Genomic DNA, 57,671 nt, shown 5'->3' with positions numbered 1-57,671 from the left:
GGGTAGGCACGCCCATCTGTTCAAAGAAACGGCGGGTGGCGGCAATGGCGGCATCAATACGCTCGTCGTCGGAACCGTCGGTGATATTCCATACACGTTCAGCATATTGCAGGAGTTTTGCGCGTTTAACGTCTCGTTTTTCGTTCCATAGCGCAGGCAGAATGATAGCCAGCGTCTGGGCATGATCGAGACCGTGCATCGCGGTAAGCTCATGGCCCAGCATATGCGTCGCCCAGTCCTGCGGAACACCAGCGCCAATCAAGCCATTTAACGCCTGAGTAGCGGCCCACATCACGTTAGCGCGGACGTCATAGTTTTCAGGCTCTTGCAGCGCTTTGGGACCTTCTTCGATCAGTGTGAGTAAAATGCCTTCGGCGAAACGATCCTGAATTTTGCCGTTAACCGGGTAAGTGACGTACTGCTCAACGGTATGGACGAAAGCATCCACGACGCCGTTCGCAACCTGGCGCGGCGGCAATGTATAGGTGTAGACCGGGTCCAGTACGGCAAAGACCGGTTGCACGAACGAGGAGTGGAAGGCCTGTTTGTCGCCAGTGGTTTTACGGGAAATGACTGCGCCGGCGTTCGATTCTGAGCCGGTTGCCGGTAGGGTCAGCACAGACCCCATCGGGATTGCGCTACGAATCTCAGTACCGCCAGTTTCCAGAATGTGCCACGGATCGACGCCGTCCGTATACTGCGCCGCTGCGGCGATAAATTTGGTGCCGTCCAGTACGGAACCGCCGCCAACGGCCAGCAGGAAGGTAATATTTTCGTCGCGCACAAGCTGCACGGCCTTCATCAGCGTTTCATAGGACGGGTTCGGTTCAATACCGCCAAACTCCCGAACATCCAGTCCTTTTAACGCTTCCTGAACTTGCGCCAGTACGCCGGTCTTTTTCACGCTACCGCCGCCATAGGTAATCAGCACGCGGGCGTCCTGCGGGATCTGATCGCGGAGATCGACGATAGCGCCTTTACCAAACAGAATGCGGGTAGGGGTATGTAATTTGAAATTGTTCATTGCTCATTCCCTTATGTGGGTAAAAAGAGGGCAGGCGGCTGTCTGCCTGATGGTCATCATTGTGGTCTTGTGAGGGATGTCTCTCAATGCACATTTCTGCCAATGTTTTGCCTATTTCTCCAGAATGCTGGAGAAAATCGCTAAAAATGCGCACAATCCAGCGGAGTGAATTTGATGAAAAAATGGCGCGTTATGAATCGTGAAGCAATTTGCTTACAGTTGGCGGATAAAATTAATCATTTAAAAAATAATGATAAAATAATCAGCGAGCGGCTGGCGGGCATTCGTCTGTTGTATGGTGTTGAACCGGGGCCGCGCACGCCGGTCATGTATCAGCCTGGCATCATATTTCTCTTTTCCGGCCATAAAATTGGCTATATTAACAAGCGCAAGTTTCGTTATGACGCTAATGAATATCTCTTACTGACCGTGCCGCTCCCTTTTGAATGCGAGACCTGGGCGACGCCGGAGGTACCGCTGGCCGGTATTCGGCTCGACATTGATGTGCTGCAACTGCAAGAGTTGCTCATGGACATTGGCGAAGATGAGCGTTTCCAGTTGCCGATGGCGGCCAGTGGGATTAACTCCGCCACGCTGTCGGACGAGATTTTATGTGCGGTGGAAAGATTGCTGGATGTGATGGAGCGCCCGCTGGATGCGCGGATTCTGGGAAAACAGATTATTCGCGAAATTCTTTATCATGTGCTGATGGGACCGCGCGGCGGGGCGCTGCTTGCACTGGTTAGTCGCCAGACGCACTTTAGCCTGATCAGTCGCGTACTTAAACAGATCGAAATGAAATACACCGAGAACCTGAATGTTGAGCAACTGGCGGCAGAAGCGAACATGAGCGTGTCGGCGTTTCACCATAATTTTAAGGCGGTCACCAGCACCTCGCCGTTGCAGTATTTAAAAAGCTACCGACTGCATAAAGCGCGAATGATGATGATTCACGACGGTATGAAGGCCAGCGCCGCGGCGATGCGGGTCGGCTATGAGAGCGCATCGCAGTTTAGCCGGGAGTTTAAACGTTATTTTGGCGTTACGCCGGGCGAAGATGCGGCAAGAATGCGGACAATGCAAGGGAGCTAAGTGGGGCATCCCGCCACGGGTCAACGAAGCGTAACCGGGCCATCCTGGCCGATTATGGATACGTCAGGCGTTACAGTATTTCTTTTTAATCACCACGACCAGCGTACCTAACAGCCCGGCGACCAGTAGCGCGACGGGAAGGATCATTAAAAATGTCATTACCTGGTCTTCATGGCGCTTAACAAACGGGATCATACTGAGCGCGTAGCCGAAGCTGGTCACGACAGTCACCCACAGCAGGCCGCTTAACCAGTTAAAAAACTGAAACCGGCGGTTGGACAGGCCGGAAATACCCGCCATTGTTGGCAGCAGAGTGCGGACAAACGCCAGAAAGCGCCCGGCAAGCAACGCTAACAAACCGTGACGGTCAAACATGCAGGTGGCGCGCTGATGATATTTTGCCGGAAGCTGCGCCAGCCAGCCTTTGACGGTACGCGTATTACCGAGCCAGCGTCCCTGGATATAACTTAGCCAGCAGCCGAGACTGGCCGCGGCGGTGAGAATGCCAATCGTCGGCAAAAAATGCATCACATCCTGGGCGATCAACGCGCCTGCCAGTAGTAGCAGACTATCGCCGGGTAAGAATGACGCTGGCAGCAGACCGTTTTCTAAAAATAGCGTGGCGAACATGACAAAGTAGACGACGCTAACAACGTGTGGATTCGCCAGCGCGGCAAAATCATGTTGCCAGAGCGCAGCGATAATATCTTGAATGACAGCCATGAACTTTCCTGTGGAACAGCATTTACGCTTTTATCTGCCTATTGTACTCCTGAATCGTCCGGGATGCCTTGATCCCGGACGCAACAAACGCAGACTTTTCCACGGAAATTGTCTGCATATATGTCCATCCCCGGCAACTTTACACAATTCTGGCGAAGCCGGCGGCTAAATCAGCGATCAAATCATCAACACTCTCTAAACCAATATGCACCCGAACCAGCGTACCGGTAAAATCTACGCCGCCTGCGGGACGAATCGCGGCGATCTGTTCCGGCTGATTAGCAATAATCAGCGATTCGTAGCCTCCCCAGGAGTAGGCCATACTGAACAGCGAAAAGTTATCCAGATAGGCTGATAATTCTGCCTCGGTCAGCTTTTTATTGAGCACAAAGGAGAACAGGCCGCTGCTGCCTGTAAAGTCTCGTTTCCAGAAGGCATGACCTTTGCTACCCGGCAGGGCCGGATGATTAACGCGCGCGACCTGAGGATGGTTCGCCAGCCATGCGGCGATTTTGAGGCTGCTTTCTTGATGCTGGCGCAGTCGGACACCGAGCGTGCGCAGACCGCGGCTGGTCATATAAGCCGTGTCGGCGTCGAGCATTTGCCCCATCAGATAGGCGTTTTCCCGCAATTGTTCCCAGCAGCGCGCATTTGCAACGGCAGTACCGACCATCGCATCAGAATGACCAATCAGATACTTAGTGCCCGCCTGGATAGAGATATCAATATCGAACTCCAGCGCTTTGAACAGAACGCCAGCCGCCCAGGTATTATCAATCATGATGACGGCTTCTGGTGCGACGCGTCTGACCGCACTGACAATGGTCGGAATATCATGTACTTCCATGGTAATAGAACCGGGGGATTCCAGAAAAACGACTTTCGTGTTCGGCTGAATATGTTGCGTGATATCAGCGCCGATGAGCGGGTCGAACCAGCTTGTCGTCACGCCCAGTTTGCCGAGCATTTTGCTGCAGAAATCCTGGCTGGGTTCATAGGCTGTGTTGGTCATCAGGATGTGGTCGCCCTGCTCAACGAATGCCAGAATGGTGTTGGCGACCGCCGCCGCGCCGCACGGGAAGAGCGCGCATCCGGCGCCGCCTTCCAGTTCACACATGGCTTCCTGGAGTGAAAAGTGGGTCAGCGTTCCCCGGCGTCCGTAAAATAATTCGCCGTTGGCGCGATTGCGGGTAGCGTGTTTTTTGGCCTCGACGGTGTCAAACACCAGTGAAGAAGCGCGTTGAATCACACTATTCACTGAGCCAAGCGTGTATTTTTTGCTGCGTCCTGCGTTTACCAGTTTGGTATCCAACTGTTTATCCGTCATGTTGCGTTTCCTGATTTTAACCGTCTGGATGTCTAAACTAGCATGAATATAACCATCTGCACCCTGGCGACGTGTGATACAGATGAAAATTTTGCCAAAATAAAAACAGGTGGCTTTTTTAATGCGTAAGCGCAAAGAAAAAGCAGTAAAGGTGCGGCAGTATGTAAATAGTAATGAGAACGACTATCAATTCGACGCCGTTTTGATATTATTATGCTCAGATTTTGTGATTTGCGTCCTGGAGATACAGAGTGGGTAATAATTTGATGCAGACGGATCTCTCCGTCTGGGGTATGTATCAGCACGCCGATATTGTCGTGAAGTGCGTGATGATTGGTCTGATTCTGGCGTCAGTCGTCACCTGGGCTATCTTCTTCAGTAAAAGCGTTGAATTTTTCACTCAAAAGCGCCGCTTAAAGCGCGAACAACTGCAATTAGCCGATGCGCGCTCCTTAGATCAGGCTTCCGACATTGCGGCAGGTTTCAGCGCAAAAAGCCTCAGCGCACAGCTCATCAATGAAGCGCAGAATGAACTGGAACTCTCTCAGGGCAGCGAAGATAACGAAGGGATTAAAGAACGTACCGGCTTTCGTCTGGAACGTCGCGTCGCGGCAGTTGGCCGCTACATGGGACGAGGCAACGGTTATCTGGCGACGATCGGCGCCATTTCCCCCTTCGTCGGGTTGTTTGGCACTGTATGGGGCATTATGAATAGCTTCATCGGTATTGCGCAAACGCAGACCACCAACCTGGCGGTGGTTGCTCCTGGTATTGCGGAAGCGCTGCTGGCGACGGCGATTGGGCTGGTAGCCGCGATCCCGGCGGTCGTCATTTACAACATCTTCGCACGTCAGATAGGCAGTTACAAAGCGACGCTGGGCGACGTGGCGGCGCAGGTATTGCTGCTGCAAAGCCGCGATCTCGATCTGAATGCGAGCGCCAGTGCGCAGCCGGTACGCGCCGCGCAGAAATTACGGGTAGGGTAATGCGTCATGGCAATGCGTCTTAACGAGAACCTGGATGACAACGGCGAAATGCATGAAATCAACGTGACGCCGTTTATCGATGTCATGTTGGTTCTGCTGATTATCTTTATGGTGGCTGCGCCGCTGGCGACGGTAGACGTCAAGGTGAATCTGCCCGCTTCTACCAGTACGCCACAGCCGCGTCCGGAAAAACCGGTTTATCTGTCGGTGAAAGCGGATAACACCATGTTTATCGGTAACGATCCGGTGACGGATGATACGATGATTGCCGAGCTAACGGCCCTGACGGAAGGGAAAAAGGATACTACGATTTTCTTCCGCGCGGATAAAACCGTAGAGTATGAAACTCTGATGAAAGTGATGGATATGCTGCATCAGGCGGGCTATCTCAAGATTGGTCTGGTCGGCGAAGAGACCGCGAAAGCGAAATAAGTATTCTGCTGATGCTGTAGGCCGGGTAAGGCGAAGTCGCCACCCGGCTTTTTTATTGCCTAAGATGGCGCCTTGCGTAACAGAAGTGCGCCATCTTAATCGACTTCATGCGTTAGCCTAAATGCTCCCCGCCGCACACGCCGTGCACTTCTGCGGTAACGTAACTGGATTCCTGGCTTGCCAGATAGACATACACCGGCGCCAGCTCTGCCGGTTGGCCGGCCCGCTTCATTGGCGTCTGCTGACCAAACTGCGGAATTTTATCCTGTGTTTGACCGCCGGAAATTTGCAGCGCTGTCCAGATAGGACCAGGCGCGACAATATTCACACGAATTCCTTTTTCCGCCACCTGTTTCGCCAGGCCACGGCTGTAATTGAGGATTGCCGCCTTGGTTGCCGCATAATCCAGCAGGTGCGGACTGGGCTGATACGCCTGGATAGACGACGTCGTGATAATACTGGCGCCTTTTGGCAGCAGCGGAATCGCTTCCTGGGTTATCCAGAACAGGGCAAAAACGTTAACGGCGAAGGTTTGCTGAAATTGCTCGCTAGTCAGATCTTTTATCTCCGGGATTGCCGTCTGTTTACCGGCCACCAGCGCCAGAATGTCCAGCCCGCCCAGCGCTTCACGCGCCTTATGGACCAGCGAACGGGCGAAAGATTCGTCGCTAAGATCGCCTGGCAATAACACCGCTTTACGGCCGCACTCCTCAATCAGCGCTTTAACCTGCTGGGCGTCCTCTTCTTCCGCTGGCAGATAGTTGATCGCGACATCTGCGCCTTCACGCGCGTAAGCGATAGCGGCAGCACGCCCAATCCCGGAGTCGCCCCCTGTCACCAGCGCCTTACGATCTTTAAGGCGACCACTGCCGACATAACTTTTTTCGCCACAGTCAGGAACAGGCGTCATTTTCGCCTGGACGCCGGGCGCCGGCTGTTTTTGCTTAGGATATTCGCCGGTGTAATACTGCGTGGTAGGGTCGTATAGATGAGACATTGAGCTTCTCCCTTCAGGTTGAACACCCTTTAAGCGTAGACACTTTTACTACCGTAAGAGGGAGAATCAGAACGATCCTTATGCTTCGCCCGTATTCACAACAGAGTTAACTAGCCATGAAGGTTATTTTTCTTGCCGTGCGACGGTGGTGACGTTGCGCGTCCGGTAGTCGCCATCGGAAAGCTTACGCATCAGACGTAAGGTTGCCGTCTCGCGAGCCAGCAGATGCTGCCAGTCACTTTCAAGACGAGACATAATTTTGTCTCGTAATTCAGGATGCTGCTCGATAATGGCATTGATGGTCGCGCCATAAATCTCCTCTTTGACCTGTAACGCATACATCTCCCGTCGGTTTTGCCACTTCAGGCGTACTAACGCCGCCGGTATGGATACCACCTCCTGCGTTACCTTTTCCAGGGTGGCATTTTTGCTGGCGATTAGCGCTGCAAGATTTTGCTTTAAGATAAATTCATCACTTTTATGGTTGTCTAAAGCCAAATAAACGTTATTGTCTTCAACTTCTTTCATCTTTATCTTCCAGTGAATAAAATAGCGGCATATCGGTTTCGCGAGTGATTAAATTAAGCCAAATGGCATTGCCTTTTTCATTTATCATTGCGGTTTTATCCGCCAGTATTTTACTTAGCGTTTGGGCATCAATATCGCCTTCTGCCTGTAGTGCGTTTATCAGGCGGGCAAACGTTTCAATTTTAGCCACACAATACAGACGTTCTTTAATATGACGGTCGCGTTCTTCAAATAATACGTTTCTGTGTTGCCCGGCAGCGTTAGCGCTAATTAAAATATCGGGCTCGTAATCGCTGAGTTTTGTCTTTCCCTTAGGCAAATTTTTACTGTTTTCTGTGGCTTCAGGGGGCGGCGATGACAGGCGAAAATGAGAGGAAACCAGATGCTCAGGAAGCATGACTAAATATCCTTTACGATCAGTGGTATACTATTTTTAATAGTGTAGGTTTCGTTGACAATAACATGGTGTAATTTTAAAATCAAAAAAAATGGAGCCTGCTATGAACAGTATTTTTTATTCTGTTATTATATTGCTATTACTGACCGGCGCGATACTCTTCCTGATGTGGGAGGTTAATAAAAAACGTCCTGGTGGAAAAACCGTAAATTTAAATCAAACTGAACCCATGACAAAGGAAGAGGGTGAAGATCATTTCTCAGTATTAATGAATTCGATAACGCCGGTATGGTACTGGCGCGTTAACCATGAATATATCGATTTCCTTCATGCAACGATAAAACGAATGACAATGACTGAGTTGAATGAAACGCCAGGATTATTTGACGCACAGCGTCGTTGCAGCGACCTTAACTCTGCCGTTTATAAGTATTACGACAATATTAAGAAGCGTTGTCTGAACGGAGAAAAGGTGCCGTATTCGGATTTGGACGTCCTGAATTTACGCCAGTGTTTTCGTGAGTTCAGTCTTGAAGCCTACCCGGCGTTGGTCGCGCTGGTATGGCCGGAATATCAGCGCCCACAGGTTAACCCGGATGAGATTTAGAGCCTATCCCATTAGGGCTATTTTACTTGCCATTTTGGACCTGGGCAGTGCTCGCCAAAACGCGTTAGCGTTTTGAACGCCGCTAGCGGCGGCCCGAAGGGCGAGCGTAGCGAGTCAAACCTCACGTACTACGTGTACGCTCCGGTTTTTGCGCGCTGTCCGTGTCCAAACTGGCTGCGCCAATAACGCCTGGTGGGATAGGCTCTTAACTGCATGTTGATCTGATGTTGCATGGTTGAGATATACTGTTGCTGGTTTTAGTTACCTGACAGGTCCCTATGGAACGCTTTCTTGAAAATGTAATGTATGCGTCTCGCTGGCTGCTCGCGCCGGTGTATTTTGGCCTCTCTTTGGCGCTGATCGCTTTAGCGCTAAAATTTTTCCAGGAAATTCTACACGTTCTGCCGAACGTTTTTGCCCTGGCGGAGGCCGATCTGATTCTGGTGCTGTTATCGCTGGTTGATATGACACTGGTCGGCGGATTGCTGGTAATGGTCATGTTCTCCGGGTATGAGAATTTTGTCTCTCAGCTGGATATCTCTGCGGGCAAGGAGAAGCTGAACTGGCTGGGGAAAATGGATGCGACTTCGCTAAAAAATAAGGTGGCGGCATCGATAGTCGCTATCTCTTCCATTCACCTGTTACGCGTGTTTATGGATGCGAAAAACGTCCCGGATAACAAATTAATGTGGTATGTCATCATCCATCTGACCTTTGTCCTGTCGGCGTTCGTGATGGGCTATCTGGACAGATTGACGCGACATAACCATTGAGCCGCCGTCCACGGCGGGGCAGTCGGGCAAAGGATGCTGAGCCCGGCTGTAAAACAGCGCTTCTTTAACGGCGGATAAGCGTCTCCCTGCAGCCTTACGCAATATTTTTACTACATCTATTCATTTACCCAGTAATAAGACTAAAAGATTTTCTCTGCGTTCACAGATATATAACATCTGCGGGTACGTAAACGGCGATAACTGTAAAAAAATGGAGAATGCATTATATATTCTCCGCGCCTTGCCGATAACGAGAGTGCGTCATCGTCTGATGACTAATCTCTTATATTCAGCAAGGAAATTCATATGCGTTTGCTGCAAAACTTTACTATTCGTATGGTCATGCTGACGATACTGGGACTTTTTTGTCTACTCTGGTCGGGGGTGGGGTTATACAGCGTCCATGCTTTATCCGAAGTTTCGGAAGGAAATGATATTGACCGGCATCTTGTGCGGCAAATGACGGTGCTAAGCCAGGGTAACGATCAATATTTCCGCTTTGTTACCCGCCTTAGCCGCGCGATGGATGTAAAAATCGGCGGCGGCACGCCCGATTTTGCGCCCGCCCGGCAGTCGCTCGAGAATATGCGTCAGAAGCTGGAGGAGATGAAAGCGCTATCGCCAGGGCCGATGAACCCTGATATCTCAAGGGAGGTCTTGTCCAACTGGCAGGCCTTGCTGGAGAAAGGCGTCGTTCCTCAAATGCAACTGGCACAGCAAGGATCGCTGACCGCCTGGAGCGAACATGCCAGTACGGTCACGCCCGCACTCAGTCGCGCGTTCGGCACCAGCGCGGAACGGTTTAGTCATGAAGCTGGCGCCATGCTGGATAACACACGTGTGATGGTCGATGGTAAAACTTATACCATCCGCATCCTGCTTATCACGGCGGTGATTCTGGGCATTGCTATCCTGATTTTTACCGATCGCTATCTGGTTGCAATGATGGTGAAACCGTTGGAGCGCATCCGTCAGCAATTTCAGCGCATCGCGCAAGGCGATCTTAGCCAGCCGATTGAAGCGTTGGGGCGTAACTGCGTAGGCCGGTTGGTGCCGCTACTGCGCGCGATGCAGGACAGTTTACGCGAAGCCGTGAGTACGATCCGCGCCGGAAGCGACAATATCTGGCGCGGCGCGACGGAAATTTCTACCGGTAATAACGATCTCTCTTCCCGAACGGAAGAACAGGCCGCCGCGCTGGAAGAAACTGCCGCCAGCATGGAACAGCTTACCGCAACGGTGAAAATGAACGCCGAACACGCCCGCCAGGCGAGTCAGCTTGCGGATGCCGCCTCGCTAACGGCAGGAAAAGGCGGTGAACTGGTTTCCGATGTGGTAGAAACAATGGACGGTATTTCCGCCAGTTCGCAGCAGATCGCCGAAATTACTACCGTAATTAATAGTATTGCTTTCCAGACCAATATTCTGGCCTTGAACGCAGCGGTAGAAGCGGCCAGAGCGGGCGAGCAGGGACGCGGCTTCGCGGTGGTCGCCGGTGAGGTACGTAACCTGGCCAGCCGCAGCGCGGGGGCGGCGAAAGAAATTGAAGCCTTAATTGGCGAATCGGTACGTCGCGTAGCGCAGGGCGCGCAGTTGGTCCAGGAGACCGGCGCGACGATGGAAGCCATCCTGCGCGGCGTCACGGAAGTGACGACGATTATGAAACAGATCGCATCCGCCTCCGAAGATCAGAGTAAAGGTATCTCTCAGGTTGGCGTGGCGATCACGCAAATGGATAGCGTTACGCAACAAAACGCCGCGCTGGTTGAGCAGGTTTCCGCGGCGGCGGCGGCGCTGGAACGGCAGACGGAGGATTTGCAACGCTCCGTACAGCAGTTCCGGCTTTCCGCTAGTGAGCCGCAACAACGCGTAACGGCGAAAGCGGCGCCTGGCGTTCAGAGAATGGCGTCGGCTCCTGCACAGTCTACTGATGAATGGGTTTCCTTCTGATGTGAAGCAAAAAAGCGCGTAATGCGCTGGCCTTCATTTAACCAGTCGCTATATAATTTATTATATATCGGCTAAGGAGGTCAGATGAATAATCATTTTGGGAAAGGGTTAATGGCTGGGTTGCACGCGCCATATGCATATAGCGCGCATCATGCGGTGAATTTCTGTTCTGAGTATAAACGTGGCTTTGTATTGGGTTTTACACACCGTATGTTCGAAAAGACCGGCGATCGTCAACTTAGCGCGTGGGAGGCCGGAATTCTGACGCGTCGCTATGGTCTGGATAAAGAAATGGTGATGGATTTCTTTAAAGAGAATCATTCCGGGATGGCGGTTCGCTTCTTTATGGCCGGTTATCGACTCGAAGGTTGATCCAACAGGGGTATTATCTTGCTTTAATTAATTACACTATCGCCTCTTCCCTTCGTTTTACTGTTCCGTCGAAGTATTATGGCGCACATAACCATAAAAAAAGTGTGGTAAATGGCGTACCGATCGCAATAACTTCTTCGCGAACAGTGCAAAATAAAAGCCAGGTCTTCGTAACGGAATAACTATAAAATGACTGGAGATAATACTCTCATCACTTCTCACGGCATTAACCGTCGTGATTTCATGAAGCTTTGTGCAGCACTGGCCGCTACTATGGGGCTCAGTAGCAAAGCCGCCGCAGAAATGGCAGAATCGGTATCCAATCCACAGCGTCCGCCCGTTATCTGGATTGGCGCTCAGGAGTGTACCGGTTGTACCGAATCACTGCTTCGTGCTACACACCCAACCGTTGAAAACCTCGTTCTGGAGACCATCTCTCTGGAATACCACGAGGTACTTTCCGCCGCATTCGGTCACCAGGTCGAAGAAAACAAACATAACGCTCTGGAGAAGTATAAAGGGCAATATGTTCTGGTGGTGGATGGTTCTATCCCACTAAAAGATAACGGTATCTACTGCATGGTTGCCGGCGAGCCGATCGTGGATCACATCCGCAAAGCCGCCGACGGCGCAGCTGCGATTATCGCTATCGGTTCCTGCTCGGCATGGGGCGGCGTTGCTGCGGCTGGCGTAAACCCAACCGGCGCTGTCAGTCTGCAGGAAGTCTTACCGGGCAAAACGGTTATCAATATTCCAGGTTGTCCGCCAAACCCGCATAACTTCCTGGCGACCGTCGCGCATATCATCACTTACGGCACGCCGCCGAAGCTGGATACGAAAAATCGTCCAACCTTTGCCTATGGCCGTCTGATTCATGAGCATTGCGAACGTCGTCCACACTTCGACGCAGGCCGTTTTGCCAAAGAATTTGGCGACGAAGGCCACCGTCAGGGCTGGTGTCTCTACCATCTTGGCTGTAAAGGGCCGGAAACCTGGGGCAACTGTTCTACGTTACAGTTCTGTGACGTTGGCGGCGTTTGGCCAGTGGCGATCGGTCATCCTTGCTATGGCTGTAACGAAGAAGGTATCGGCTTCCATAAGGGCATTCACCAGCTTGCTCATGTCGAAAACCAAACTCCGCGTTCAGAGAAACCTGACGTCAATATGAAAGAAGGCGGCAATATCTCTGCGGGCGCTGTCGGTCTGCTTGGCGGCGTAGTCGGTCTGGTTGCCGGCGTCAGCGTGATGGCGGTACGTGAACTGGGGCGTCAGCAAAAGAAAGATAACGCTGACTCACGGGGAGAATAACCGTGAACAGACGTGACTTTATTAAAGCAGCCTCCGGTGGAGCATTGCTGTTGGGCGCCGCGCCGTCTGTCAGCCATGCGGCTGCAGAAAACCGTCCGCCGATTCCAGGTTCGCTGGGCATGCTGTATGACTCCACTCTGTGCGTGGGCTGTCAGGCCTGCGTCACAAAGTGTCAGGATATCAACTTCCCGGCGCGTAACCCGGAAGGGGAGCAGACCTGGTCGAACAACGACAAGCTGTCGCCGTATACCAATAACATTATCCAGGTATGGCGTAGCGGCACGGGCGTGAACAAAGATCAGGAAGAGAACGGCTATGCCTACATCAAGAAACAGTGTATGCACTGCGTTGATCCTAACTGCGTTTCCGTTTGCCCGGTGTCGGCGCTGAAAAAAGATCCGAAAACCGGCATCGTCCACTATGACAAAGATGTCTGCACCGGCTGCCGTTACTGTATGGTTGCCTGCCCGTACAACGTACCTAAGTACGACTACAACAACCCGTTTGGCGCGCTTCACAAGTGTGAGTTGTGTAACCAGAAAGGCGTTGAGCGTCTGGATAAAGGCGGTTTGCCTGGGTGTGTGGAAGTTTGTCCGGCAGGGGCCGTCATTTTCGGTACTCGTGAAGAGCTGATGGCGGAAGCGAAAAAACGTCTGGCCCTCAAACCAGGCAGTGAATATCACTATCCGCGCCAGACGTTGAAAACGGACGACACCTATCTGCATACGGTGCCTAAATACTACCCACACCTCTACGGTGAAAAAGAGGGCGGTGGTACTCAGGTGCTGGTGCTGACAGGCGTTCCTTATGAAGATCTGGATCTGCCGAAGCTGGATGACCTTTCAACCGGAGCGCGCTCCGAGCATGTTCAACACACGCTTTATAAAGGCATGATACTACCCCTGGCTGCGCTGGCGGGCTTAACCGTGCTGGTTCGTCGTAATAGCAAAAACGACCATCACGATGGAGGAGACGATCATGAGTCATGATCCAAAACCGCTGGGCGGAAAAATCATCAGTAAACCGGTCATTATTTTTGGACCGTTAATCGTCCTGTGTATGCTCCTTATCGTGAAGCGTCTGGTCTTCGGGTTGGGCTCCGTTTCCGACCTGAACGGCGGTTTCCCGTGGGGCGTCTGGATTGCCTTTGACCTGTTGATCGGCACCGGCTTTGCCTGCGGTGGTTGGGCGTTGGCATGGGCGGTGTATGTCTTTAACCGTGGGCAATACCATCCGTTGGTGCGCCCGGCGTTGCTGGCAAGCTTGTTTGGTTACTCGCTGGGCGGCCTGTCGATCACTATCGACGTCGGTCGTTACTGGAACCTGCCGTACTTCTACATCCCAGGTCACTTCAACGTGAACTCGGTACTGTTTGAGACGGCGGTCTGTATGACCATCTACATCGGCGTGATGGCGCTGGAGTTTGCGCCTGCCCTGTTTGAACGTCTGGGCTGGAAAGTGTCGCTCAAGCGTCTGAATAAGGTGATGTTCTTTATTATCGCGCTGGGCGCGCTGCTGCCGACGATGCACCAGTCCTCAATGGGGTCATTGATGATCTCGGCGGGCTATAAAGTGCATCCGCTATGGCAAAGCTATGAAATGCTGCCGCTGTTCTCGGTTCTGACCGCGTTTATCATGGGCTTCTCTATTGTCATATTTGAGGGTTCGCTGGTTCAGGCAGGCCTGAAAGGAAACGGTCCGGATGAGAAAAATTTGTTTGTTAAGCTGACGAATACCATCAGCGTGCTGCTGGCGATTTTCGTCGTCCTGCGCTTTGGCGAACTGATTTATCGCGACAAGCTGTCCTATGCGTTTGCCGGCGATTTTTACTCCGCTATGTTCTGGATTGAAGTCGTCCTGATGGTCTTCCCGTTAGTGGTGCTGCGTGTGGCGAAACTGCGTAATGACTCTCGTATGCTGTACCTGTCGGCGCTGAGCGCGCTGTTGGGCTGCGCGACGTGGCGTCTGACCTATTCGCTGGTGGCATTCAACCCGGGTGGCGGCTACCACTACTTCCCAACCTGGGAAGAATTGTTGATTTCTATTGGTTTTGTGGCTATTGAGATTTGTGCATACATCGTACTCATTCGTCTACTGCCGATACTTCCTCCTTTAAAACAAAACGATCATAATCGTCATGAGGCGAGCAAAGCATGAGCCAGAGAATTACTATTGATCCGGTAACCCGTATTGAGGGTCATTTACGCATTGACTGCGAAATTGAGAACGGCGTCGTATCCAAAGCATGGGCGTCCGGCACCATGTGGCGCGGTATGGAAGAGATCGTGAAGAACCGCGATCCGCGCGATGCGTGGATGATTGTGCAGCGTATTTGCGGCGTTTGTACGACAACTCACGCGATCTCCTCCGTTCGTGCGGCGGAAAGCGCGCTGAATATTGATGTTCCCGTCAACGCGCAGTATATCCGTAATATTATTCTGGCGGCGCATACTACCCATGACCATATTGTCCATTTCTACCAGCTCTCTGCGCTGGACTGGGTGGACATTACCTCTGCGCTGAAAGCCGATCCGGAAAAAGCCTCCGCGATGCTGGATGGCGTGTCGAGCTGGCACCTGAACAGCGCGCAAGAGTTCACGAAAGTTCAGAACAAGATCAAGGATCTTGTCGCCAGCGGTCAGTTAGGTATTTTCGCCAACGGCTACTGGGGGCACCCGGCAATGCAGTTACCGCCGGAGGTCAACCTGATTGCGGTCGCTCACTATCTGCAGGCGCTGGAATGTCAGCGTGACGCTAACCGCGTGGTGGCGTTGCTGGGCGGTAAATCGCCGCATATCCAGAACCTGGCGGTCGGTGGGGTGGCGAACCCGATCAATCTCGACAGCATCGGTACGTTGAACCTTGAACGCCTGATGTACATCAAATCGTTTATCGATAAGCTGAGCGATTTTGTCGAGCAGGTGTATAAAGTGGATACCGCAGTCATCGCGGCCTACTATCCGGAATGGCTGGAGCGTGGCAAAGGCGCTGTGAACTACCTGAGCGCGCCGGAATTCCCGACCGACGGTAAAAACGGCAGTTTCCTGTTCCCGGGCGGTTACATTACCAATGCCGATCTGTCGACATACCGTCCGATCACCTCTCACTCCGACGAATTCCTGATTAAAGGTATTCAGGAGAGCGCGAAGCACGCTTGGTATAAAGATGAAGCGCCGCAGGCACCGTGGGAAGGCACTACGATCCCGGCTTACGACGGTTGGTCGGATGACGGTAAATACTCATGGGTCAAGTCGCCGACATTCTACGGCAAAACCGTTGAAGTCGGGCCGTTGGCGAACATGCTGTGTAAACTGGCTGCAGGTCGTGAATCCACCCAGACCAAACTCAATGAAATCATTGCGCTTTATCAGAAGCTGACCGGCAAAACGCTGGAAATGGCGCAACTTCACTCTACGCTGGGTCGTATCATCGGGCGTACCGTTCACTGTTGTGAACTGCAAAACGTATTGCAGGATCAATACAACGCGCTGATTGTAAATATCGGCAAAGGCGATTACACCACGTTTGTGAAGCCGAACATTCCGGCGACGGGCGAGTTCAAAGGCGTGGGCTTCCTGGAGGCGCCGCGCGGTATGCTGTCTCACTGGATGGTGATTAAAGACGGTATTATCAGTAACTATCAGGCAGTGGTGCCATCGACCTGGAACTCAGGTCCGCGTAACTTCAACGATGACGTGGGGCCGTACGAACAGTCGCTGGTCGGTACGCCGATCGCCGATCCGGCGAAGCCGCTGGAAGTGGTACGTACCATCCACTCCTTCGACCCTTGCATGGCGTGCGCGGTGCACGTGGTGGACGCCGATGGCAATGAAGTGGTCTCGGTGAAGGTTTTGTAATGCGGATATTAGTCTTAGGGGTCGGCAATATTTTGCTGACCGATGAAGCCATCGGGGTACGTATTGTTGAAGCGTTAGAGCAACGATACACCCTGCCGGATTTCGTTGAGATTCTAGATGGCGGTACGGCGGGAATGGAACTTCTTGGCGATATGGCGAGTCGGGATCATTTGATCATTGCCGACGCCATCGTGTCGAAAAAGAACGCGCCGGGAACCATTATGGTACTGCGCGACGATGAAGTTCCGGCGCTGTTCACCAACAAAATCTCCCCCCATCAGCTTGGGCTGGCCGACGTATTGTCGGCCCTCCGCTTTACCGGCGAGTTTCCGAAGAAACTGACCCTGGTCGGCGTTATTCCACAGTCGCTGGAACCGCACATCGGCTTAACGCCAACCGTCGAAGCGATGATTGAACCTGCGCTTGAGCAGGTTCTTGCTGCGCTGCGTGAATCCGGCGTCGAAGCAATTCCTAAGGAGACGGCGCATGTCTGAAACGTTTTCCGGATTCGACATGGCGCCCGTCGCCCGGGTTCAGGCGGCGTTTGAAGAGATAGCCCATCGTTCGATGCACGATCTTTCGTTTCTGCATCCGACTATGCCTGTGCATGTCTCTGATTTTACGTTGTTTGAAGGACAATGGACGGGCACGGTAATTACGCCGTGGATGTTAAGCGCATTAATCTTCCCTGGCCCGGACCAGATCTGGCCCGGGCGTACCGTCGGTGAAAAACTCGGTCTGCAATTGCCTTATGGCACGATGACCTTTACCGTTGGCGAACTGGAAGGCGTTTCGCAATATCTTGCCTGCTCGTTGATGTCGCCGCTTTCCCGTAGCCTGTCGCCGGAAGAGGGCGTCCGGCTGGCGGATGACTGCGCGCGGATGCTGTTATCCCTGCCGGTAAGCAATCCTGATGCGCCGCAGACAAGCCGGCGCGCGTTGCTGTTTGGCCGTCGGAGCTGTGAGAATGCATGAGCTGTCTCTTTGCCAAAGCGCCGTTGAAATTATTCAGCAGCAGGCAGAACAGCACGGCGTGGCGCGCGTCACCGGCGTATGGCTGGAGATAGGCGCGCTTTCGTGCGTTGAAGAGCGCGCGGTTCGTTTCAGCTTTGACATCGCCTGCCAGGGGACTTTAGCGCAAGGGTGCGAATTGCACATCGACTACAGACCGGCCCAGGCCTGGTGCTGGGATTGCAGTCAGGTGGTGGAAATTCTCAGGCATGACGCGCAATGTCCGCATTGTCATGGCGATCGCCTGCGGGTGGATACCGGCGATTCGTTGAAAGTAAAAAGTATTGAGGTCGAATAACCCGCATTTTATTTCAGGTGGTTAATTATGTGTATTGGCGTCCCCGGTCAGGTGCTGGCCGTCGGAGATGATATTCACCAGCTTGCGCAGGTGGAAGTGTGTGGCATCAAACGTGATGTCAATATTGCTCTGATTTGTGAAGGTAAGCCAGCCGATCTGATAGGGCAATGGGTATTGGTACACGTTGGTTTTGCGATGAGCATCATTGACGAAGACGAAGCGAAAGCCACGTTAGATGCGCTGCGCCGCATGGAGTACGACATCACCAGCGCGTGATCCCTTAATCACCTCTATTATATCGCTCTATAATCGTTGTATAATTATTTATATATCGATTATGGGGCGAAACCTATGAATAAATTTTTGCGCCAGCTCTCTCTGCTGGCGTTGCTTTTTTGCTGGCCGTTAATGTCACAGGCGGCGCGTACTTTTACCGATCAAATTGGCCGCCAGGTCACGGTTCCCGACACCGTCGACAGAGTGGTGGTGCTCCAGCATCAAACGCTCAATCTCCTTGTACAGATGAATGCCACTGACAAAATCGTTGGGGTCATGGCGAACTGGAAACAGCAATTAGGCGACGGCTATGCGCGTCTGGCGCCGGAACTGGCGCAAAAAGTCTCGCTGGGCGATCTAACGCACGTTGATCCTGAAAAACTGGTGGCGCTGCGCCCGCAGGTGGTGTTTGTCACGAATTACGCTCCGCAGGAGATGATCGACAAGATCAGCCGTCTTGGCATTCCGGTGGTGGCGATTTCGCTGCGCCATGATGTTGCTGGCGAGCAGGCTAAAATGAACCCGACCCTGGCCGATGACGAGCAGGCTTATAATCGCGGGCTGCGTGAAGGAATAACGCTGATTGGCGATATCGTCAATAAACCGCAGGAGGCGAAAGCGCTGATTGAGGCGATGGATAAAGGTCGCAAGATGGTCAGCGACCGTTTGCAGTCGGTTCCTGAAAATGAGCGGGTTCGCGCCTATATGGCGAATCCGGAGCTGACCACCTACGGTTCCGGTAAATATACCGGTCTGATGATGGCCCATGCAGGGGCGCTGAATGTAGCGGCATCCTCGGTGAAAGGCTTTAAGCAGGTGACAATGGAGCAGGTGATCGCCTGGGATCCACAGGTGATCTTTGTCCAGAATCGCTATCCGAAGGTCGTCAATGAGATCCTGCACAATCCCCAGTGGCAGGTCATTGACGCGGTGAAGCATCATCGGGTTTACCTGATGCCGGATTATGCCAAAGCCTGGGGATATCCGATGCCGGAGGCGGTGGGAATCGGCGAACTGTGGATGGCGAAAAAACTCTATCCGGAAAAATTCCACGATATTGACATGCAAAAGGCCGCTAACGACTGGTATCAACGTTTTTACCGTACTGACTATCAGGGCGTACAGTGATGCGAATACTGGCTGCGGGGAGCTTGCGCGTCGTCTGGCCGCAGCTAATGGCGGCGTTTCAGGCGGATGCGGTATGTGATTTCGGTCCGGCGGGGCTGTTACGTGAACGCATCGAAGCGGGCGAAGCGTGCGACTTTTTTGCTTCGGCGAACCTGGCGCATCCGCAGGCGCTGCTGGAAAGCGGGCGGGCGCTGCGGGTCGCGCCTTTTACGACGAACCGTTTGTGTCTGAGCGTGCGGGCACAGGCGATGCGTGAAGGCGAGGACTGGCTGTCGCTGTTAACCCGGCGGGATCTGCGGATCGGCACCTCAACAGCAGGTTGCGATCCTTCCGGCGATTATACGCAGCAGCTTTTTTCGCGGATGGGCAAGGAGGGCGAAGCGGTCCGAAAACGCGCGGTAGCGCTGGTTGGCGGCAGGCAGACTTTGCCGTTACCGGCGGGCCGGCTGGCGGCGGAATGGCTCATCAATCATGATTACACCGATATCTTTATCGGCTATGCCAGCTATGCTCCCAGGCTACGGCTGGTTAATTCGCTGCGAGTGGTTGATATCCCGGAACCTTATAATCCCGTGGCTGAATATGGCTTTGCCTGCCTGAGCGAGCAGGGAAAAACGCTTGCCGACTTTTTACTATCAGCACGGGCGAGGTTGATTCTCATGCAACATGGGTTTAGTGAAGTGCCGAATATGACACACTCGCAGAACGGATAAGCGAAGCGTCAGCAGGGAATACCATGCCGGATGACGACATTACTACCTCATCCGGCCTCATGGTTTAACTTTGACGTTTATCTTCGGTATGGTTTTCGAAGTCGCTGGCGTCATGGCGTTCGTGAAGCTGTTCGTTCAATGGGCCGTTGGTCCGGTTGACAATGCGCCCCCGCTTTAGCGCCGGACGTTCGGCTACCTGTTTCGCCCAGCGTTGTACGTTTTGATAACTTCCGGCATCCAGAAACTCCGCTGCATCATAGACATTCCCCAGCACCACGTTGCCGAACCACGGCCAGATGGCCATATCGGCAATAGTGTACTCTTCTCCCGCGACATACGGGTGGTGAGCTAACTGCTTATCCAGCACGTCCAGCAGACGCTTGGCTTCCATGGTGAAGCGATTAATGGCGTACTCAATTTTTACCGGCGCATAATGATAGAAATGACCGAAACCGCCGCCGAGGAACGGTGCCGCGCCCTGTAGCCAGAACAACCAGTTAAGGGTTTCTGTGCGCTTAGCCAGATCCTGCGGCAGGAAATGGCCAAACTTATCCGCCAGATAAACAAGAATTGCGCCCGACTCAAAAACTCGAATCGGCGGGTTGTGTGAGTTATCGCGCAGCGCCGGGATTTTTGAGTTCGGATTGATGTCAACAAAGCCGCTGGAGAACTGATCGCCCTCGCCGATGCGAATCAACCAGGCGTCATATTCGGCGCCAGTCACGCCCAGCGCCAGGAGTTCTTCCAGCATAATGGTCACTTTCTGGCCGTTAGGCGTCCCCAGCGAATAGAGCTGTAACGGATGTTTGCCGACGGGCAGCGTTTTGTCGTGCGTCGGGCCGGAAACCGGGCGATTAATGTTAGCGAACGCGCCGCCGCCGGATTTATCCCACGTCCAGACTTTTGCGGGTTGATAAGTATTATCTGCCATATTGACCTGCCTTCACAGTGGTGGTGTTGAAGCAGTGTAGCAGCTTGCTAGTCGGACATTTAACCGATTGGGACATTCTGGCGAGTGAAATTTTAACCTTCTGGCCTCAGTGTGCCTTATTGAGGTGTATGATTATGTCGACCTCTGTCCGGTTAGTGTCACAGAGCAGACAATCAGAGCGAAATCACGCCAGGCTGCTCAGGCGGTCTTGTTTTGAGGTAAGTGCATGAGCAAAGGAACCACCAGTCAGGATGCCCCCTTCGGGACATTATTGGGTTACGCCCCCGGCGGCGTAGCGATCTACTCTTCAGATTACAATTCCCTCGATCCGTGGGACGACGACGACGCAGCTTTTCGTAGCTACATCGACGATGAATACATGGGGCATAAATGGCAGTGCGTGGAATTTGCCCGCCGTTTTCTCTTTCTGAATTATGGCGTTGTTTTTACTGACGTCGGCATGGCCTGGGAAATCTTCTCGCTGCGTTTTCTGCGCGAGGTGGTGAATGACAATATTTTGCCTTTGCAGGCCTTCCCGAACGGTTCGCCGCGCGCGCCGGAGGCCGGGGCGCTGCTCATCTGGCAAAAGGGCGGCGAGTTTAACGAAACCGGGCACGTTGCGATTATCACCCAGCTCCTGGATAACAAAATTCGTATTGCTGAGCAAAACGTTATCCACACGCCATTGCCGCCAGGGCAGCAGTGGACTCGCGAACTGGAAATGGTCGTAGAAAACGGGTGTTACACCCTGCGCGACACCTTTGATGACACGACGATTTTAGGCTGGATGATCCAGACCGACGACACGCAATACAGTTTGTCACAGCCTGACATCGCGAATCAGTCGCTGGCGATTCGCGGCGCAAGACTGCCAGAGAAAGGTCAGTTTGACGGTCAGTGGCTGGATGAGCGCGATCCGTTACAAAAAGCCTATGTACAGGCGAACGGACACGTTATCAATCAGGACCCGTACCAGTATTTTACCATCACCGAGAGCGCTGAACAGGAGCTTATCAAAGCGACCAATGAGTTGCATTTGATGTACCTGCACGCTACGGACAAAGTTTTAAAAGACGATAATCTGCTGGCGCTATTCGATATCCCCAAAATTCTTTGGCCGCGTCTGCGCCTCTCCTGGCAGCGCCGTCGTCACCATATGATCACCGGTCGTATGGATTTCTGCATGGATGAACGCGGGCTGAAAGTCTATGAATACAATGCCGATTCCGCATCATGCCATACCGAAGCGGGATTAATTCTCGAAAAATGGGCTGAGCAGGGCTATACCGGTAAAGGGCATAACCCGGCAGAGGGCTTAATTAACGAGCTGGCAGGCGCCTGGAAACACAGTAAAGCGCGTCCTTTCGTCCATATCATGCAGGATGATGATATCGAGGAGGACTATCACGCGCAGTTTATGCAGCAGGCGCTGCATCAGGCCGGCTTCGCGAGCAAAATTCTCCGCGGGCTGGGCGAGTTGCGCTGGGATGACGCCGGGCAGTTGATCGATGGCGACGGACGGCTGGTGAATTGTGTCTGGAAAACCTGGGCGTGGGAAACGGCGATGGAGCAGATACGCGAAGTCAGCGAGACGGAGTATGCCGCAGTACCTATTCGTACCGGGCACCCGGAAAATGAAGTCCGGCTGATTGATGTATTACTGCGCCCGGAAGTGTTGGTGTTTGAACCGCTGTGGACGGTGATCCCGGGTAACAAAGCGATCCTGCCCATCCTGTGGTCGCTCTTCCCGCATCATCGCTATTTGCTCGACACGGATTTTACCGTTAACGATGAGCTGGTGCAGACCGGCTATGCGGTAAAACCGATTGCCGGACGTTGCGGTAGTAATATTGATTTGGTGAGCCATCAGGAAGAACTCCTGGATAAAACCAGCGGCAAGTTCGCCACGCAGAAAAATATCTATCAGCAGTTGTGGTGCCTGCCGAAGGTCGCCGGGAAGTATATTCAGGTCTGTACGTTTACCGTGGGCGGTAACTACGGCGGTACGTGCCTGCGCGGCGATGATTCATTAGTCATTAAAAAAGAGAGCGATATTGAACCGTTAATTGTCATCAAAGCGTAACGGGGTCATTCTCGTCGGGATATCGGCGTGGGTGCCGATATCCCGCCTGTTGTGTTTACCAGCGAACGGCTGTCAGCCTGCCATTTACTGGTAACATATGAGAAATAACATCACAAATTATTCTTAACTTTTCTGACGCAGGCGGTGACGCTCGCCGCGTTGGCGCATCCGTTTCCAGATTTTCGTCTAATCGGTACTTTTTGCGGCCGGTTACGCCGCCCCCTATCCCTTTGGATTTAGGTCATGCCTGTTTGGCTGGTAAACGGACAGCATAATATATTGACGAGTTTAAATGATATTGTTAGTCATATAAAAAGTTTACGTTAGGTTATTTTTCTATTGCAAAAGTTTGCGTTTAAACCCTGTCTGCAATCTTCGGGCCGAGATATAGATACACCTAAGTAAATGCAGTTAATTATTATTATCAGCCTTGTAAATGATATTTGCGTATAAAGCGAAGCGACTTCCATTATGACTATTAATAGTATTGTTGAATAGTTTACTTTGTAATTATTTAAGTTTAGTGGACGTTTTGTCTTATTCTGGTGAACGTATGGTTATGGCAGATGACAGCCGATTTTTCATTATGTTAGCATGAGTTGATAATACTTTATCCAGGCATAGATCAGGATGTCCACATATAATAAGGAGAATGGTATATGTTTAAAAAAGTATTAGGCTTGCGCCACTGGAATAATAATGTTGTAAAAATACCGCCGCCAGCAGCAGAATCTGGCGCTAATGCGTCTGACGTGGTGGTGGATACTCCTGAGCCTTATGAGCGGATACTGTGTCAAAAAATTCTGATGGGGATCTCAACGATCGATATCATTCGTAATGCCATCATTAAGTCCTGTGAGCAGCTCAACATTGAAAAAGAACGCATTAATGAACTTAACGAACAGAATGATAAAGCCAGAAGTTCATTAAAATCGCTCGTGGAATTTATCACCGAAATTGGCACGACTTCATCGGATATTGGCTGTCGTATGGGCGACTTAAATACCTCTTTAACGCAAATTAATGCGTGTATTAAAGAGATACAGAAGATCGCTAACCAGACCAATTTGATAGCGATTAACTCCGCGATCGAGGCCGCGCGCGTAGGGGATGCCGGGCGTGGCTTTAGCGTTATTTCGAAAGAGGTGAAAAACCTGTCCGAAGATGTTAAACACAGTTCGAAAAGCGTCAGTACGTTAACCTCTGTAATCAAAGATAATACGGCCAGAGTGAGTGAGGTGCTGGATAACCAACAGCCGGTTATTGATAATATTACGACTAACATAAATCAAATTGTGGAGTCTATTGGCATCGTCATCGATAAATCGCTGAGCATGAAATCGGTCATGCAGTACATCTCTACGGTGCAGTTTTTGAATATTGTTAAAGTTGACCATGTTATCTGGAAAATGGAAGTCTACAAATTACTCTTAAATAAAGACATAAACAGTAAAATAACGATGCACGATCAGTGTCGGCTGGGGAAATGGTACTACGGTTTTGAAGGGCAGCAGTTTAGCAATTACTACAGTTTCCGTAGTCTGGAAGCGCCGCATAAAGAGGTGCATACCGCTGGTCACTCTGCGCTGAGCTATTTTGCCGCAGGCAATATGAATGCGATGTCGCAAGAACTCGACAGAATGGAGCGATCCAGTAATGAGGTGGTTAACCAGCTGGAAATGCTGGCTGTCGATTTGTTAAAAGAAACCACACTGTGAAGTCATAAGTTATTACCGTATAACCAACAGGAGCCATCATCAACAGGACTGATGTATCACACTTTCTGCACTGGAGTTATTCCGGACAGAGAAAAGAAGCATGACGCAGAAGATGGCTGTGTTTGTTTACCCGAATCACTTACCTTAGTAAGTGATTCGGGATTAATCAGCAACATCTTTGCTTTTTATCGGCGGCCAGACTTTGGCTGGAAAAGTGCGTTACTGCTAAATTTCTCACTCTCTTACCGCCTTCCTGCCCCTCGAAATACCTGAGACCTGTGCTCACAGATTAATAGCGATTATTTAATCGTGAAATAACGTTGGGCATTATTGAAGCAGATATCCTGAACCATACGGCTTAGCATCGCTTCATCATCAGGAATCTCTCCGTCCTGCGCCCACTGTCCCAGCAGGTTACAGAGAATACGACGGAAATATTCATGTCGCGTATAAGAAAGGAAACTGCGGGAGTCGGTCAGCATCCCGACAAACTGACTTAACAGTCCCATTTGCGACAGTTGCTCCAGTTGGCGCAGCATCCCGTCTTTCTGATCGTTAAACCACCAGCCGGAACCAAACTGCACTTTTCCGGCAATTCCCGGCCCCTGGAAGTTACCGATCATGGTCGCCAGGACTTCGTTATCACGTGGGTTCAGGCAATAGAGGATAGTCTTGGGCAGTTCATTGGTCACATCCATACTGTCGAGCAAACGGGAGAGCGCCCAGCTAATGTTATTATCGCCAATGGAGTCAAAGCCGGTATCCGGCCCCAGCAGGCGGAACATCCGGGTATTATTGTTACGGATCGCGCCAATATGTAGCTGCATCACCCAGCCGCGTGCGGCGTACTGACGGCCCAGCCAGACCAGCACCGCCGTGGTAAACTGGGCGATCTCAAGTTCGCTCAGCGTTTCGCCAGTCAGACGTTTGCCCAGAATGGCGTCAAGCTGTGCGTCGTCGGGTACTGGCGCAAATCGCAGCGTTTCAATGCCATGATCCGACGCGCGGCAGCCGCAGGCGGCGAAATGGTCGAGACGGCGAGTGAGCGCCTGACGTAAATCGTCGAAACGGGTAATGCTGACATCTGCCGCCGCTTCCAGTTTCCCCAGGTAATCGACAAAGCCGTCCAGTTCGATTTTGAAAGCTTTGTCGGGGCGCCAGCTTGGCGCGACTTCAATATCAATGCTGTCGTCGGCGGCTATCTGGCGGTGATATTCCAGAGAATCTATCGGGTCGTCGGTGGTTCCGACCATCCGCACATTCATCTGCTGCATAATACCGCGCGCGGAAAAAGCCGGCGTCGCCAGTTTCTCATTACACTGCGTCCAGATACTTTCTGCGGTATCCGGTCCGAACAGCGTACCTGTAATGCCAAATGGACGGCGTAGTTCAAGGTGCGTCCAGTGATACAGCGGATTACCCAGCGTTTTTGGTACGGTATTGGCCCAGGCCATATATTTTTCATAATCGCTGGTCTCTTTGCCGGTGATCAGCGACTCATCCACGCCTGCGCTTCGTAGCGCTCGCCATTTATAGTGGTCACCTTCCAGCCAGATCTGACCGAGGTTATCGAAACGGCGATCGTCGGCGATTTCCTGCGGACTTAAATGGCAGTGGAAGTCATAAATCGGCATGGGCGCGGCGTATTTATGGTACAGCGTGCGGGCAATGTCGTTTTTAAGTAGAAAATCTTCAGTCATAAACGTAGCCATGATTTATCTCCTTACTTAGCCAGCGCTTCTACCGTGGCTTTCGCGCCATTCTGCAATAGCTGTTGGTAAGCGTCGGTAACGGCTTGCACAAATTCGTGGTTCTTCGGCAGGTCGCTGCCAAAGATAGACTCGATGGCCAGTAGCCCGCGAACGCGTTCTTCCGGCGTCTGATATTGCTGATGAATCGCCTGATACTGCGCGAGCAGCGGATCGACGACATCAATGGTTTTACCTTGTTCATCGATACCGCCGACGTAACGCATCCATCCGGCGACGCCCAGCGTCAGGCGGCGATAGTCATCGCCCTGTTGCAAGTGCAGACGTACCGGGTCCAACAAACGCTGCGGCAGTTTCTGACTGCCATCCATCGCGATCTGCCAGGTGCGATGTTTCAACGAGGGGTTAGTGAAACGCGCGATCAACAAATTCGCATACCCTTCCAGATCGGTGCCTTCCGGCATTGACAACGTCGGCGCTTGTTCATCAAGCATCAGCGCCAGCGCCGCGCGACGGTAAGCCGGGTTGGTCATGGTATCGGCGATAGTGTCATACCCGCCGAGATAACCCAGATAGGCGAGGAAAGAGTGGCTGCCGTTAAGCATACGCAGCTTCATCATCTCAAACGGTACGACGTCTGCAACGAATTGCGCGCCGACGGTGTCCCAGTCCGGGCGACCATTCACAAAGTTATCTTCGATGACCCACTGGCGGAAGGGTTCGCAGGCGATAGCGCAAGGATCATAAACCCCTAACTGGTCGGCAACCAGCTGTAGCGTCTCTCCGGTCGCTGCCGGAACAATGCGGTCAACCATGGTGCAGGGGAAGGTCACATTGTCGGCAATCCATGCGGCGAGGGCGGCATCGCGAGCTTTTGCCAGGCCGAGGACGGCAGCCTTCGCGACGTGACCATTCTCGCGTACGTTATCGCACGACAGCACGGTAAAAGCTTTCAGTCCTTGCTCCCGGCGCATGTTTAGCGCTTCGACAATATAGCCAATGGCGGATTTAGGCTGCTGTGGATGGGCAAGATCGTTTTGGATCAGCGGGTTATTGACATCAAGCTCGCCGCTGGCGGGGTCGGTGCAGTAGCCTTTTTCGGTCACGGTTAAGGAGACGATGGCGGTTTCCGGGCGCGCCATTGCCGCCAGAATCCCTGCATGGCCGTCGAATTCAGGGTGCAACGCTTCTTTCATTGAACCAATAATTTTCAGTTCGGTGCTTTCTGCGCCGCGTTCTGCAACGGTGTACAGCAGATTTTGCGCTTTCAGGTTCGCGATCAGCCGCGCGTCGTTACCCGGCATCAGGTTCACTTCACAAATGCCCCAGTCGCTGTCGCTCTTTTCCAGTAAATGATGGGTAAAGAGCGCCTGGTGCGCGCGGTGAAACGCCCCGCAGCCCAGATGCACAATACGGGATACCAGACGTGATTTGTCCCAGTTTGGGCGGGCGACGGAAACCTGGGCGGTGGCGATATTCTGTTCCATTGCAAACTCCTGTCATTCGACGTCTTCGCCCACGATCTCCGGGGCGAGGCATGTTGCTATTGCATTGAGTAGGGGAAATCGCATGACGCGTCGCGCCATGCGAAAGAAGGTTATTTGCTAAAGAAAGCGCGCTGGATAGCCAGTTCGACGCCGCGGACTTCCGCAAGCCCTTTCAGACGGCCAATGGCGGAATAACCCGGATTCGTTTTCTTCTTCAGATCGTCCAGCATCTGATGACCGTGGTCCGGGCGCATTGGGATCAGATCGTCGCTACCTTCGGCTTTACGACGGTGCTCTTCTTCCACAATCGCTTTAACGACTTCATACATATCCACATCGCCGTGCAAATGGGCGGCCTCGTGGAAGGTCTTCGGATTCTCTTCGCGCAGCGTAGAACGCAGATGCGTAAAGTAGATGCGCGGACCAAATTGCTTGATCATATCAACCAGATCGTTGTCGGCGCGCACGCCGTAAGATCCGGTACACATGGTGAAGCCGTTCGCCATGCTATTAACGGTTTCCACCATCCATTGCATGTCTTCAATGGTAGAGACAATGCGCGGCAGGCCGAGAATAGGGCGCGGCGGATCGTCAGGGTGAACGGCCATACGCACGCCAACCTCGTCGGCAACCGGAATAATGGCTTTCAGGAAATAGGCAAAATGTTCACGCAGTTTTGCTTTATCGATATCTTTATACGTCGCCAGGTGTTGACGGAACTGATCCAGCGTATAGCCTTCTTCCGCGCCAGGTAAACCGGCAATAATGTTGCGGGTCAGACGTGCTTTGTCTTCCTCGCTCATGGTGGCGAAACGCCGCTCTGCCTGAGCAATCTCTTCTGCCGTATAGTCGGCTTCTGCTCCCGGACGCTTCAGGATGTGCAGTTCGAACGCGGCGAATTCAATCTGGTCAAAACGCAACGCTTTTGAACCATCCGGCAATACGTATTCCAGATCCGTACGTGTCCAGTCCAGCACCGGCATAAAGTTATAGCAAACCGTATAGATACCGCATTGCGCCAGGTTACGCAGCGTTTGCTGGTAGTTTTTGATCCATAAATCGTACTGACCGGTGTGGGTTTTGATGTCTTCGTGGATAGGTACGCTCTCTACCACAGACCACTCCAGACCCGCCTCTTCAACGATTGCTTTACGTTTCTGGATCTCGTCTACCGACCAAATTTCTCCATTCGGGATATGGTGTAACGCCGTTACCACGCCGGTTGCGCCAGCCTGGCGTACATCTGACAGCGTTACCGGGTCGTTAGGTCCGTACCAGCGCCAGGTTTGTTTCATATCTCGTTTCCTCTTCTTGCGATAACGTCTTCGTGGTTGACCCATTGCCAGCCAACATCGAAACGTGCTTTGTAAACCCGTTCTGCCCCCTAAATTCAACCAAAATTTTTCTCATGTCAACCTTATTGTCTAAATTGGCTAACCAAATCACAAATATCATCATTCACGGTCTGCCAATTTTATTTATTTGATCTGTGTCAATTTTTGCTGGGTGAAAAGCATTCACCATTCAACTTGAAATGAGTTGATGTATTTATTTCAAGAATATTAAGGGCGGGAGTTGCCGCCAGATTTTGACCGGTCCGGATGCGAAAATATTGATTGGTCAACCAATTTTTGTGATTTCAGTTTTCCCGCTACAGGTCAGACGGCGCGGAGCTAATGTTTTTTAACGAGGCTTTATCATGAAGATGACAAAATTAAGATGGTGGATTATCGGCCTGGTCTGCGTAGGGACCATCGTAAACTACCTGTCCCGTAGCTCGCTTAGCGTTGCGGCGCCAGCGATGATGAAAGAACTCCATTTTGATGAGCAACAATATTCCTGGGTGGTGAGCGCCTTCCAGCTTTGTTACACCATTGCGCAGCCGATCACCGGCTATTTGATGGATGTCATCGGACTGAAAATCGGCTTCTTTATCTTTGCCTTGTTGTGGTCGCTGATCAACATGGCGCACGCGCTGGCCGGCGGCTGGATAAGTCTGGCATTTCTGCGTGGTCTGATGGGGCTAACCGAAGCGTCAGCGATTCCTGCCGGGATTAAAGCCAGCGCCGAATGGTTCCCGACGAAAGAACGCGGTATTGCGGGGGGACTGTTTAATATCGGTACTTCGATTGGCGCGATGCTGGCGCCGCCGCTGGTGGTCTGGGCGATGCTGACCTTTGCTGATAGCGGCATCGGTACTGAAATGGCGTTTGTGATTACCGGTGGGATCGGCGTGCTGTTCGCCATCACCTGGTTCCTGATTTATAACTCGCCAAATAAACACCCGTGGATCACCCACAAAGAGCTGCGTTATATCGAAGACGGCCAGGAAAGCTATCTCCAGGACGATAACAAAAAACCGGCCGTTAAAGAGATCGTTAAAAAGCGTAACTTCTGGGCGTTGGCGATTACCCGTTTTCTGGCTGACCCGGCATGGGGAACGCTGAGTTTCTGGATGCCGCTGTATCTGATTAACGTGATGCATCTGCCGTTAAAAGAGATCGCCATGTTTGCCTGGTTGCCGTTCCTGGCGGCGGACTTTGGCTGCGTTGCAGGCGGTTTCCTGGCGAAGTTCTTCATGGAAAAGATGCACATGACCACGATCAATGCGCGTCGTTGTAGCTTTACCATCGGCGCTGTTTTGATGATTTCGATCGGTTTTGTCAGCATTACGACTAACCCGTATGTCGCCATTGCATTGATGAGTATTGGCGGTTTTGCGCACCAGACGCTGTCTACCGTCGTGATTACCATGAGCGCTGACCTGTTCAAGAAAAATGAGGTCGCGACGGTTGCCGGTCTGGCAGGATCTGCGGCGTGGATGGGACAGTTAAGCTTCAACCTGTTTATGGGGGCGTTGGTCGCTATTATCGGTTACGGCCCGTTCTTCATTGCACTCAGTCTGTTCGATATTATCGGCGCCATCATCCTGTGGGTACTGATTAAAGATCCGGAAAAGCACCACCCGCCAATGACGGAACAGCCGCTGGCGTCTCACCGCTAAAGCTGTCTCGGTTTCACAGGCCTGATAAGCGAAAGCGCTACCGGCCTCTAACGGCCACCTTCGGGTGGCCGTCTTCATTACCCTTATCGGTAAAAATACGTGTTGGTTTTATACCAGCGCGTTATCATTTAGTTTGCCTGATTATTTTTAGATGATGAAAATAATATTGTGGTAAGGGTTATTGTTTTTCGCCTGGATTTTTATCGACTCTCTGTCTCGCTGCGATCATCGATAAAGTCCCCTTTATGTAAATAAAGGTTCAATGCTTCTACTCTTTTCTCCATATATTTTGCGCAGCTTCACAAAAAATAACCTGATGTCGTAATGTCCGCTCCCTAATATTCTCCATGCGCTATACGTTAATTTAAGTTTAAATTTCATGCCGGGGATATCACGATGTCACGTAATTTTACTGTTTCAGCTTGTCAGTATATTGTTACTGAAATAAACACTTTTGAAGATTTCATAACAAAGGTAAGGGTGCTTCTTAATAAAAGTCAGGGGGCTGATGTCGTTATCTTCCCGGAGCTATTTACCATTGAGCTATTTACACTATTGAAAAAATGGCAAGAAAGACCCATTTCACACCTAACTTTAATTGATCAGTTTACGGATGCCTATAAGCAGCTTTTTCAACAGGAAGCGAAAGAAAGAGGACAGTTCATTATTGCTGGCTCTCATCTGGAGCAGACTGGAGCAGATCGCTATGAGAATGTTGCGCATATATGGGGACCCGATGGCGAACATTATGCTCACAGTAAGACGCATATCTTCCCGGCTGAACGGGGTTGGTATACTCAGGAAGGCGATAAAATGGCTGTTTTTCAACTGCCATTTGCTAAGGTGGGTTTTAATATTTGTTATGAAGCAGAAATACCGGAGTGTGCTGCGACGCTGGCGGAACAGGGTGCAGAGTTAATTTTAACGCCTTCCGCTACGTTTACTGAACAGGGATTTTGGCGAGTCAGGCATTGTTGCCACGCACGTTGTATTGAAAATCAAATTTATCTTGTTCACTGTTGCCTGGGCGGAAACCCGGGCGGGCCACTGCCAGGCTGCTGGGCCCGAAGTTCAATTTTAAGCCCCTGTGATGTCGTGTGGAAAAATCCACAAGGTATTATCGCAGAGGCGCACGTCAATCAAGAGGATGTCATTTCAGGAGAAATTAACCTCGATGTTCTATATGAAAATAGACTTGGTGGGGCAGCAACAACGTTCAAGGACAGACGCAGAAAAGCAGGCATATATAATATCTGGCCATCACACATTAAATAACAGAATGTGTCCCTTCTATGTATTAGCTGGAGGTCGTTATGGGATATTTAAAATTACCTGAGGGTAAAAGGATTGCGGTCAATCTTGGTGTCGATGTAGATGCTCAGTCTTTATGGCTGGGCGGATTTAATCGACCGTCGCCATCCTTTATGTCACGAGGAGAGTTTGGTGCACAAGTTGGCGTACCAAGGCTTCTGAAATTGTTCAAAGAAAATAATATCAAAACCACCTTTTTTATTCCCGGACACACTGTAGACACCTTCCCGGAAATCAGTAAAGCGATTTTTGATGCCGGGCATGAAATCGCTCACCATGGCTACTATCATGAAAACCCGACGCTGGTGAATCGTGATACAGAGCGCCGACTAATGGATCTGGCGTTCGCCTGTTATAAAAGACATTTCGGCATACGTCCTGTGGGATACCGTTCTCCCTATTGGGATTATAGCGAGAATACGCTGGATCTTCTGGAGGAAGCCGGTTTTCTCTATGACAGTAGCCTGATGGCGAGAGATCTTGTGCCTTACCATCCTCAACGTTGGCAGGTGAATTGGGAGACGGGAAATATCGCAGGCCCGGCCAGCGCGATTCTGGAAATTCCTGTTAGCTGGTATCTGGATGATTTTCCCGCACTGGCGTATACCGGCAACCAGGAGGGGATGAGCGATACTGACGGTGTTCTGCGACGCTGGAAGGATATTTTTACCTATGCTTATAACCATCAGGAAAACGGTTTATATGCGATGGCCCTTCATCCGCAGATAATCGGTCATGGGCATCATATGATGATGTTGTCACGCTTGATTGAACATATTAAAGGGCATGATGGCGTATGGTTTGCAACCTGTGAAGAGATAGCCAGTGTCTGGGTGGATGACGAAGAGGATCGACAAAAAATGCTCCGTCCTGATGTTCGTGGCGTAGCGCCGGTTCCGGATGATTATGGCTGGCCGGGCAAATGATATCACCTCATGACAATGTTAATATCAGTCGGGTAACGGATTACCCGGGCAGAAGTTACCTGTTTGCCCGCTTGTTAATGCATATTGTCCATCAGAAAGGGAGACTATCCCGGGACGTATAAAATCTTTTTTATTTCGGTCAAAACGTTAATCAACGAGAATAGTTTGTTTTTTGATTTAAATCATTTTTTAGTGTTCACAGGAAAATAAGCAAATAGTATTTATAATGTGAGTATTAAGAAAAATAAAATTTCCATAGTGATTAATTTTTATTTAACGCTTTGATTTTTAATGTTTTTGTATGTGTTAATTGATGTAAATCAATTTGGATTTTTTTATTAAATAAGTAAAAATTAAGTTGATATTTGCTTTTTGATGTGTTTTTTATATATAGCTGATTATTATTCTGAAATGTCAATTTTTGAATAACGACGCTGTGATACCGGCACCAGGGATACTTTGCGATAAAAGGGATTGAATATGGCAGAGAGCGTTCAGTATAACCTCAATTGTATTTGGCCACAGTGGGCCAAAACCTTCTATTGCATTGCAACCAGCGGAATAACGTTCATCAGACGTGGGTAAACGTTGGCAAAATCCCTGCAAACCTGGCGCTTTTCACGCTGTGTTTTTTGGTCGTTGCGCTTTTAATAAGAGTCACAAGCGTTGGCCGCCGATATTCGTCTGGCTGCTGAACTGCCACTTGATCAACAAGGAGATAAATCATGGATGCGATTTTTTTAAAGCTCGACAATATCAAAGGCGAAAGCCAGGTTGAAGGCTTTGAAGATCAGATAGAGATCATGTCTTATAGCCACAATGTGGCAATGCAGGTAAATAACGATGTTAGCCTCACGGAGCGGACCTCCGGGCGCGCGCATGTTGGTGAAATGTCGCTCACCAAATTTGTCGACCTCGCCACGCCTGTGCTCAATGAGTACTGCTGTAGCGGGAGGCTAATTAGAACCGCGGTGCTGACGTTGTGCCACAATGACGGCGGCAAAATGCGGTCGCTTATCGTTTATACCCTGACAAACGTGCTGATATCACAACTCAGTGTTAGCGGCGGCGCCGGCGGTAAGCCGGTGGAAACGATGTCGCTGAACTTCACGAAAATCAAATGGCAAATCACTGCCGAGAAATCAGACGGCGCTCAACAGGAGTCCAGAACGTCAGTATGGGATCTGGCGATGGACCAGATAGGGAAATGATGATGACGCCAACCATTCCGGTCGCGCTATTCGACAGGCTCTTGGTTGAGGGGATAAGCCCACATGAATTGGTACGCCGCAAATTAATGTGTTTATTCAACTCTTGCGCCGTGCCAGGTGGCGAGACATTACCGCCGCTGCTCACTCGGGGTATGCCGGAATGGCACGAGGTGAATGTGGGTGACAAACGGGTTCTCAACTGGTTTTGCCGTGAGCTTCGCGCTGCTATTTTACGTTATGAACCGAGCATCAACATGCTGAAAGTCAGTGTAAAAGATGCCTATCATCAGACGCTGGCGTTGTCTTTGGAAGCGATGTTACAGGATGAGTCTGAACCGTTAAGACTGGAGATAGCCTACTCTAACGGTAGATGGCGCTAGTAATGCAGGAAGGAACGCCGGGCCGGGCGTTTAACATTACCCACAAGCAATAAAACGCAGCGAACGAACCTGATAATCAGGCAGACAGTCCACCTTTCGGTATGGTTGATCTGCCTGCATCATTTTCAGGATGGTTAATAACGGACCATGACCGATTTAAGTTCGGTATAGTCATCAATAAACGCGCTGCCAAATTCACGACCAATGCCCGATCCTTTCATCCCTCCAAAGGGTACCGCGGGATCGAGGAAGGTATGCATATTGACCCACACCATGCCAGCATCAATATCTTCAGCGTAGCGTAATGCCTTAGACATATTTTCCGACCACACACTTGCAGCAAGGCCGAATGGCGAAGCGTTGATATGCGAAAGCGCCTCTTTTTCATTCTGATAACCGATAAAGCTACAGACAGGGCCAAAGGTCTCCTCGTGCATCAGCGTACTGTTTTTACTACGCACTTTTACCGCCGTCGGCTGTAAAAAGTACCCTTCGCCGGGTAAAGTTTCACCGCCGTAAACAATAGTATCCCCTTCTTCCCGTGCGCGTTGAATCAGATGCAGCACTTTTTCAAGCTGAACCTGATTCGCCAGCGGGCCCATCACCGTTTTTTCATCTAAAGGGGAGCCGGGCACGATCTCCGATAACCGTTGCCTGAGGAGCGCCATGACCGTATCCAGTTTTTCCTGGGGCAGATAAAAACGCTCTGCGGCAGCACAAATCTGTCCTTGATTCAGATAACCGGCTTCAAGAATACCGTTGACCATGGCTTGTGCCGTGAGATCATTGAGAAACAGCGCCGCATTTTTCCCTCCCAGTTCGAGGGTAACGCGTTTTCCTGACGATGTTGCCGAACGCCGGACTTTCTCACCTGTCGCAACTGACCCGGTGAAACTCACTTTGGCGCAATCTGGATGCGCGATCAGCTGTTGCGCTATCTCACCGCCAGCACCGTTTACCACGTTAATTACGCCATCAGGGAAACCTGCCTCTTTAGCCAGTTCAGCAACTCGCAGCAGTGTCAGCGGGGTATATTCACTTGGTTTAATGACGATGGTGCAGCCACATACCAGCGCTGCGGCCAGTTTCCAGATAGCAATCATAATTGAGAAATTCCACGGCACAATACCGACGACCACGCCAATGGGTTGGCGTTGGGTAAACGCTGTGTATCTCTCTTCTCCCATTGATGGCAGGGAGACATTCAGCGTTTCACCGGTTATTTTTCCTGCCCAACCGGCAAAGTAACGCAGGAAGGCCACTGACTGATCGAGTTCAAGACCGCGCGACAGCATAATCGTTTTACCTGAACAGACGCTTTCCAGTTGAGCTAACTCTTCACGATGAGCGGCAAGAGTATCAGCCAGTTTCAGCAGTAATGCGCCGCGTTGTAACGTTGGCATTTTACGCCAGACATCAAACGCCCGTCTGGCGCTCTGCATGGCCTCTTCTGCCTGCGCAGGGGTTGCCGACACAACGTCGGCGATGATTTTGCCGGTGGCTGGATTAGTGACCGAAAAGTTCGTGCCGTTTCCGGCCTGACGTTCACCTGCAATAAATTGTCCGTGTCGTTGGCGTAAAAAAGTCGTTACTTCGGCAAGTAATGTCACATCGCTCATCAGAAGTGCCTGTAGGTCAGGAATGTACGTTTTTCCATCCCAACATACTTTTTCGGAACTGAATATCGTTCCAAAGAACGTCATTCTTCCGGACGATATTTTGTAAAACGTTACCGTGCTGTGATAGCGGTCTTAGTCAAGCGTGATGACAAGGTAACGCGATGAATACAAAAATCGATGCGTTGAATTACTACAGCGCGACGAAAAAATACCCGTTGCATTTTCCTGCTCTGCAAGAGGATATTGATGCCGATGTGGTGATCATTGGCGGTGGCTTTTCAGGCATCAATACCGCGCTGGAACTGGCGGAGCAGGGGATCACTAATGTTGTCGTTCTGGAAGCCCGTCATCTTGGGTATGGCGGCACCGGACGAAACGGCGGTCAGGTGATGGCCGGTATAGGTCACGACATCGAAGTCGTTAAAAAATATGTAGGCGCAGCGGGAATGGAGACGCTGTTTAAAATCTCGAACCTCGGCGCGGGTATTATTCGGGAGCGAATTCGTAAATACCATATTGATGCTGATTTTGTCCCCGGATATGGTTATCTGGCCTACAACCAGCGGCAGTTAAAAACGCTGCAACAATGGGAAAAAGAATTCAAAGCCGCTACGCCGGAAGACGATATTGAACTCTATACCGGTAAAGACGTGCAGCAGGTTATCGGTTCCGACGTCTACTGCGGTGTTCTCAAGCATATGGGGGGAGGGCATGTCCACTCGCTGAATTTATTGCTGGGCTCCGCTCAGGCTGCGAATTCGCTGGGGGTGAAGATATTCGAATATTCACCTGTGGTTGAGGTCAGTTACGGTAAAACTGTGCGGGTACGTACTGCGATGGGCAGCGTAAAAGCGGCCAAATTGCTGTGGGCCTGTGATAGCTTTCTCAATAATCTGGAACCAGAAATTTATAAGAAAACGCTGGTTACTTATTCTTATCAGGTCTCTACAGAACCTCTCTCCAGCGAGCTTGTTGAGCGGATCAGTCCCTTGCGCGGGGCTTTTAGTGATATCCGCCCGGTGATAAATTACTACCGTCTCACAAAAGAAAACCGTCTGCTGTTTGGCAGCGCCACAAGGTTTCTTGAATATACCCCGCACGATTTTGCTGCCTGGAACCGCACTCTGTTGACGGAGGTCTTCCCTTATTTGAAAGACGTTAAAATCGATTTTGCCTGGGGCGGACCGATGGCCTGTAGCGCGAATCTGTTTCCGCAGATTGGCACGCTTCGTGAACACAATAATGTTTTTTATGTTCAGGGTTATTCCGGATTTGGCGTCACGCCTTCCCATATTGTATGCAAAATCCTGGCCGAAGGAATAAATGGCGGTTCCGAGCGGTATCGTCTGATGAGTAGCATTCCCCACGCGACAATTTATGGTCGCGACAGTCTACGTCTATTGCTGGTCAGTGCGGGAAAACTGATACATCAAACAGCCGGTTTCTGGAAAGGCCGGAATTAACCAGGAGAACATTAATGCACGCTTTTAAACTCAATCAACCTGTTCCTGAATTACAGCCAGTCGGGAGTGTCAGCCTGTTAGGGGCGTTGCCAACAGAAGGCGATCCCCAGGTCGCCGTTGCGATGATTTACGGTAAACCTGAGGATGTATTTACCTGTGGACTGTTTTCATCGACCCGCGGCGGTTTCACGATGATTTATCCCTTTACCGAGCACGCAACCGTGCTGGAAGGGGAAGTGGAACTCACTGTCGCTGGTCAGGAACCGATACGTTTTTCACCGGGCGATAGTTGGTTTGTTGAACAGGGAACCGAAGTGGCATGGAAAGTTTTAACGCCCCGTTTTGTAAAACATTATCTGGCAAACGTTGAAAGCCACAAACAGGGTTGAATCCTTTAATTGTTCGTCAGTAGCGTTGGCATCACTGGGGAGAATAACGCGCTCCCCACTTGCTATTAGCGCATGCGGGGACGGCGTCACAACGTTATTTACCGTTATCCCTCTTCAGGACGATACCTGTTAGATACGGTGCCTGCCATAAATAAGCGTTATTCCGGAGCGGTAATTTATTGTTGTAATAATAGTGAAGAGGTTGACCATGTTTAAAAACAGACTTGCCAGCCATCTTGAACGTGGCGTTATTGGTTTCCCCACGACGCTTGCCAGCTCCGTCGGGCTGATTATGGCAAGCCCGGTGATCCTGACCGTGACCAGTGGTTTTGGCTCAGGGGGAGATACCTTTGCCCTTGCGGTATTACTGGCATTTATTATGATGCAAGCGCAGATTACCACCTTTGCCGAAGCGGCAACGCTCATTCCCACGACTGGCTCCGTCTACGACTATATCTCCTGCGGGATGGGGCGTTTTTTCGCTATCACCGGTGCGCTTTGCGCTTACCTGATCGTACACATTTTTGCCGGCACGGCAGAAACCATTCTCGCTGGCGTCATGGCGCTGGTGAACTTTGAGTCCGTTAGCGAACACGTGGCCATGCAGCACAATACCTGGATGGTTGGCGTCGGCATGGTAGTGGTTTTCGGGTTACTGAATGCCATTGGTGTTGAAGTATTTGGCAAGGTGGAAGTATTTCTTACTTTCGGTATGTGGACTACCCTGACCATCTTCGGTTTATGCGGGATCCTATTATCCCCGGTCACTCATCATTCCGGGTGGTTTGGTGCACCGCTTGATGTCAGTAATCTTTCTGGTCTGTTTGGTTATATTGGCATGGCGATGTTTATGTTCGTCGGTTGTGAACTGGTCACGCCAATGGCGCCGGAAATTAAAAAAGCGCATCGTACGATCCCCAGAGCGATGGCGCTTGGCCTTTTAGCGGTGGCAGGTTGTATGTTCCTCTATGGTGCTGCGATTAACCGGCAGGTAAATAATGTGGTTGTCGATGCGGCAAACCATATCTTTTTACTGGATACGCCGATGGCTATTCCCGCCTTTGCCAATCGTGTCATGGGACATGTCGGGCAATACTGGCTGGGCGTGGGGTTGTTGTTAGCGGGATGTGCGACGATTAATACGCTGATGGCGGCAGTACCGCGTATTATATACGGCATGGCGCTGGACGGCGCTTTGCCGCGGTTTCTGACCTGGTTGCACCCCCGCTTTAAAACACCGGTCATCGCCATCGCATTCGGTGTTGCGATTCCCTGTTTACATGCCTGGTATCTGAACGGTGATATCGACCACATTGTTCCGCTGATCCTCGCTGCGGTCTGCGCCTGGGGAGTCGCTTATCTGCTGGTAACGTTATCGGTCGTTATCTTACGTATTCGGCGCCCCGATTTACCACGCGCTTACCGGGCCCCCTGGTTTCCCTTACCTCAGATTATTTCGAGCGTGGGTATTATTATCGCCATTATTAATATCGCGCCTCCAGGAATGAACAGTCGGGATGTACTTATACCATTCGGTATTATGCTTGGATTGACTGCCGCCTATGCCTTATTCTGGACATTATGTGTGCAACGGGTTAATCCTTTCCTCCCGCTTCCGGTAGAAGAGGTCGTGGAACGGGCGATGGGCAATTATGAAAAGCGAAACAATGAAGAGATGACGCCAGATGTCCTCCGTCCCCTGGTTTAAGAGCACATTAATGAACATGGTGTTACGTGATTTGAGCGGCTGGCGTTGTGAAAAATTGACCGAACATAGCGCCGTGCTGCATCTGAATGCATTTACCCAGGTTATCTGCCATGTTCAGCAAAAACGGTTATTCATGGCCAGTATTCACAGTTGTGAATTCAGGGTGAAAGGCACAATCAATTATCCTTTGCAGGGTAAAATTCGCGCTCATCAGCCCGGATGGCTGAAACGTTATCCCGTCATTTTTACTGGCAGTAAAAGTACCGCCGGGCTGATTAGCTATCTTAATCGTTTCCCCAATTTACAACAGGCTCTGAGTGAACTGGATTATCGTCGGTTTACTCTGGTTTTACATCATAAGGAATGGTATTGCAGCATTGAGCTATGGGCTGCTAGCGAAGTGGTTTGTAAAATGCCGCCGCTGCGCCGTTATCTGCGGCTTGAGCGGCACCAGCGTGTTCTTCTGCTTAGTGTGATAAATATGATCAATCAGGCCATGAATCAATGGCTGCAACAGGATACCGACGCCAGATAATATGACATTTTATTGCGGCATCAGCTCAGAGAGTGGTATTAATTTAGGCATATATGACAATGGGGAAAAGACCCGCAATTGACGCGGGTGAAAAAGAACGCTTTCACATATGCTGTGAATGTTGTACCGAGGACATTCTGGTTCGGGAAACCAGTTCCGTGCGATTTATCACTTCAGTTTTAGCAAAAATATTACGTAAATGCGTTTTCACTGTTGAGAGAGAAATATTCAACTGACGGGCAATCAATTTGTTGCTGGCCCCTTCGCAGACCATTCCCACAATTTCACGCTCTTTGGCGGTCAATATTGACGCCAGATTGTTGTCTTCCTGAAGAGAATCATGAATTGCCAGTCCCAGTAATGGTTGTACTGCCTGGGCTCGTAAACGCTCTTCGCTGGAAAAAGGTATATCGCGCATTAATGAAATGCCCGCGATAATACGATGGCCCCGACGAATAAAGATCTCAATCATGTCGCACACATGATTAGGTAGCATAAATTCATGATAATAATGGCGATGACGGGCACAGATACCGGGCGTCATCGTCGCTACGGTAACAACCTGTTGGCCGAACCGGGAAGGCGATAGCGGGTCTAATGGTTGAAAATGCTCCAGATATTGTTGGTGTGTGCTATTGGAAATGTTATGTAAAACATAGGCTTCCGGCTTTAAATAAGCATTAACACGATAAAAAACCGCCGACGACAGAGGAATGAGTTGCGCAATGCTCTGTAAACAATGGAGAGTGATCCCGTCATTATGGCCAGTAGTTGATAAGGCTGACATGTTATCTCCTTCCATCCGGATGAGCGCGCCGGGACGCAGTAAAATAGTGGTATGTTGAAACATACAATTTACATTCAGTTAACACAATCATTCACATGTTAATAATGTGACGTGTGTTGCGATATTTTTTATAACCGATTGAAAATAAATGTTTTTAATTTGAATCTTGTCTGGATTTCTAAAAAATAATTAAAAATTATTAATATAATTTTTTTCTGTCGCGGTTGACTCATCTCCTGAAAATGCCGTGGGTTCTCGTCCTTCAGGACGATATTCTTTTGAGACGCCTGTTCTATGATTTTCTGTAATAGCGCAGGTTAACAGAGACTTAATTTCTGGTTCAGACAGGATTTGCTAAATAACGTTTCAATAGCGTCATGCGCTATGCAGAAAACCGGCGTATCAATAGATAAAGCTTGCTTTCGGCATTCTGCCCGCAGCGCCAGACGAACGCTATTGCGAAATGTGAGTCATGTCTCCGCATCAGAAATGATAATTACAGGACAGAATAATGTTGAATCTCAACACATTACGGCAACAACAAATCCCCGTAATGACTGAATATCGCGCGCAGATACCCTTTCATATTCTGGCAAAACCCATAGGCCCTGCGTGTAATCTGGCCTGCCGCTATTGTTATTACCCACAGGGCGAAACGCCCGTAGAAAAAATGAATGAATCAACGCTGGAGGTTTTTATTTGTCGCTATATTGCGGCGCAACCTGCCAGTGCGCGTGAAATTAATTTTGTCTGGCAAGGCGGTGAACCGCTTTTAGCCGGAATCGGTTTTTATAAAAAGGTAATAGCGCTTCAACAACGATATGCGCCTGACGGCGTGACGATCAGTAATAGTCTGCAAACGAACGCGACGTTGTTAAACGATGCCTGGTGTCGTCTGTTTCGCGACAATAATTTTACTATTGGCATCAGTCTTGAGGGCAGTGAAGACTTGCAAAATTACCATCGTCCGGGCAAACGCGGCGAGTCCAGTTATCCGGCGGTGTTGCGGGGAATCACATTGTTACAACACTATCGAGTCGATTTTAACGTACTGATTGTCGTGCATGATGACATGGCTCGCCATGCGGCAGCCATCTACGATCATGTTGTTAGCCTTGGCGCTCGTTATCTGCAATTTCAGCCACTGATGAACGAAGGCAACGCCCTACAGCAACGTTACCAATTGAGTGCGGATAACTGGGGACGTTTCATGATTGATATCTGGCGTCAATGGCGCAAACGCGGCGATATGGGACGGGTTTTTGTGATCAACATTGAACAGGCATGGGCACAATATTTTACGCATATCAGCGCCACCTGTGTCCACTCCGCCCGCTGCGGCACGAATCTGGTCATGGAGCCGGACGGCAAACTCTATGCCTGCGATCATCTGATTAATAGCCAGCATTACCTGGGACAGCTTGCTAATAATACGTTAGCGCCAGCCGTAGATTCCGCAACCCGGCTTCCCTTTGGTATTAAGAAAAGCCAGCGCCGGGAGTGTCAACGGTGTTCTGTGAAAATAGTCTGCCAGGGAGGCTGCCCCGCACATATCAACAGTGCCGGCTACAACCGACTTTGTAGCGGCTATTACTCTTTTTTCACGGAGATTCTGGCTCCGCTACGCGCCTGGCCCCGGAATCTGAATGGACTGAAAGCCTGGTGTGCTGACGTTATGGGTAGATTTTCGGGCTGATGGTCCCTCTTGCTGCATTTGCTCGCCGCTCTTGTACAACATCCGTAGTCTGAAATGGGGAATAAGCCGTGAAAAAACAAGTAACACTTGCCACACTCAGCATTATCTTCTCCGGTACGGCGCACAGTACGCAAAACGAACGTCCTGATATTATCGTGATTATCGCTGATGATATGGGATATTCTGATATCACTCCCTTCGGTGGGGAAATCCCAACGCCTAATTTGCAGGCGATGGCTGAGAACGGCGTGCGGATGAGTCAATATTACACGTCTCCCATGTCTGCTCCCGCCCGTGCGATGCTATTAACCGGGAACACCAGTCAGCAAGCGGGTATAGGCGGTATGTGGTGGTATGAAAATACCATAGGTAAGGAAGGCTATGAATTGCGCCTGACTGATCGGGTGACGACCATGGCTGAACGCTTTAAAGATGCTGGTTACAATACGCTGATGGCGGGTAAATGGCATCTTGGTTTTACGCCAGGCTCGACGCCAAAAGATCGGGGCTTTCGTCATTCTTTCGCCTTGATGGGGGGAGGCGCCAGTCACTTTGATGATGCCGTGCCGCTGGGAACCGTGGAGATATTTCATACCTATTATACCCGTGACAATCAGCGCATTTCACTGCCCTCCAGTTTTTACTCCAGCGAAGCCTATGCCAGCCAGATTAATCGCTGGATCAGCGAGACGCCACGGGAACAACCTATCTTCGCGTGGTTGGCCTTTACTGCGCCACATGATCCTCTGCAGGCGCCGGATGAATGGATTAGTCGTTTTAAAAGTCAGTATGAACAGGGCTATGCAGACGTCTATCGTCAGCGTATTGCTCGTTTGAAGAAACTGGGTTTCCTGCGTGATGACATACCTCTGCCAGGACTGGAACTTGATAAAGAATGGCAGGCGATGACCCCGGAACAGCAGAAATATACGGCGAAGGTGATGCAGGTTTACGCTGCTATGATCGCCAATATGGATGCACAGATTGGTACCGTTATTGAGACGTTAAAAAAGACCGGGCGCGATAAAAACACGATTCTGGTCTTCTTAAGTGATAATGGGGTGAATCCGGCAGAGGGCTTTCACTATGAATCTGAACCGGATTTTTGGAAGCAATTCGATAATCGTTACGAAAATATTGGTCGTAAAAATTCATTTATCTCTTATGGTCCCCACTGGGCTGATGTCAGCAATGCGCCTTATGGTCGCTATCACAAAACGACCAGCGGTCAGGGGGGAATTAATACCAGTTTTATGATTTCCGGTCCTGGTATCATCCATAATGGCGCCATAGATAACGCCACAATGGCGGCGTATGATGTCGCGCCCACGCTCTATGAATTTGCAGGTATTGATGCCAGTAAATCATTATCTGAAAGACAGACACTGCCAATGATCGGCGTGAGTTTTAAACGCTATCTGACCGGTGAAAGTCTGCACGCGCCTCGCACACAATATGGTGTTGAACTCCATAATCAGGCGGCCTGGATAGATGGGGAATGGAAATTGCGTCGTCTTGTCACGGTATTCCCACAGGCGGGTAATGCGCCATGGGAATTATTCAACCTGCAACGTGACCCCCTGGAAACGCATAATCTCGCAGCAGATTATGTGGATAAAGTGAAAATACTGAGCAGTGCATATGAGGCATTTGCAAAACAGACAATGGTGCTTTATGCCAAAGGCAAGCTTATCGATTATGTGGGTATCGACAGTAAAACCGGGCGTTATCTGGCTGTCGATCCACAGACATTGCAGCCAGTTCCTGCTCCGTTAGCGATTCCTTTAGACACAAAATCGGACCAATAATTATTGGTTACGTTTCAAATGATTATTCAACGCTCACATAACCGCATTCAGCCAGTGACTTTCAGGATGAAGTTTCTCAGCGTTGGCGATGTATCGCCGCGCCGGTATGCCAGAGCCAGCTTTGCGACGGGCATCTGGTCTGCAACGGGGCGGTATACTACTCCCTTGACATTAACCTGTCTCATTGAATCTGGAACCATCGACACACCCATCTCTGCCGACACAAGGTTAATGACTGACGAAATTTGCGGCACGAGTTGACCAATTTTCGGTTCAAAGCCCGCTTTACCGCAGGCCTCGATCACTGCGTCATAAAGCGACAGGCCGATTTCACGTGGGAAGAGTAAAAAAAACTCATCTTTGAGAGTCGAGAGTGCAATCTGTTTACACGCCGCAGCAGGATGCGTTTCTGCCAGCACAATAACCATCGGCTCTTCAGACAGTAACCTAAGCTGGAACCGTTCATTGCCTGTAAAACCGGGTCTCAGAAAGGCAACATCCAGCGATCCTTCATTCAATTCATCAGCCAGTTGGGTTGTATTTCCTTCCTCAAGCTGCAAACGAACGTCAGGATAAGCCCGCTTGAAAGTACGGATTGCGCCGGGCACCACACTGTTAAATGCCGCAGAGGCAGTAAAACCCACCCTTAACACGCCCGACTCCCCCCTGGCAACACGCTGCGCCGCCAGCACGGCTCTTGTCGCGGTAGCAGGCATCCCTTTAACAACATCATAAAATGCTTTTCCAGCCTCGGTTAATTCCGCGCCATGAGGCACTCTCCGGAATAGCTGCGCTCCCAGCTCTCTTTCCAGATCCTTAATCTGTTGGCTTAGCGGCGGCTGACCTATGCCTAATTTTGTCGCAGCCCGCGTGAAATGCCGCTCTTCAGCGACGGCGAGAAAATAGCGAATATGGCGCAGTTCCATCCTCATCTCCAAAAGCAATTAAGAATGGCACCATCATATATTGGAAGAATGAAACCGGCGAGCGCATAGTGAGGTTAACAGGAGGTGCAATATGCCCGATATTTCTCATACACCGACACGTAGCTGGCTTTTTACTCCAGCAATTCAACCAGAACGTTTCATAAAAGCAGTTGAAAGTGCGGCGGACATTTCTATTATCGATCTTGAAGATTCCGTCACCCCGAATGACAAGGCGCAGGCCCGGAAAATTGCGATGCAGTTCCTTTCATCCCGACCAAACTCATCGCTGAAAATAGCATTAAGAATTAATGGAATGAATACTCATGCTGGCATTGAAGACCTGCATATGTTACTGGAATGCCGTTTTTTTCCTGATTACATTATTCTTCCGAAAACAGAGTCAGCCGCGCACCTGCAAATCGTGGATAGTCTTATCATGATGGCTGGTTCTGATACTCGCCTTATTGGCATTATTGAGTCAGTTGTCGGGCTTAATGCCGTAGAGTCTATTGTGGACGCCACCCCCAGACTCTGCGGGTTGATGTTTGGCGCCGCAGATATGGCGGCTGACATTGGCGCCACACCCGCCTGGGAGCCTCTTGCGCTGGCGCGGGCCAGAATAGTGGCTGCCTGCGCTATGAAAGGGCTTCTTGCAATAGATGCTCCCTTCTTTGATATAGGCGATTTTTCAGGTCTGAAAGAGGAAACGCTGCAGGCGCTCAGTTTTGGTTTTTCTGCAAAATCGGCTATTCACCCCGCTCAGATTAGTGTAATCAACACCGCATTTACTCCTACAACGGCAGAAATTAATCATGCTCGTGCAGTACTGACAGAGAATGCCAAAGGCGTCGGGATCGTTAGCGGCATGATGATAGATGCAGCCGTTGCCCGTCAGGCCCGGAGATTACTCGCCCGGGCAGGGATCTTTTCCTGATTTTATAACAGAGGAATTGATTATGAACACGTTATTACCCGCTTATAAAACCATTAGCGAGGGGCGCTACCGAGAAATTTCGGGTCTTTACTGGGAGGATTTTTATCCCGGTGATGTTTTTGAACATCGTCCCGGCCGGACGGTTCTGGACGCCGATAATGTGTGGTTTACCCTGCTCACTCTCAATGTGCAGCCGGTCCATTTCGATTCGGCTTACGCCAGCAAAACGGAATGGAAAAAGTTACTGGTTGATTCAACGTTCACTCTGGCGCTTTTAACCGGTATGAGCGTGCGTACTGTCAGCGCCAGGGTCGTGGCCAATCTTGGCTGGGATAAGGTACAAGCCGTCCACCCGGTTTTCGCAGGGGATACACTTTATGCTGAAAGCACTGTACTTAGCAAACGCCTGTCAAATAGTCGCCCGGGACAAGGCATCGTTACCGTTCGGACATGTGGTATTAACCAGAATGGTGTAGAGGTCATGCGCTTCGAACGAACAATGTTAGTTTATTGCTGTGGATGTTCGCCTGAAGAAGACGCCGCTTATTGAGAAATCGCCCTGAGGTTTAGAGTCATGATGAATGTTAATGCAGCGTATGCCGAAAAATGCGTGACGCCTGACGAGGCGGTTACTTTAATTACCTCCGGCAGTCACCTCTCTATGGGAATGTTTGCAGCAGAGCCTCCAGCTTTGCTGAATGCGCTGGCAAAGCGAGCGAAAAGGGGAGAAATCAACGATCTGCGGGTTTACTGTTATGAAACAGCCAGCATTGCCGGGAACACTATTTTCCGTTATGAGCTAAGTGACTATATTCATCTCTACAGTATGTTTATTACCGGTATTGAACGGGCTTTAATACGTCAGGGGATTGAGAGTTCCGGGCGAAAAATAGTTAACTATGTTCCTTCAAATTTTCATCAGGCGACGCGATTACTGGCTGATGATATTGGTATTGATACTTTTATTCACACCGTGTCCCCTATGGATAAGTATGGTTATTTTAATTTTGGAACTGGAAACGATTATTCCACCCGGATTGCGAGGACAGCTAAAAAGCTTATTGTCGAAGTTAACAAATATATGCCGCGCGTTCATGGAGAAGGTGCTGCAATCCATATTTCAGAAATTGACGCCATTGTTGAAAACCATGTCCCTTTAATTGAATTACCAATACGTACTGCCGTAGCTGAAGATATTGCTATCAGTCAGATTATCGCCTCTCTTGTGCCAGATGGCGCTTGTCTCCAGATGGGGATCGGCGCATTACCGGAGCTCATCTGTAATGCGCTCAAGGAACATAATGATCTGGGGGTCCATACAGAGGCGCTGAATCCGGGGTTGGTTAGTTTGATTCAACAAGGCGTCGTTACCAACCAGCGTAAAAATATCGACCGGGGAATGTCTGTATTTACTTTTGCTATGGGACAAAAGGATATGTATGACTATCTCAACGACAACCCCTCTTTTTTTAGTCGGCCTGTCGATTATGTTAACGATCCGGGGATCATTGCGCAAAATGAGAATGTTGTCTCCATTAACGCTACCTTACAAATCGATCTCACTGGTGCCTGTAACTCTGAACATTTGCTTGGACACCAGTACAGCGCTTCAGGAGGGCAATTGGATTTTGTCAGAGGCGCATATGCATCTAAAGGAGGTCGTTCCATTATTACGACACGCTCAACGGCCGCGAATGATACGATTTCTCGTATTGTTCCCCGCCTTGAGGGGCCTGTAACAACCCCACGAACGGATACGCACTGGATAGTCACTGAATTTGGCTCCGTAAACCTGAAGGGGCTCTCTTCAACCGAGCGTGCGCTCAGGATCATTGAATTGGCGCATCCCAATTTTCGGCAGCAACTTAGAGTAGATGCAAAAAAAATGCATCTGATTTAAAAGTAGGTTAATGCTATTTTTTAATGTAGCATCCCCAAAATATAAACATCATGAGTCTATTCAAATGATAATTGACAGAATTGATCACCTTGTATTAACGGTATCTGATATATCAACCACAATAAGATTCTACGAAGAGGTACTTGGTTTTTCTGCGGTAACATTTAAGCAAAACAGAAAAGCGTTAATATTTGGAGCGCAAAAAATTAACCTCCATCAGCAAGAAATGGAGTTCGAACCAAAAGCGAGTAGACCAACGCCGGGATCTGCCGATTTATGTTTTATTACATCGACATCGATAAATGATGTTGTGTCTGAGATCTTACAGGCAGGCATTCCCATTGTTGAAGGCCCGGTTGAGAGAACTGGAGCCACAGGCGAGATAATGTCTATCTACATCAGGGACCCTGATGGAAACTTAATTGAAATTTCGCAGTATGTTTAATGTTAAAACTTACTATTACTGCCTTTATTATGATCACGCATCCGTTTATATTGGTCTAATGGAGATCATATGGCAATAATTTCTGGAAAGAGTCTATGTTCAAACTTATTGACTTGAAGACATCGAGGAATTCATAAGAAAGCGTAAAAAAGGAAAGGTGGTGCCGGACTCGGAATCATATCTAGGATTAACATGCTGTTTGTTATTGGTTTTGTTGGTATTTCTCGTAAACAGCGCCCCCACGAAGGCCCCCATAAAAAATCGCTTTGTTTTTGTGAGAGTTAACACGAAAAATAGGTGTTTAAAGGTAGGGCTTCGTTATATGTAGCGTCAACTCCACATATAACGAGTTCTAGAAACACCGCCCTAAACTTCCACTAGTTCTCCACCATCAACCGGGCAAGCTTGGCAAAAATCGAACTCTTACTACTTTCGCCGCTCCTGAGCATATCCAGGGTGAAGCTATTGAGGTAAACACCAGCTAACGGGTGGCTAAATACATCGACGGCTTTGCCCCGGGCATCCCATATCAGCAGATTTTCCACCAGGTTAGGCCGTGCAATAGTAGGATTTGTAGGCTGGGCATCGCTTACCAGAACAAACACGCCATTCTCATGCGGTTGCAGATAAATATGGTGGTGCTTCATCTTTTGCGTTTTGGTCAGCGAGTCGTATTTCGAGCGGCCTGGTGATATCAGATAGGGCAGTACGTTTTGATCCGGTTTTGCTGAGCGGGTGATGGCGTACCCGTTAAATTTATCTCCTTTACGCTCTGCCAGCGCTTTTTCTTGTTCCTGATAAGCGTATGAATCGACAATATTAAATTGCGCCGGGCCAATCAGGCGTGGCACGCGGGAGCTGTTGTAGGTGGTAAGCAGGACATCTGCGGCGTGGTCGTAGAGATAGAAGCTTTTGTCGAATAATTTCTTTAATCGTCCCAGAGAGGGATGATCAACGGATAGATAGCCTAATTTACCTTCAGAGATCCCGGTATCAACCACCCTAAGTTGGCCGTGCTCAATTTTTAGTTCAACATGCCCAAGGAGAGAGAGATTGTTTTTCGTTTTGCGTACCGCATAGGCGGTATAGTGCCCGTCCGCCAAATCTGGTAGAGGGATGTGATGCTGATTGAGTAAGCTTTCTTTGAACCATAGTTCGGTTTTCGTTCGCCGTATCTTACTGTTTAGTAAGGTAACTGCTGACTTGAGACGGCTGTGAGGCTTCGTAAGATCGATTTCGTATTGAGCAGGGTCGCTCGCTGAGCGTTCGTTAATAAGAACAATCGCATCCAGCAATTTGCGATCAATATTTATACCCTGCAAGACCACAGGTAGCGGTTGCTGATTTAGCCACCCTTGCAAACGATCCAGTTTAAGTTGGGTATAGGTATCCCAATTGAGTTCGGGTTGTTTTCGGGCGTCGGCAAAAGCCGCATAGAAATCATTGTACTCAACAGATTCATTATCTTGCTGGCGGATGCTGTTGCTCCGTTCTTCATCTACCGCATTGAGCACCAGAATAGAAGTATTGGCGGGCAGCCCAGAAAAGCCGGTTTGCTGAGAATGTTTAAGCGATGCCAGCGGCCAGAGTTGATATTCGGGGAACTGGATGGCTAATGCGTCAAAGAAATAAGCTTCTTGCGTGGCGCTGAATTCGACGCCGTTATTAACCACCAACAGCGTATTAGCCAGCTGTTGATCGAGGTCGGTAGCGAACTGATTGACCTCGTGGGTGGCCTGAAATGGGATAGGTTGATGGGGGATCTCTAGTTCACTGAGCCGCTCGCAGGCAGCATTCATGATCACGTTATAGGTATAGGCTTGGCATTCACCATAGCCGCTGCGCTCACGAAAAAAGTCCAGTTTGCTGTCCCGGGCATCGAGTTTGCGCCGGGCTTTGAGCCGACGATTATCGATGTTAAACCACACGCCGGTATCGTCCAGAGAGAGGTGCAATTCATCCTCCGGTTCGACCAGAAATTTTCGTTTGTGCAGGGTAAAGGCGAGTTCGTTATATTCTGATGCATAAATGTCGAGTTCGAATGACTCCATCACTCCAGTGCCGCTTTTCTGCGTGACGGGCTGACTCAGGCGAGCGTTGAGATAGAACGTAGAGTTGAAGTAGGTTGGCGGTACCGAAAAGCGCTCACTGGCTTGTTCCAGCATTACCATTTTCAAATGCAGACTGAACAATCCCTGAATCAGGCGAGACAAATCATAATTTTCAGTTGTGAGTCGTTGGCAAAGCGTTTCAATGCGTTCTGCCAAAGTCCGATGCGCTGGGCTGTTCGGTGCAGCAGCAGGCTCTAGGAAAAAAAAGATGTGATGGTAATTGGGTAAGCAATGCAGCTCATATTTTACCTCCTGCCCGGCCTCCAGCCCAAGCTTCTGCCGCACGCAAGATTTTATCTCCTGATGAATTCGCGCATAGTAATCAGCGGATTTTTCTTTTCGCTCTTTAGTAAAGCGCTGAACCATAAAGTCTATCGTATAGATATTAGATACCGGAACCAATAGACGCTGGATGGTCGTCAGTTGATCTTCTTCAAGCTTGATCAAATTGGTGCGGGCAATTGGGGCGTCTGACAGCTCATTCAGATTAGGGATCATGAGACTTTTCCTTTAGTCGGCAACTTTTCTACACCCAGCAGGGTTAGTAACATTGGGTTAATGTCCAATGTCATGCTCAGTTTCGAGTTTTCCTGAGCTCGTCCGCTCTCTCTATTTTTGGGCTGATAGTACTGGTAGTCGGTTTGCAACAGGTTAAGGTAGTGGATCGTGTGATCCACGTTATCTTGCCACATCAGATTATTGGGGTTCTGGCTGTAGGCGACGTTCAGATAGACAAATCGAATGCGTTCGTAACGGCCTGCCAGCACAGCCTGAAGCTTTTTCTGCCCCTCTGTGTCTGCCTTTTGGCTGGTGATATTACGGATCTGGCGAATCTTGTTGTTGCTTTTCTCAAGCGTTTCTTCTGCCCGCGTTAAATCGTCCAACTGTGTCGCCCAGCGTTTAACGTCGATGCAGAGCAGGTCGTCACCCACTTCAATAAAGCGGTCAAAAAACTCATATACCAGCGGTTCAAGGCGTTCAAACACCTGTTGGTCGGAGAGTGGGGTAACGCCATAACTTTTTAGCACTTTATCGAAGAGATATTCACCAACATTGCCTTTGAGCAATGGAACTAGCTTGGGGTTGGGCACCCATTTTTTGAATGCCGTTTCCTGGATGTTGTCACATTCACGAATCAACTCGCCGACCAGGTTGCCGGGGGTAAAATCGACATCGTTTCTATACTGCGGAAAGAGGGTGAGCTCTGGCCGGTACTCTCTTGCGCCGCCAGCGAAATCCGACAGGGCGGAATAATCTCTGTGGACAAGTCCATCCGGGTCGCGTTTGTGGCAAAGTAAAATAGTTTGGTTGCCCTGTTGGCGATCGATAAACAGGGCGTGGTGGATAGATTGCATTTGCCGATTGGCGACATACAAGGAATTAGCCTGAAGTTTTTCCAGCCAACGCAGGGGATCGGTAAAGGAGTCAGAATCACGGAATAAATTACACAATTCGAGATATTCAAGGTTGCCGGCGCGTACCTGATTTATCCAGTCGGTTTTCAGGACTCGCTTATGAACAGCATCGATGCGGCGACCATTTTCTAAGATAGCCTGTTCAAACGCATGCCGCTGTTCAGCATCACTAAATGACTGGCTCTGACTCAGCTTTTCGCACTCCTTCATGAGGCGGTGGTTAAGCAAGGACATGCTTTCTGATATGACCTCGTTAGCGCCATCTTCACTGAGGGCTGCGAACTGGAATGCAACATTACGGAACACATCGCGGGGTAAAAAGATTTCTGTTTTCAATAGAGTGTCGCGACGCTCGACTCGCCCTACGGCCTGCACGACGACTTTGAATAAGCTCATATCATGTTCGGCCATTAACAGGCGATAGTTTTCGCCGTGGGCGAAATTAACGTTGATATCGGCCAACTTGTGGACGGTAATATCGTCATCGGCGTAGTGTTTAAGCACGGTAACGTAGTTAGGTAATGTATTGAGGTTGCCGCTGTTGTCCTTTACTTCGCTGTAAAACGAGGAGTTGATGAGCACTAAGCGCTCAAAATCGACATCCAGACGTGGTGCATTGACATCATTAATATCGCCGTCATGGTATTTAACAAAGTAGTTGAGGCCGGTGCCTGCACTTTTGTAGCTGCTCATAAATACCAGTACGGTATTGCTGTTCTGGAGATAGGTTTCTTGCCTAATATCTTCGACATTAGCCAGTGGTGAATCGAAAAAGACCAAATGGACGGTGTGACGCCCTTTGAATGGGGTAAAGGTCAGGATCTGGTCATGTTTCTTATCGTTATCTGTTTTTTCATCGCACCGGGAGTGCATACCGTACTGCTTGCGCCAGGTTGTCTTATGCGTGCGCCAGGCGCTGATAAAGGCCCGCTTAAACGTCCCTGAAAGTGACAAAATCAGGCTGTTTTTACCCTCGTAGGCGGCAAGCAATAACGCTTCCAGCTCCCGGCAGTACTGGCGTCGTTTATAGGTATTTTTCAGGGCGTATTCCAGCGGTTCTTTTAGCGCTTTGAATAAATCGTTATATACCTTTCGAAAGGTTTCGCTGTTCTGGCAGATATCGGTCAATTCCATCTGTTCATCATCAAACACTCTGAAGTCGACTTTGCGGATACTGGCCCTCAATCCACGTAATGCTTTAAGCGTGTCGATATCTGCCTTTTCGCGTTCAACGATTCGGTAGCCAAGGTCGCGGCTATAGCGTGCCAGGAAGCGGCGATTGAAGTTACCGTTTTTGGTGTGGCTAAAACCGCTGGTGGCGCTAAGCCCTATTACTTTATTGTGCGTACCGGTTAATAAACGCAGCAGCATGGCTTCGGGCAACTCTTGTACCAGATCCATTTCGAACGCCAGAATAATTGTGCGCTCGGCTCCCCTGTTCACGTAATTGAGTTCAGCTATCGGCGTCATCGTGAATACGGTTTTGGGTTGCAGGTAAGTGTAGAAATGATCAATCAACAAGTTTTTATCGGTGGTGCGATCGAAGATGTGGCGCACCACGCCAGCTACGTTATTGGCTGCGTCAACAAACTGGCCCAAAGGCGTATTCTGGCTGCTGGAGTTATCCTGGCCGCCATTCTTTACCCAGCGCTTAAAGTGTCGGTTGGTGATATCAGAACAGGCGGAGAGGATGACGGAGACCAACTGGAACAGATCGTGCAGGGTGGGGTTGGTGTCATTGGCATCATTTTCGACTTCGTAATACAGCTCAGTGCGCGTTATGTCGCCTTCGCTGTTTCGCATACGAATGCGTTTTAGCCCCTCTTCATTAACGTACATTTTGGGGTTAAAGCTGAACACATTGCGGGTGATGGAAATGATGCGTTCGGCGGCGTCGCCATTGACTTCGAATGCCCCTAACTGGTCGCGAAACATCTCCAGGATCGATCCCAGCGTTGTACCTGGGGATAGTTCGCACTTTTCTGCCAGTAAATTGCGCAGAGTAGTGATGAATTTGACCATCTCTTGCTCAAAGGTCGTTTGCGCTTCTTTGGGCTTGTTTCGGCGCTCTAAGCTGAGTACCGCGTTGTGAATACGTCCTGCGACGGAAATAACGTGCGCCAGGTTATTTTCCTGTGTGATTAGCTTTACATGGCACGTTTCTTCAAGGCGGGTGTAAGCTTCATGCAGTTCATCGATTATCACCGTGAAGCGGATATTTTTCTGGCGAAAAGGGCAGTCTGGATTACGTTTGAAGTGTTCGTCGCGAAGATAGGCAACCTGCCCGGTATGACCGGCTGCCGCAACGGTGCTGATCTGTGGATCTTTGGGGCTCAGCTTGCCGCCAAGGAGCAGGTCAAAACCTACGGGCTCAAAATTCACACCTTCGCCTCGTTTACGAGGTGTCAGGCGATAAGTTGATGTATCGAATTTTTTGGTGGTCATTAACAGCACTGATGGGCGGTACTGACACACTTCGAAAGGCAATACCTGCTTGATAAGCTCGAAGTAGACTTCGTGTACGCTCATTTTTGACGCAGGCTTTCCCAGCATTGCGTTAAGCTCTCGCTTTCTGCGAGCAAGCAGCCCGCAGCGAATATATTCTTGAATCGACGTTTCACCATTACCCCGTTCAAATAATGACTTGCATGCCGATACAATGGTGTTGCGAAGACTATGACGGTAGTTCTTTAGCTGGTCTTTGATTATTTCTATATCAAAATCCGTATGCTGACTATTGAATGTTGCCAGTTGTTCTTCACAACGATCAATCTGCGAAACCAGGTGATTAAGTGAACGCATCGCAACACTGATAAGGGAGTTGTTATTGGCATTTTTATACCAACGGGTATAGCGGTCGCGGTTTTTCAGGCCAGAGGCCCAGTCCATAAAATCAAGGTCGGCAATATCATTACGGGAGAGAACGCAAATGAACTCGCCACCAGCGGCCAGAATTTTCTCTTTCTGGTTGCTGTCCAGATCGATTTGTGATTTTTGCGGCGACATGAACAACAGGTTGGTAAAGCCGCCTTCGGGAAACAGGTAATTTGGCTGCTGGGCTTTGGCGAAACGTTCCAGATATTCAACATACCCTTGAATCACGCCATAGCTTTTGCCGAACCCCGTGCCGTCGGAACTGAAAATAACCTCAGCGCCATCACGTTCATGCACGTGGTAAAGTTGAGAGACTTGGGCGCGACAGGCGTTAATCTCTTTAATCAGCGTTATGTCAGGAATTTGCCTGGAAATGAGATCTTGCAGATTATTATTGATAGTTTTCTCTCCAACACGCTCACACTCACGGTAACTATTGATGGTTATTTGGTCACTTTCGATCAGAATCTTTTCCACCTGCATGGGGGCAAGATGCAAGGCTGTCGCGATTTCATTTATAGTATTGGACAGTGGTTCGTGTGGATTGCTAATCGTGAAGTGGTTTAGTGCTGCCGCAACGGTATCTGGATGCAATGCTTTTCTGAGGGTGGGAAAGGTGAGGCTGTAATCGTATAGCGCCAAATCATTGCTTATCAGGCAGCGAAACGGTTGTTTAGTGGGATCGCCACCAGGACGGCTGGCAAATCCCAAGATTTTTGCCTGTTCGAGGCGATAAAGCAATGCTGGGGCATCGCGGTCAGGTGAGTCAAATGCATCGTGGAGCAGCTGGCTAAATGGCATTGTGGCATTCAGCCGGTTATGGCTGACCAGCGCGGAAAAGTGCTGACGCACCAAGGTTAGCAGCTTACAATCTTCCTCTATAGTCCAGCTTTTTCTCATTCTTCTTCCCCTTAATATAAATGCCCCTGCAACCACTCCTCCACGCGCTCAACATTAAAAGCGCGTAACCCATACTCCTGCGTCAGCAACGCCTCCGGTAAATACTCATCATATTTTTCGAGGCACTTTTCAACGATGCTTTCGGCAAGACGGGATTCGGAAGGTAGCCCTTCCTGAAGTGCGCTGAATAACGCCTGTTTAACCTCCGAGACCGTAGTTTTTTCTACTTCAACCACACCAGCAAACGAGCCCGCCTTGAAACCGCGCTGGATAAGTAATGCCGACAGCGTATTTACGGTTTGATCGCCAAGCCAGGGAAGAATGTAGACATGCTGCCCCTGCTGAATAAAACATTCCGAAGCCAGATTATTATTGCGAAAACAGTGCAGCCCTTCATCAAACAGGTTTCTGGCCGTGGTATCGGCAAAATCGGCTTTGCGATCGCCAACGGTGATGCGGTAGTCTCCCTCCCGATAAATGGTAAGCATTTCCTGGCGGACGACATCATGAATGGACATCCCTTGTCCGCCAAATAACGGCGGCTGCCCGCCCTTTGTCGCCTCGACATAAATAACTTTTTTATCACTATCGATATCGGTTACCTTCCAGCGTCGACCGCCGAAAATAATGTGTTGGTCAGGCATCAGTGGGGAATCAACGGGAATGGAGCCCAGTGTTTTGCTCCCCGCCACAATGCGAAACTCTTCCGGCGTGCTGAACACGGCGTAGAAGGTGTATTGATTTACCTGACGTTCGCCCTCGACGCCCAGAACCAGTTCGCCGCTTGATAGCTGGGTCAGAAACTGGTGTTCCCCCATATGTTTCAATAACGTTTTGAAGTCATCGATCCGGACTTTCTGAAATGGCCCTTGCTGGCATAGCTGTGACCAGATCTGATCCGCACGCACGCCTCCCCACTGTGCCGCGATCGCCAGGATCTGATGGAACAGGGTGGAATAGTGCATCTGCCGGGTATCAGCTGGCTCAAACCATTTGCTGCCGATAAGTAAGCGGATCATGGCCAGCGACTGAACAAGCTGAAGCCTGAGCTGGTCGACAATGCCTGATGTTGGCGTCAGTTCATGTTCGGCAATCAGCATTCTCAATACGGCAGGCGAGTCGCGCCGACCGGAGCGTCCCATTCGCTGGCGCAGGCTGGCTACGGAATGGGGGGCGGTAACTTGTACAACGGAGCTGACTTTACCGATGTCGATGCCAAGCTCTAACGTCATCGTACAGATGGCGGTGGTGGGTAAGTTGCCTTGTTGAAGCCTCTGTTCCAGCGTTTCACGCAGATCTCTGGACAGCGAGCCGTGATGGGGGAAGAACTCATTGGGAACGATGCTCGCTTCACTCAGATCGCTAAGCGTAGCGGCAATGCTTTCGGTCCGTTTGCGACTGTTAGCGAACACCAGATGGGAGTCACCGCGACAGAGGCGAAAGATATCATGACAGATTTGCGTCTCTGCCGACGGCGGCGGTTGTTGGCCCGAGGTGGTTAGCGGTTCCAGATAACCTTTCACCTGTACTTTTAGCGTAGCGTGAGTCTGACTGTCGGTAATAATGTTGCAGGGCAGACGTTGATTTGGCCGCAGAGATAAC

At 50.2% G+C, this 57,671-nt stretch carries 50 protein-coding genes (2 of these 50 cut by a window edge); 34 read left to right on the top strand and 16 right to left on the bottom strand.

The features are described from left to right. Nucleotides 1–1,024 carry the 5' portion of an alcohol dehydrogenase gene (gene yqhD / locus ACLJZ5_RS08080; RefSeq protein ID WP_001058720.1) on the bottom strand. Its footprint begins 140 nt before the window's first position, so only the first 1,024 of its 1,164 coding nucleotides appear in the window; it begins with the start codon at nt 1,022–1,024; its stop codon lies beyond the left edge, outside the window. A gap of 192 nt (nt 1,025–1,216) precedes the next feature. On the opposite strand from yqhD, the gene ACLJZ5_RS08075 reads away from it, so the two are divergent. Continuing rightward, the gene (locus ACLJZ5_RS08075) at nt 1,217–2,116 is read left to right on the top strand and encodes an AraC family transcriptional regulator (RefSeq protein ID WP_001078198.1); all 900 of its coding nucleotides are present in this window, start codon (nt 1,217–1,219) and stop codon (nt 2,114–2,116) included. Between the two features lie 63 nt (nt 2,117–2,179). Here the strand turns inward: ACLJZ5_RS08075 and yghB are convergent, their stop codons facing one another. Next, entirely contained in the window at nt 2,180–2,839 is a 660-nt protein-coding gene (gene yghB / locus ACLJZ5_RS08070; protein WP_000268441.1) for a DedA family general envelope maintenance protein YghB, read from the bottom strand. A gap of 139 nt (nt 2,840–2,978) precedes the next feature. Next, nucleotides 2,979–4,166, bottom strand: coding sequence for a cystathionine beta-lyase (gene metC / locus ACLJZ5_RS08065; RefSeq protein ID WP_024797618.1), 1,188 nt, complete (start codon nt 4,164–4,166; stop codon nt 2,979–2,981). 251 nt (nt 4,167–4,417) lie between these two features. On the opposite strand from metC, the gene exbB reads away from it, so the two are divergent. Both exbB and exbD read left to right on the top strand, forming a co-directional pair. After that, on the top strand, nt 4,418–5,152 hold the full coding sequence (gene exbB / locus ACLJZ5_RS08060) for a tol-pal system-associated acyl-CoA thioesterase (protein ID WP_000527859.1): 735 nt from the start codon (nt 4,418–4,420) through the stop codon (nt 5,150–5,152). Between the two features lie 6 nt (nt 5,153–5,158). After that, nucleotides 5,159–5,584 (top strand): TonB system transport protein ExbD, encoded by a 426-nt coding sequence (gene exbD / locus ACLJZ5_RS08055; RefSeq protein WP_001251476.1) that lies wholly within the window; start codon nt 5,159–5,161, stop codon nt 5,582–5,584. A 112-nt stretch (nt 5,585–5,696) separates the two neighbouring features. On the opposite strand, the gene ACLJZ5_RS08050 is transcribed toward exbD, so the two are convergent. The 3 genes from ACLJZ5_RS08050 to ACLJZ5_RS08040 all read right to left on the bottom strand — a co-directional run bounded on the left by ACLJZ5_RS08050 (nt 5,697) and on the right by ACLJZ5_RS08040 (nt 7,506). Beyond that, nucleotides 5,697–6,581 (bottom strand): SDR family oxidoreductase, encoded by an 885-nt coding sequence (locus ACLJZ5_RS08050; protein WP_000019032.1) that lies wholly within the window; start codon nt 6,579–6,581, stop codon nt 5,697–5,699. 123 nt (nt 6,582–6,704) lie between these two features. Then, entirely contained in the window at nt 6,705–7,109 is a 405-nt protein-coding gene (locus ACLJZ5_RS08045) for a hypothetical protein (RefSeq protein ID WP_000665656.1), read from the bottom strand. Beyond that, nucleotides 7,096–7,506: a hypothetical protein gene (locus tag ACLJZ5_RS08040; protein WP_000936444.1), complete on the bottom strand. Its 411-nt coding sequence runs from the start codon at nt 7,504–7,506 to the stop codon at nt 7,096–7,098. Before ACLJZ5_RS08040 ends, ACLJZ5_RS08045 begins: the two co-directional genes overlap by 14 nt. Before the next feature lie 103 nt (nt 7,507–7,609). Between ACLJZ5_RS08040 and ACLJZ5_RS08035 the strand changes: the two genes are divergently transcribed. The 14 genes from ACLJZ5_RS08035 to ACLJZ5_RS07970 all read left to right on the top strand — a co-directional run bounded on the left by ACLJZ5_RS08035 (nt 7,610) and on the right by ACLJZ5_RS07970 (nt 19,799). Continuing rightward, the gene (locus ACLJZ5_RS08035) at nt 7,610–8,113 is read left to right on the top strand and encodes an ESA_00282 family adhesion-associated protein (RefSeq protein ID WP_001736383.1); all 504 of its coding nucleotides are present in this window, start codon (nt 7,610–7,612) and stop codon (nt 8,111–8,113) included. 278 nt (nt 8,114–8,391) lie between these two features. Next, nucleotides 8,392–8,886 carry a TIGR00645 family protein gene (locus ACLJZ5_RS08030; RefSeq protein WP_000439335.1) on the top strand — a complete coding sequence of 165 codons (495 nt, stop codon included), beginning with the start codon at nt 8,392–8,394 and terminating at the stop codon, nt 8,884–8,886. A gap of 306 nt (nt 8,887–9,192) precedes the next feature. Continuing rightward, nucleotides 9,193–10,836 (top strand): methyl-accepting chemotaxis protein, encoded by a 1,644-nt coding sequence (locus tag ACLJZ5_RS08025; RefSeq protein ID WP_024797619.1) that lies wholly within the window; start codon nt 9,193–9,195, stop codon nt 10,834–10,836. Between the two features lie 84 nt (nt 10,837–10,920). Beyond that, entirely contained in the window at nt 10,921–11,208 is a 288-nt protein-coding gene (locus ACLJZ5_RS08020; protein WP_001059119.1) for a DUF2623 family protein, read from the top strand. Nucleotides 11,209–11,397: 189 nt separating this feature from the next. Beyond that, nucleotides 11,398–12,516 (top strand): hydrogenase 2 small subunit, encoded by a 1,119-nt coding sequence (gene hybO / locus ACLJZ5_RS08015; protein WP_000145431.1) that lies wholly within the window; start codon nt 11,398–11,400, stop codon nt 12,514–12,516. A gap of 2 nt (nt 12,517–12,518) precedes the next feature. Beyond that, nucleotides 12,519–13,505 carry a hydrogenase 2 operon protein HybA gene (hybA, locus tag ACLJZ5_RS08010; RefSeq protein ID WP_001081721.1) on the top strand — a complete coding sequence of 329 codons (987 nt, stop codon included), beginning with the start codon at nt 12,519–12,521 and terminating at the stop codon, nt 13,503–13,505. Beyond that, nucleotides 13,495–14,673 carry a Ni/Fe-hydrogenase cytochrome b subunit gene (hybB, locus tag ACLJZ5_RS08005; protein ID WP_000017678.1) on the top strand — a complete coding sequence of 393 codons (1,179 nt, stop codon included), beginning with the start codon at nt 13,495–13,497 and terminating at the stop codon, nt 14,671–14,673. The genes hybA and hybB overlap by 11 nt, the downstream gene beginning before the upstream one ends. Further along, nucleotides 14,670–16,373: a hydrogenase 2 large subunit gene (gene hybC, locus ACLJZ5_RS08000; protein ID WP_000083045.1), complete on the top strand. Its 1,704-nt coding sequence runs from the start codon at nt 14,670–14,672 to the stop codon at nt 16,371–16,373. The genes hybB and hybC overlap by 4 nt, the downstream gene beginning before the upstream one ends. Further along, nucleotides 16,373–16,867 carry a HyaD/HybD family hydrogenase maturation endopeptidase gene (locus tag ACLJZ5_RS07995; protein ID WP_001221962.1) on the top strand — a complete coding sequence of 165 codons (495 nt, stop codon included), beginning with the start codon at nt 16,373–16,375 and terminating at the stop codon, nt 16,865–16,867. The genes hybC and ACLJZ5_RS07995 overlap by 1 nt, the downstream gene beginning before the upstream one ends. Next, nucleotides 16,860–17,348, top strand: coding sequence for a hydrogenase-2 assembly chaperone (gene hybE, locus ACLJZ5_RS07990; RefSeq protein WP_024797620.1), 489 nt, complete (start codon nt 16,860–16,862; stop codon nt 17,346–17,348). The genes ACLJZ5_RS07995 and hybE overlap by 8 nt, the downstream gene beginning before the upstream one ends. After that, on the top strand, nt 17,341–17,682 hold the full coding sequence (gene hypA, locus ACLJZ5_RS07985) for a hydrogenase maturation nickel metallochaperone HypA (RefSeq protein ID WP_000544945.1): 342 nt from the start codon (nt 17,341–17,343) through the stop codon (nt 17,680–17,682). Before hybE ends, hypA begins: the two co-directional genes overlap by 8 nt. Before the next feature lie 27 nt (nt 17,683–17,709). Beyond that, nucleotides 17,710–17,958: a hydrogenase maturation factor HybG gene (hybG, locus tag ACLJZ5_RS07980; RefSeq protein WP_000334887.1), complete on the top strand. Its 249-nt coding sequence runs from the start codon at nt 17,710–17,712 to the stop codon at nt 17,956–17,958. A gap of 75 nt (nt 17,959–18,033) precedes the next feature. Further along, a complete protein-coding gene (locus tag ACLJZ5_RS07975) occupies nt 18,034–19,086 on the top strand; it encodes an ABC transporter substrate-binding protein (RefSeq protein ID WP_024797621.1) in 1,053 nt (350 codons plus the stop codon). After that, nucleotides 19,086–19,799 (top strand): molybdate ABC transporter substrate-binding protein, encoded by a 714-nt coding sequence (locus ACLJZ5_RS07970; protein WP_024797622.1) that lies wholly within the window; start codon nt 19,086–19,088, stop codon nt 19,797–19,799. Before ACLJZ5_RS07975 ends, ACLJZ5_RS07970 begins: the two co-directional genes overlap by 1 nt. A gap of 64 nt (nt 19,800–19,863) precedes the next feature. Here ACLJZ5_RS07970 and yghU read toward each other — a convergent pair whose 3' ends face one another. Next, nucleotides 19,864–20,730: a glutathione-dependent disulfide-bond oxidoreductase gene (yghU, locus tag ACLJZ5_RS07965; RefSeq protein WP_024797623.1), complete on the bottom strand. Its 867-nt coding sequence runs from the start codon at nt 20,728–20,730 to the stop codon at nt 19,864–19,866. A 226-nt stretch (nt 20,731–20,956) separates the two neighbouring features. Between yghU and gss the strand changes: the two genes are divergently transcribed. Together gss and ACLJZ5_RS07955 are read left to right on the top strand one after the other, a co-directional pair. After that, nucleotides 20,957–22,813 (top strand): bifunctional glutathionylspermidine amidase/synthase, encoded by a 1,857-nt coding sequence (gene gss, locus ACLJZ5_RS07960; protein ID WP_000033690.1) that lies wholly within the window; start codon nt 20,957–20,959, stop codon nt 22,811–22,813. Nucleotides 22,814–23,472: 659 nt separating this feature from the next. Beyond that, the gene (locus tag ACLJZ5_RS07955) at nt 23,473–24,531 is read left to right on the top strand and encodes a methyl-accepting chemotaxis protein (protein WP_410958905.1); all 1,059 of its coding nucleotides are present in this window, start codon (nt 23,473–23,475) and stop codon (nt 24,529–24,531) included. Nucleotides 24,532–24,830: 299 nt separating this feature from the next. Here ACLJZ5_RS07955 and uxaC read toward each other — a convergent pair whose 3' ends face one another. The 3 genes from uxaC to uxuA form a co-directional block, all read right to left on the bottom strand. Next, the gene (gene uxaC / locus ACLJZ5_RS07950; protein ID WP_024797625.1) at nt 24,831–26,243 is read right to left on the bottom strand and encodes a glucuronate isomerase; all 1,413 of its coding nucleotides are present in this window, start codon (nt 26,241–26,243) and stop codon (nt 24,831–24,833) included. A gap of 11 nt (nt 26,244–26,254) precedes the next feature. After that, nucleotides 26,255–27,727: a fructuronate reductase gene (locus tag ACLJZ5_RS07945; protein ID WP_024797626.1), complete on the bottom strand. Its 1,473-nt coding sequence runs from the start codon at nt 27,725–27,727 to the stop codon at nt 26,255–26,257. A gap of 110 nt (nt 27,728–27,837) precedes the next feature. After that, a complete protein-coding gene (uxuA, locus tag ACLJZ5_RS07940) occupies nt 27,838–29,022 on the bottom strand; it encodes a mannonate dehydratase (RefSeq protein WP_000815487.1) in 1,185 nt (394 codons plus the stop codon). Nucleotides 29,023–29,426: 404 nt separating this feature from the next. Here uxuA and ACLJZ5_RS07935 point away from each other — a divergent pair, with 404 nt between their 5' ends. From ACLJZ5_RS07935 to iraD, 5 genes are all read left to right on the top strand, one after another. Next, complete coding sequence (locus ACLJZ5_RS07935) at nt 29,427–30,731, top strand: MFS transporter (RefSeq protein ID WP_000784371.1); 1,305 nt, start codon at nt 29,427–29,429, stop codon at nt 30,729–30,731. A 396-nt stretch (nt 30,732–31,127) separates the two neighbouring features. Then, on the top strand, nt 31,128–32,006 hold the full coding sequence (locus ACLJZ5_RS07930) for a carbon-nitrogen hydrolase family protein (RefSeq protein WP_023138734.1): 879 nt from the start codon (nt 31,128–31,130) through the stop codon (nt 32,004–32,006). A gap of 38 nt (nt 32,007–32,044) precedes the next feature. After that, nucleotides 32,045–32,968, top strand: coding sequence for a polysaccharide deacetylase family protein (locus ACLJZ5_RS07925; protein ID WP_000540892.1), 924 nt, complete (start codon nt 32,045–32,047; stop codon nt 32,966–32,968). 725 nt (nt 32,969–33,693) lie between these two features. After that, nucleotides 33,694–34,179, top strand: coding sequence for an Hcp family type VI secretion system effector (locus tag ACLJZ5_RS07920; RefSeq protein WP_024797627.1), 486 nt, complete (start codon nt 33,694–33,696; stop codon nt 34,177–34,179). Beyond that, nucleotides 34,179–34,559, top strand: coding sequence for an anti-adapter protein IraD (gene iraD / locus ACLJZ5_RS07915; RefSeq protein WP_023205443.1), 381 nt, complete (start codon nt 34,179–34,181; stop codon nt 34,557–34,559). The genes ACLJZ5_RS07920 and iraD overlap by 1 nt, the downstream gene beginning before the upstream one ends. Before the next feature lie 134 nt (nt 34,560–34,693). Here iraD and ACLJZ5_RS07910 read toward each other — a convergent pair whose 3' ends face one another. Beyond that, entirely contained in the window at nt 34,694–36,178 is a 1,485-nt protein-coding gene (locus tag ACLJZ5_RS07910) for an NAD-dependent phenylacetaldehyde dehydrogenase (RefSeq protein ID WP_024797628.1), read from the bottom strand. Nucleotides 36,179–36,339: 161 nt separating this feature from the next. Here ACLJZ5_RS07910 and ACLJZ5_RS07905 point away from each other — a divergent pair, with 161 nt between their 5' ends. The 4 genes from ACLJZ5_RS07905 (at nt 36,340) to ACLJZ5_RS07890 (ending at nt 40,273) form a co-directional block, all read left to right on the top strand. After that, nucleotides 36,340–37,641, top strand: a complete 1,302-nt coding sequence (locus ACLJZ5_RS07905) for an NAD(P)/FAD-dependent oxidoreductase (RefSeq protein WP_024797629.1) — start codon at nt 36,340–36,342, stop codon at nt 37,639–37,641. A 14-nt stretch (nt 37,642–37,655) separates the two neighbouring features. Then, entirely contained in the window at nt 37,656–38,030 is a 375-nt protein-coding gene (locus ACLJZ5_RS07900) for a cupin domain-containing protein (RefSeq protein WP_000542984.1), read from the top strand. 208 nt (nt 38,031–38,238) lie between these two features. After that, nucleotides 38,239–39,738: an APC family permease gene (locus ACLJZ5_RS07895; RefSeq protein WP_000475960.1), complete on the top strand. Its 1,500-nt coding sequence runs from the start codon at nt 38,239–38,241 to the stop codon at nt 39,736–39,738. Beyond that, nucleotides 39,716–40,273 carry a DUF3156 family protein gene (locus tag ACLJZ5_RS07890; protein ID WP_000100107.1) on the top strand — a complete coding sequence of 186 codons (558 nt, stop codon included), beginning with the start codon at nt 39,716–39,718 and terminating at the stop codon, nt 40,271–40,273. Before ACLJZ5_RS07895 ends, ACLJZ5_RS07890 begins: the two co-directional genes overlap by 23 nt. A 103-nt stretch (nt 40,274–40,376) precedes the next feature. On the opposite strand, the gene ACLJZ5_RS07885 is transcribed toward ACLJZ5_RS07890, so the two are convergent. Further along, nucleotides 40,377–41,060: a helix-turn-helix transcriptional regulator gene (locus ACLJZ5_RS07885; RefSeq protein WP_023232630.1), complete on the bottom strand. Its 684-nt coding sequence runs from the start codon at nt 41,058–41,060 to the stop codon at nt 40,377–40,379. 511 nt (nt 41,061–41,571) lie between these two features. Here ACLJZ5_RS07885 and ACLJZ5_RS07880 point away from each other — a divergent pair. Both ACLJZ5_RS07880 and ACLJZ5_RS07875 read left to right on the top strand, forming a co-directional pair. Continuing rightward, on the top strand, nt 41,572–42,756 hold the full coding sequence (locus tag ACLJZ5_RS07880) for an anaerobic sulfatase maturase (RefSeq protein ID WP_024797630.1): 1,185 nt from the start codon (nt 41,572–41,574) through the stop codon (nt 42,754–42,756). A gap of 68 nt (nt 42,757–42,824) precedes the next feature. Further along, complete coding sequence (locus ACLJZ5_RS07875) at nt 42,825–44,564, top strand: arylsulfatase (protein ID WP_024797631.1); 1,740 nt, start codon at nt 42,825–42,827, stop codon at nt 44,562–44,564. A 47-nt stretch (nt 44,565–44,611) separates the two neighbouring features. Here ACLJZ5_RS07875 and ripR read toward each other — a convergent pair whose 3' ends face one another. Then, on the bottom strand, nt 44,612–45,490 hold the full coding sequence (gene ripR, locus ACLJZ5_RS07870) for an itaconate degradation transcriptional regulator RipR (RefSeq protein WP_023219201.1): 879 nt from the start codon (nt 45,488–45,490) through the stop codon (nt 44,612–44,614). Between the two features lie 91 nt (nt 45,491–45,581). Here ripR and ripC point away from each other — a divergent pair, with 91 nt between their 5' ends. The 4 genes from ripC to ACLJZ5_RS07850 all read left to right on the top strand — a co-directional run bounded on the left by ripC (nt 45,582) and on the right by ACLJZ5_RS07850 (nt 48,769). Then, complete coding sequence (gene ripC, locus ACLJZ5_RS07865; protein WP_024797632.1) at nt 45,582–46,424, top strand: itaconate degradation C-C-lyase RipC; 843 nt, start codon at nt 45,582–45,584, stop codon at nt 46,422–46,424. Between the two features lie 22 nt (nt 46,425–46,446). After that, nucleotides 46,447–46,974: a (R)-specific enoyl-CoA hydratase RipB/Ich gene (gene ripB / locus ACLJZ5_RS07860; protein ID WP_001094310.1), complete on the top strand. Its 528-nt coding sequence runs from the start codon at nt 46,447–46,449 to the stop codon at nt 46,972–46,974. Between the two features lie 24 nt (nt 46,975–46,998). Next, nucleotides 46,999–48,324, top strand: a complete 1,326-nt coding sequence (ripA, locus tag ACLJZ5_RS07855; protein ID WP_077914056.1) for an itaconate CoA-transferase RipA/Ict — start codon at nt 46,999–47,001, stop codon at nt 48,322–48,324. Between the two features lie 64 nt (nt 48,325–48,388). Then, a complete protein-coding gene (locus ACLJZ5_RS07850; RefSeq protein WP_024797634.1) occupies nt 48,389–48,769 on the top strand; it encodes a VOC family protein in 381 nt (126 codons plus the stop codon). A gap of 377 nt (nt 48,770–49,146) precedes the next feature. Here the strand turns inward: ACLJZ5_RS07850 and ACLJZ5_RS07845 are convergent, their stop codons facing one another. The 3 genes in view from ACLJZ5_RS07845 to ACLJZ5_RS07835 are tightly spaced (at most 11 nt apart) and all read right to left on the bottom strand, a layout consistent with a single transcriptional unit that may run on beyond the window. After that, nucleotides 49,147–51,378, bottom strand: coding sequence for a hypothetical protein (locus tag ACLJZ5_RS07845; protein ID WP_024797635.1), 2,232 nt, complete (start codon nt 51,376–51,378; stop codon nt 49,147–49,149). Beyond that, nucleotides 51,375–56,069, bottom strand: coding sequence for a hypothetical protein (locus tag ACLJZ5_RS07840; protein WP_024797636.1), 4,695 nt, complete (start codon nt 56,067–56,069; stop codon nt 51,375–51,377). Before ACLJZ5_RS07840 ends, ACLJZ5_RS07845 begins: the two co-directional genes overlap by 4 nt. 11 nt (nt 56,070–56,080) lie before the next feature. Continuing rightward, nucleotides 56,081–57,671: the 3' portion of a DEAD/DEAH box helicase gene (locus ACLJZ5_RS07835; RefSeq protein WP_024797637.1), read on the bottom strand. 608 nt of this gene lie beyond the right edge of the window; 1,591 of the gene's 2,199 nt are visible here — the last part of the coding sequence; its start codon lies off the right edge, out of view — the gene reads right to left on this strand; it ends in the stop codon at nt 56,081–56,083.

Origin of the sequence: Salmonella sp. 5800 (assembly GCF_046558195.1) — a bacterium.
Lineage (GTDB): Bacteria > Pseudomonadota > Gammaproteobacteria > Enterobacterales > Enterobacteriaceae > Salmonella > Salmonella enterica.
This window is presented reverse-complemented; position numbering and strand designations above follow the sequence as displayed.

Coding starts and splice junctions, on each gene's coding strand:
- ACLJZ5_RS08075 (WP_001078198.1), top strand. CDS start 1,217: ATGAATCGTGAAGCAATTTGCTTACAGTTGGCGGATAAAATTAATCAT.
- yghB (WP_000268441.1), bottom strand. CDS start 2,839: ATGGCTGTCATTCAAGATATTATCGCTGCGCTCTGGCAACATGATTTT.
- metC (WP_024797618.1), bottom strand. CDS start 4,166: ATGACGGATAAACAGTTGGATACCAAACTGGTAAACGCAGGACGCAGC.
- exbD (WP_001251476.1), top strand. CDS start 5,159: ATGGCAATGCGTCTTAACGAGAACCTGGATGACAACGGCGAAATGCAT.
- ACLJZ5_RS08050 (WP_000019032.1), bottom strand. CDS start 6,581: ATGTCTCATCTATACGACCCTACCACGCAGTATTACACCGGCGAATAT.
- ACLJZ5_RS08045 (WP_000665656.1), bottom strand. CDS start 7,109: ATGAAAGAAGTTGAAGACAATAACGTTTATTTGGCTTTAGACAACCAT.
- ACLJZ5_RS08040 (WP_000936444.1), bottom strand. CDS start 7,506: ATGCTTCCTGAGCATCTGGTTTCCTCTCATTTTCGCCTGTCATCGCCG.
- ACLJZ5_RS08035 (WP_001736383.1), top strand. CDS start 7,610: ATGAACAGTATTTTTTATTCTGTTATTATATTGCTATTACTGACCGGC.
- ACLJZ5_RS08030 (WP_000439335.1), top strand. CDS start 8,392: ATGGAACGCTTTCTTGAAAATGTAATGTATGCGTCTCGCTGGCTGCTC.
- ACLJZ5_RS08025 (WP_024797619.1), top strand. CDS start 9,193: ATGCGTTTGCTGCAAAACTTTACTATTCGTATGGTCATGCTGACGATA.
- ACLJZ5_RS08020 (WP_001059119.1), top strand. CDS start 10,921: ATGAATAATCATTTTGGGAAAGGGTTAATGGCTGGGTTGCACGCGCCA.
- hybO (WP_000145431.1), top strand. CDS start 11,398: ATGACTGGAGATAATACTCTCATCACTTCTCACGGCATTAACCGTCGT.
- hybB (WP_000017678.1), top strand. CDS start 13,495: ATGAGTCATGATCCAAAACCGCTGGGCGGAAAAATCATCAGTAAACCG.
- hybC (WP_000083045.1), top strand. CDS start 14,670: ATGAGCCAGAGAATTACTATTGATCCGGTAACCCGTATTGAGGGTCAT.
- ACLJZ5_RS07995 (WP_001221962.1), top strand. CDS start 16,373: ATGCGGATATTAGTCTTAGGGGTCGGCAATATTTTGCTGACCGATGAA.
- hybE (WP_024797620.1), top strand. CDS start 16,860: ATGTCTGAAACGTTTTCCGGATTCGACATGGCGCCCGTCGCCCGGGTT.
- hypA (WP_000544945.1), top strand. CDS start 17,341: ATGCATGAGCTGTCTCTTTGCCAAAGCGCCGTTGAAATTATTCAGCAG.
- hybG (WP_000334887.1), top strand. CDS start 17,710: ATGTGTATTGGCGTCCCCGGTCAGGTGCTGGCCGTCGGAGATGATATT.
- ACLJZ5_RS07975 (WP_024797621.1), top strand. CDS start 18,034: ATGAATAAATTTTTGCGCCAGCTCTCTCTGCTGGCGTTGCTTTTTTGC.
- ACLJZ5_RS07970 (WP_024797622.1), top strand. CDS start 19,086: ATGCGAATACTGGCTGCGGGGAGCTTGCGCGTCGTCTGGCCGCAGCTA.
- yghU (WP_024797623.1), bottom strand. CDS start 20,730: ATGGCAGATAATACTTATCAACCCGCAAAAGTCTGGACGTGGGATAAA.
- gss (WP_000033690.1), top strand. CDS start 20,957: ATGAGCAAAGGAACCACCAGTCAGGATGCCCCCTTCGGGACATTATTG.
- ACLJZ5_RS07955 (WP_410958905.1), top strand. CDS start 23,473: ATGTTTAAAAAAGTATTAGGCTTGCGCCACTGGAATAATAATGTTGTA.
- uxaC (WP_024797625.1), bottom strand. CDS start 26,243: ATGGCTACGTTTATGACTGAAGATTTTCTACTTAAAAACGACATTGCC.
- ACLJZ5_RS07945 (WP_024797626.1), bottom strand. CDS start 27,727: ATGGAACAGAATATCGCCACCGCCCAGGTTTCCGTCGCCCGCCCAAAC.
- uxuA (WP_000815487.1), bottom strand. CDS start 29,022: ATGAAACAAACCTGGCGCTGGTACGGACCTAACGACCCGGTAACGCTG.
- ACLJZ5_RS07935 (WP_000784371.1), top strand. CDS start 29,427: ATGAAGATGACAAAATTAAGATGGTGGATTATCGGCCTGGTCTGCGTA.
- ACLJZ5_RS07930 (WP_023138734.1), top strand. CDS start 31,128: ATGTCACGTAATTTTACTGTTTCAGCTTGTCAGTATATTGTTACTGAA.
- ACLJZ5_RS07925 (WP_000540892.1), top strand. CDS start 32,045: ATGGGATATTTAAAATTACCTGAGGGTAAAAGGATTGCGGTCAATCTT.
- ACLJZ5_RS07920 (WP_024797627.1), top strand. CDS start 33,694: ATGGATGCGATTTTTTTAAAGCTCGACAATATCAAAGGCGAAAGCCAG.
- iraD (WP_023205443.1), top strand. CDS start 34,179: ATGATGACGCCAACCATTCCGGTCGCGCTATTCGACAGGCTCTTGGTT.
- ACLJZ5_RS07910 (WP_024797628.1), bottom strand. CDS start 36,178: ATGAGCGATGTGACATTACTTGCCGAAGTAACGACTTTTTTACGCCAA.
- ACLJZ5_RS07905 (WP_024797629.1), top strand. CDS start 36,340: ATGAATACAAAAATCGATGCGTTGAATTACTACAGCGCGACGAAAAAA.
- ACLJZ5_RS07900 (WP_000542984.1), top strand. CDS start 37,656: ATGCACGCTTTTAAACTCAATCAACCTGTTCCTGAATTACAGCCAGTC.
- ACLJZ5_RS07895 (WP_000475960.1), top strand. CDS start 38,239: ATGTTTAAAAACAGACTTGCCAGCCATCTTGAACGTGGCGTTATTGGT.
- ACLJZ5_RS07890 (WP_000100107.1), top strand. CDS start 39,716: ATGTCCTCCGTCCCCTGGTTTAAGAGCACATTAATGAACATGGTGTTA.
- ACLJZ5_RS07885 (WP_023232630.1), bottom strand. CDS start 41,060: ATGTCAGCCTTATCAACTACTGGCCATAATGACGGGATCACTCTCCAT.
- ACLJZ5_RS07880 (WP_024797630.1), top strand. CDS start 41,572: ATGTTGAATCTCAACACATTACGGCAACAACAAATCCCCGTAATGACT.
- ripR (WP_023219201.1), bottom strand. CDS start 45,490: ATGGAACTGCGCCATATTCGCTATTTTCTCGCCGTCGCTGAAGAGCGG.
- ripC (WP_024797632.1), top strand. CDS start 45,582: ATGCCCGATATTTCTCATACACCGACACGTAGCTGGCTTTTTACTCCA.
- ripB (WP_001094310.1), top strand. CDS start 46,447: ATGAACACGTTATTACCCGCTTATAAAACCATTAGCGAGGGGCGCTAC.
- ripA (WP_077914056.1), top strand. CDS start 46,999: ATGATGAATGTTAATGCAGCGTATGCCGAAAAATGCGTGACGCCTGAC.
- ACLJZ5_RS07850 (WP_024797634.1), top strand. CDS start 48,389: ATGATAATTGACAGAATTGATCACCTTGTATTAACGGTATCTGATATA.
- ACLJZ5_RS07845 (WP_024797635.1), bottom strand. CDS start 51,378: ATGATCCCTAATCTGAATGAGCTGTCAGACGCCCCAATTGCCCGCACC.
- ACLJZ5_RS07840 (WP_024797636.1), bottom strand. CDS start 56,069: ATGAGAAAAAGCTGGACTATAGAGGAAGATTGTAAGCTGCTAACCTTG.